Here is a 55,471-nt window from a genome sequence, read left to right as displayed (position 1 = left end):
TGCAGCACCAGGCGACGGTTGTGGATGTCGCCCTTCTTGGCCTTGGTGACCAGACGCTCGGCGTAGGGACGCAGGCGACGGGCCTTGGCCTCGGTGGTGGTGATGCGGCCGTGCTCGAAGAGCGCCTTCGCGAGGTTCGCGAGGAGGTGCTTCTCGTGCGCGGCGCTGCCGCCCAGGCGGGCACCCTTTGCGGGACGCGGCATGGTGTTACTCCTTCATATCTGCACCGGCCGTGTCAGGTACCGGTGTCAGTTCCCCCGGAGCGGCTGCCCCGGGAAAGTCTCGATCAAGCCGTCGCCGGCGACGCGGGCCGAAGACCTCGGCCGCCGGCGACGGGAAGAATCAGTACTGCTCGGTCTCGACGAAACCGGCGTCCGCGTCGTCGTCGGCGCCGAAGGCGTCGGCGGCGGCGGTCGGGTCGAATCCGGGCGGGCTGTCCTTGAGGGCCAGGCCCATGCCGGCCAGCTTCGCCTTGACCTCGTCGATCGACTTCGCACCGAAGTTGCGGATGTCGAGCAGGTCGGCCTCGGAGCGGGCGACGAGCTCACCCACGGAGTGGATGCCCTCGCGCTTGAGGCAGTTGTACGAGCGGACCGTGAGCTCCAGCTCCTCGATCGGCAGCGCCAGGTCGGCGGCCAGGGCCGCGTCCGTCGGCGAGGGGCCCATGTCGATGCCCTCGGCGTCGATGTTGAGCTCGCGGGCCAGACCGAACAGCTCGACCAGGGTCTTGCCGGCGGACGCCATGGCGTCGCGCGGGCGCATGGCCTGCTTGGTCTCGACGTCGACGATCAGCTTGTCGAAGTCGGTGCGCTGCTCGACTCGGGTCGCCTCGACCTTGTAGGTGACCTTGAGGACCGGGCTGTAGATGGAGTCGACCGGGATGCGGCCGATCTCCTGGCCCAGCTGCTTGTTCTGCACGGCGGAGACGTAGCCGCGACCGCGCTCGACGGTCAGCTCCATTTCCAGCTTGCCCTTGCCGTTGAGCGTGGCGAGGACCAGGTCCGGGTTGTGCACCTCGACACCGGCCGGGGGCGCGATGTCGGCAGCGGTGACCAGGCCGGGACCCTGCTTGCGCAGGTACATCACGACCGGCTCGTCGTGCTCCGAGGAGACGACCAGCTGCTTGATGTTGAGGATGATGTCGGTGACGTCTTCCTTGACGCCCGGCACGGTGGTGAACTCGTGCAGGACGCCGTCCACGCGGATGCTGGTGACGGCGGCACCCGGGATGGAGGACAGGAGCGTGCGGCGCAGGGAGTTGCCGAGGGTGTAGCCGAAGCCCGGCTCCAGCGGCTCGATCACGAACCGCGAGCGGTACTCGTCTACGACCTCTTCGGTCAGCGAGGGACGCTGAGCGATAAGCATGTCTGTGTTCCTTCAGTCGTGGACGCCCACTATTTGACGCCCGACATGTACTGCTGGGTACTGCAAGGGTACGGGCGGCACGGCCCCCGAAGGGGTCGTACCGCCCGGACACTCAAAGACGCACAGGCGCGTCCGTCGCGTCAGACGCGGCGGCGCTTCGGCGGGCGGCAGCCGTTGTGCGGGGTGGGGGTGACGTCCTGGATGGAGCCGACCTCCAGGCCGGTGGCCTGCAGGGAGCGGATCGCGGTCTCACGGCCGGAGCCGGGACCCTTGACGAAGACGTCAACCTTGCGCATGCCGTGCTCCTGCGCGCGGCGGGCGGCCGACTCGGCGGCCATCTGCGCGGCGAAGGGGGTGGACTTGCGCGAGCCCTTGAAGCCGACGTGGCCGGCGGAGGCCCAGGAGATCACGTTGCCCGAGGGGTCGGTGATCGAGACGATGGTGTTGTTGAACGTGCTCTTGATGTGGGCGTGCCCGTGAGCGACGTTCTTCTTTTCCTTGCGGCGCACCTTCTTGGCAGCGCCCTGACGACCCTTGGGGGGCATCTAAATCTCCTACGGGAGGTGGTCGGTCCTACAGCGCAAGACCGCTGAACAGGACTACTTCTTGCCCGGCTTCTTCTTACCGGCGATCGCGCGACGCGGGCCCTTGCGGGTACGCGCGTTCGTGCTGGTGCGCTGACCGTGCACCGGCAGGCCACGACGGTGGCGGATGCCCTGGTAGCACTGGATCTCGACCTTGCGACGGATGTCGGCCTGGATCTCGCGGCGGAGGTCACCCTCGGTGCGGAGGTTGGCGTCCACGTACTCGCGGATCTTGACCAGGTCCTCTTCGGCCAGGTCACGAACGCGGGTGTTCGGGTTCACGCCGGTGGAGGCGAGGATCTCCTTGGACCGGGTGCGCCCGATACCGAAGACGTAGGTGAGTGCGATCTCCACACGCTTTTCGCGCGGGATGTCAACACCGGAAACGCGTGCCATTCAATGGCTCCTGTGTGTTCGGGGGTCTTCCGCAGAACCGTTCCCGACCGCCGACCACTCCTGATGGGTGGTGGTACGTCCGGGTCCCCGGCCCCCGCCGGAGGTGCCGCCGGCCCCGTACAGGGCTGGGCGGGTTCTGCGTATGTACGTTTTCTTACGTCGCGCGAAGAACTGCGGAAGGCAGGTCGGTCGGCGTGCGTCAGCCCTGGCGCTGCTTGTGGCGCAGGTTGTCGCAGATGACCATGACCCGACCGTGACGGCGGATCACCTTGCACTTGTCGCAGATCTTCTTGACGCTCGGCTTGACCTTCATGTGGGTGAGGTTCTCCGGGTCAGTGCCACCACCCGCGCCGGACCAGACGTCCGGTCGGGAGTGAGGACAAGATCTACTTGTATCGGTAGACGATCCGGCCACGCGTCAGGTCGTACGGAGACAGCTCCACCACGACCCGGTCATCGGGAAGGATACGGATGTAGTGCATCCGCATCTTGCCGCTGATGTGCGCGAGGACCTTGTGACCGTTCTGCAGTTCCACCTTGAACATCGCGTTCGGGAGGGACTCGATCACGGTGCCCTCGATCTCGATGGCACCTTGCTTCTTGGCCACGCTTCGCCCTTCGAATCGGCTACCTTGATCAGCTCCATGCTTCGCATGAGGACATGCGGATGCAAAGGAGCCGACGAGTCAGTCTACGGCAGGGCCCCCAGAAAGACGAATCCGGAAAGTTTGCCCCACAGGGTAGATCATTAACCGGGCGGCACCTCTTCCCCGTGCCGCCCGCACGGCGCTGCTAGCCCAGCGGGTCCGGCGCCGTCGTGATGCCGTACTCCGCCAGCTTCGCCTTGCCGCAGTCCGGGCTGGTCAGGACGATCGGGCCCTCTTCGGTCAGGGCGATCGAGTGCTCCCAGTGGGAGGACCAGGTCCCGTCCGTGGTGATGACCGTCCAGTCGTCCGCCAGGACCTCCGTGTGGGCGGTGCCCAGCGAGACCATCGGCTCGATCGCCAGGCAGACGCCCGGGACGAGCTTGATGCCCTTGCCCCGCTTGCGCGAGACGTAGTTCAGCAGGTGCGGGTCCATGTGCATCTCGGAGCCGATGCCGTGGCCGCCGTAGTCCTCGATGATCCCGTACTTGCCGGTGGCCGGACGCGGCTGGCGGCGGATGTAGCCCTCGATCGCCTTCGAGATGTCCACCAGGCGGTTGCCGAGCTTCATCGCGGCGATGCCCGCCCACATCGACTCCTCGGTCACCCGCGACAGCTGGATGAGCTCCGGAGCGTGACCGGTGCCCACGAAGGCCGTGTACGCCGCGTCGCCGTGCCAGCCGTCCACGATCGCGCCGGCGTCGATCGAGATGATGTCGCCGTCCTTGAGGACCGTCTTGTCGTCCGGGATGCCGTGGACGACGACCTCGTTCACCGACGTGCAGATCGTCGCGGGGAAACCGCCGTAACCGAGGAAGTTCGACTTCGCGCCGGCGTCCGCGATGACCTTGCGGGCCACCATGTCCAGGTCCCGGGTCGTGGCGCCGGGCACGGCCGCCTCACGGGTCGCCGCGTGGATCGCGGCGACGACCAGCCCCGCCTCGCGCATCTTCGCGATCTGCTCGGGCGTCTTGAGCTGCACCATGGAACGGCCTTCCACCTTCTGAAATCGGACTTCTCAACAGTACGGCCGCGGTGCCCCTGGGACACCGCGGCCGTACCTGCACGACGGGGGACTACTTCTTCAAGGCGTCCATCGCGCGTCGCGTGACGTCCGCGACCTCACCGAGGGCGGGGATGGTCGACACGAGGCCCTGGGCCTTGTAGTAGTCGATGATCGGCTCGGTCTCCGCGTGGTAGACCGACAGCCGGTTGCGGACCGTGGCCTCGGAGTCGTCCCCGCGCTGGTACAGCTCGCCGCCGCACTGGTCGCAGACGCCGTCCGCCTTCGGCGGCGCGTACGTCACGTGGAAGACGTGCGCAGAGTCCTTGCGGCAGGTCCGGCGGCCCGCGATGCGCTTGACGACCTCGTCCTCCTCGACCTCCAGGTCGAGGACGGCGTCCAGGCCGAGCCCGGCGGCCTTGAGGATCTCGTCGAGCGCCTCGGCCTGCGAGAGGTTGCGCGGGAAGCCGTCGAGCAGGAAGCCGTTCGCGGCGTCGGGCTGCTCCATCCGGTCCTTGGCCATGCCGATGGTGACCGAGTCCGGGACGAGCTCACCCGCGTCCATGTACGACTTCGCGCTCTTGCCGAGCTCGGTGCCCTGGCTGATGTTGGCGCGGAACAGGTCACCCGTGGAGATGTGCGGGATCGACAGGTTCTTGGCGAGGAACGCGGCCTGTGTTCCCTTGCCGGCGCCGGGGGGCCCGACGAGGACGATACGCATCAGCGGAGGAACCCTTCGTAATTACGCTGCTGGAGCTGGCTCTCGATCTGCTTCACGGTTTCCAGACCCACACCCACGATGATGAGGATGCTCGTCCCGCCGAACGGGAAGTTCTGGTTCGCTCCGAAGCCCGCCAACGCCATTGTCGGCACGAGAGCGATCAGACCCAGGTACAGCGACCCCGGCCAGGTGATCCGGTTGAGTACGTAGCTCAGGTACTCGGCGGTAGGCCGGCCGGCGCGGATGCCCGGGATGAACCCACCATACTTCTTCATGTTGTCTGCAACTTCCTCGGGGTTGAACGAGATCGCCACGTAGAAGAAGGCGAAGAACACGATCAGGAGGAAGTAGGCGGCGATGTAGTACGGGTGGTCGCCCTTGACGAAGTGCTTCTGGATCCAGGTCGCCCAGCCCGCCGTCGAGCCGCTGAACTGCACGACCAGTGCCGGGATGTACAGCAGCGACGAGGCGAAGATGACCGGGATGACACCGGCCTGGTTCACCTTGAGCGGGATGTAGGTCGAGGTGCCGCCGTACGCGCGGCGCCCGATCATGCGCTTCGCGTACTGGACCGGGATCCTGCGCTGCGCCTGTTCGACGAAGACGACCAGGGCCACCATGGCCAGACCGACGAGGATCACCACGCCGAACTCGACCCATCCATCAGCGATCTTGCCCTGGAGCTTGATCTGCCACATGGCGCCGATGAAGCCGGCCGCGATCGAGATGAACATCAGGATCGACATGCCGTTGCCGATGCCGCGGTCGGTGATCAGCTCACCGAGCCACATGACGACACAGGTGCCGGCGGTCATGGTGAGCACCATCGTGATCATGGTGAAGATCGAGCGGTCCGAGACGATCTCGGTACGGAGCTGGCAGGACCCGAAGAGCGCGCCCGTCTTGGCGGTGGCCACCAGACCCGTGCCCTGGAGGATCGCGAGCGCGACCGTCAGGTAACGCGTGTACTGGGTGATCTTCGCCGTGCCGGACTGGCCCTCTTTCTTGAGGTTCTCCAGCTTCGGGATGACCACGGTCAGCAGCTGCAGGATGATGCTCGCCGTGATGTACGGCATGATTCCGAGCGCGAAGATCGTGATCTGCAGCAGTGCGCCACCGCTGAACATGTTGACGAGGCCGAACAGGCTGTTGCCGGTCCCTGCCTGGTCCACACAGAACTGAACGTTCTTGTAGTTCACGCCGGGGACCGGGATGTGGGACCCGAGGCGGAACAGCACGATGATGGCGAGCGTGAAGAGCAGCTTCTTGCGCAGGTCGGGCGTCTTGAACGCCCGGGCGAACGCGGTGAGCACGGTGCCTCCTGCGACCCCCGCGCTACTGCGTCAGAGGTGACGGTCTGAGGGATCGGTGAATACGTACAAGCAAAGGTGCAGGCCACCTTACCGGCGACTGCGCCCCCCGTGGAACGACCAACCGGGGATGCCCCATATGTGAGGCATCCCCGGTCGGGTTTCAGCTATTTGTCACGTGGGTTCGTCTTAGACGAGCTCGGTGACGGTGCCGCCGGCAGCGGCGATCTTCTCCTTGGCGGAGGCGGAAACGGCGTCAACCGAAACCGTCAGCGCCACGGAGATCTCGCCCTGGCCCAGGACCTTGACGAGGCTGTTCTTGCGCACCGCGCCCTTGGCGACCAGGTCGGCCACCGTGACCTCTCCACCCTCGGGGTAGAGAGCGCCGAGCTTGTCCAGGTTGACGACCTGGAACTCGGTGCGGAACGGGTTCTTGAAGCCCTTGAGCTTCGGCAGGCGCATGTGGAGGGGCATCTGCCCACCCTCGAAGCGCTGCGGGATCTGGTAACGGGCCTTCTGGCCCTTCGTACCACGACCGGCCGTCTTACCCTTCGACGCCTCACCACGACCGACACGGGTCTTCGCGGTCTTGGCGCCGGGGGCGGGACGGAGGTTGTGGGCCTTCAGCGGGCTGTTCTCAGCCATGATTAGTCAACCTCCTCAACCGTCACGAGGTGGCGGACGGTCTGCACCATTCCGCGGAACTCGGGGCGGTCCTCCTTGACGACCACGTCGTTCAGGCGCTTGAGCCCGAGCGAACGCAGAGTGTCGCGGTGGTTCTGCTTGCTGCCGATGTACGACTTCGTCTGCGTGATCTTGAGGCGAGCCATTACGCAGCACCCGCCCCGGCACGCGCACGAAGCAGGGCCGCGGGGGCGACGTCCTCGAGGGGCAGACCACGGCGAGCCGCGATCTCCTCGGGACGCTGCAGGCCCTTGAGGGCCGCCACGGTCGCGTGCACGATGTTGATCGCGTTGGAAGAGCCGAGCGACTTCGACAGGATGTCGTGAACGCCGGCGCACTCCAGAACGGCGCGCACCGGGCCACCGGCGATAACACCGGTACCGGGGGAAGCCGGCTTCAGCAGCACGACGCCCGCAGCGCGCTCGCCCGTGATCGGGTGAGGGATGGTGCCCTGGATGCGCGGAACCTTGAAGAAGTTCTTCTTGGCTTCCTCGACACCCTTGGCGATGGCCGCGGGAACTTCCTTGGCCTTGCCGTAACCGACACCTACAGTGCCGTCACCGTCGCCCACCACGACCAGCGCGGTGAAGCTGAAGCGGCGACCACCCTTGACAACCTTGGCGACGCGGTTGATCGCGACAACGCGCTCAACGTAAGCGGTCTTCTCGGCGGCAGGGCCACCGTCGCGACCCTTCCGGTCCCGCCGCTCGCCGCCACCGGCACCGCTTCCGCGGCGCTGGGGTCCAGCCATTGGATTACCTCTCTCTGTTACGTCCGTGAGTCCCGGAACCGGGGCTTAGAACTTCAGCCCGGCTTCGCGGGCGGCGTCAGCCAGAGCGGCAATGCGCCCGGCGTATCGGTTGCCACCGCGGTCGAACACGACGGTCTCGACACCCGCGGCCTTGGCACGCTCGGCGACGAGCGCGCCGACAGCCTGGGCCTGGGCGCTCTTGTCGCCTTCGCCACCGCGGATCGAAGCGTCCAGGGTCGACGCGGACGCCAGGGTGTGACCCTGGAGGTCGTCGATGACCTGAGCAACGATGTTGCGGTTGGAACGCGTCACGACGAGGCGCGGACGCTCCGCCGTACCCGAGACGTTCTTGCGGATGCGGATGTGGCGGCGAGCCTTGGCAGCGCGCTTGTACGCGTCGCCCTTGGCGATCTTCACACCGTATGCCATGGCTACTTACCAGCCTTTCCGACCTTGCGGCGGATGACTTCGCCGGCGTACTTGACACCCTTGGCCTTGTACGGGTCGGGCTTCCGCAGCTTGCGGATGTTGGCGGCGACCTCGCCGACCTTCTGCTTGTCGATGCCCTCGACCGTGAACTTGGTGGGCGACTCGACCTTGAAGGAGATGCCCTCGGGCGCCTCGATCAGGATCGGGTGGCTGTAGCCAAGCTGGAACTCCAGGTCGGAGCCCTTCGCGGCGACGCGGTAACCGACACCGCTGATTTCGAGAGCCTTGACGTACCCCGTGGTCACACCGGTGATCATGTTCGCCACCAGCGTGCGGGACAGGCCGTGCAGGGCCTTGTTCTGACGCTCGTCGTTCGGGCGGATGACGTTCAGAACGCCGTCCTCACCCTTGGCGACGGCGATGGGCGCAGCGACGGTGTGCGAGAGGGAACCCTTGGGGCCCTTCACCGCGACCGTGCGGCCATCGATGGTGACGTCCACACCGGCGGGAACCTGGATGGGGAGCTTGCCGATTCGCGACATTGCTTTTCCTCCGTTCCCGACTACCAGACGTAGGCGAGGACTTCCCCACCTACGCCCTTCTTGCCTGCCTGCTGGCCGGTGAGGAGACCGTGGGACGTGGAGATGATCGCCACGCCCAGGCCGCCGAGCACCTTGGGCAGGTTGGTGGACTTCGCGTACACGCGCAGACCGGGCTTCGAGATCCGCTTGATGCCCGCGATGGAGCGCTCACGGTTCGGCCCGAACTTCAGCTCGAGGACGAGGTTCTTGCCGACCTCGGCGTCCTCGACCTTCCAGCCGGTGATGAAACCCTCCTGCTTGAGGATCTCTGCGATGTGCGACTTGATCTTGCTGTGCGGCATCACGACGGTGTCGTGGTACGCCGAGTTAGCGTTACGCAGACGGGTCAGCATGTCTGCGATCGGGTCAGTCATGGTCATGAAGTGGCCTTCGGCCTCTCTCGCCGGGGTTTCCTGTATGCGCCATCCCTCTCCCCACTCAGTGGCGGGACGGGTGCGGTGCGGGGACCTACGGCGTAGTAAGTCGTTATGGGCGGCGGACGCCCAACCACACAACCCTAAGGCATGCGCGGCCGGGCATCCGCCGACCAGATGCTTACCGAGAGTGCCTGGAACTTCCCAAGTCCTTGCGGACGGAGGGAACTACCAGGAGCTCTTGGTCACGCCCGGCAGCTCGCCACGGTGAGCCATCTCACGAAGGCACACGCGGCACAGGCCGAACTTGCGGTACACGGAGTGGGGACGACCGCAGCGCTGGCAGCGGGTGTACGCACGCACACCGAACTTGGGCTTGCGGGCAGCCTTCGCGATGAGAGCCTTCTTCGCCATCTCGCTTACGCCTCCTTGAAGGGGAAGCCGAGGTGACGAAGGAGGGCACGGCCCTCGTCGTCGTTGGTCGCCGTGGTGACCACGGTGATGTCCATACCCCGGGTACGGTCGATCTTGTCCTGGTCGATCTCGTGGAACATGACCTGCTCCGTGAGACCGAAGGTGTAGTTGCCACGGCCGTCGAACTGCTTCGGCGACAGACCACGGAAGTCACGGATACGCGGCAGCGCGAGCGACAGCGTACGGTCCAGGAACTCCCACATGCGGTCACCACGGAGGGTGACGTGGCAGCCGATCGGCTGACCCTCACGCAGCTTGAACTGCGCGATGGACTTGCGGGCCTTCGTGACGGCCGGCTTCTGACCGGTGATCGTCGTCAGGTCGCGGATGGCGCCGTCGATCAGCTTGGAGTCGCGGGCGGCGTCGCCCACACCCATGTTGACCACGATCTTCACGAGGCCGGGGATCTGCATGACGTTCTCGTAGGAGAACTCCTCACGCAGCTTGCCCGCGATGTCCTCGCGGTACTTCGTCTTGAGACGCGGAGTGGTAGCCATCAGATGTCCTCACCCGTCCGCTTGGCAACGCGGATCTTGTTGCCCTCGTCGTCGAAGCGGTAGCCGACGCGGGTGACGACCTTCTGGCCGTCCTTTTCCACGACCAGCTGAACGTTGCTGACGTGGACCGGCGCCTCGGTGATCACGATGCCACCGGTCTGCGAACCACCAGCGGTCTGACCGGCCTTGGTGTGCTTCTTGACCCGGTTGACACCCTCGACGAGGACACGGTTCTCGCTGGGCATGGCCGCGATGACCTTGCCCTGCTTGCCCTTGTCCTTACCGGTGATGACCTGAACCAGGTCGCCCTTCTTGATCTTCATGCTTACAGCACCTCCGGCGCGAGCGAGATGATCTTCATGAACTTCTTCTCGCGCAGCTCACGGCCCACGGGGCCGAAGATACGGGTGCCGCGAGGGTCGCCGTCGTTCTTGAGAATGACAGCGGCGTTCTCGTCGAAGCGGATGTACGAGCCGTCCTGGCGGCGGCGCTCCTTGACGGTGCGAACGATGACCGCCTTGACGACGTCACCCTTCTTCACGTTGCCACCGGGGATCGCGTCCTTGACGGTGGCGACAATGACGTCACCGATGCCCGCGTAGCGGCGACCGGAGCCACCGAGAACACGGATGCAAAGGATTTCCTTGGCACCAGTGTTGTCGGCGACACGCAGTCGCGACTCCTGCTGGATCACGTCTATCTCCTGATTGTCTGCCGGTTCCCGGCGGGGGGTCCGTTACCGGAGCCCCTCGCCGAGCCTGGCGGAACTGACCTGAGGGAAACCCCCCAGGCTATGTCTGGCGGAACTCGCTCGCGCGAGGTTCCTTACTTGGCCTTCTCGAGGATCTCGACGATGCGCCAGCGCTTGCTCGCCGACAGCGGACGCGTCTCCATGATGAGGACGCGGTCGCCGACACCGGCAGCGTTCTGCTCGTCGTGAGCCTTGAGCTTGTTCGTACGGCGGATGACCTTGCCGTACAGGGCGTGCTTGACGCGGTCCTCGACGGCGACGACGACGGTCTTGTCCATCTTGTCGCTGACGACCAGACCCTCGCGGGTCTTGCGGAAACCGCGCTGCTCAGTGGTCTCAGTCACGTTCTTCTCGCTCATCAGGCGCTCTCCACCGTCTCGATACCGAGCTCACGCTCGTGCATCAGGGTGTAGATGCGAGCGATGTCCTTACGGACGGACTTGAGCCGGCCGTTGTTCTCCAGCTGACCCGTGGCCGCCTGGAAGCGCAGCTTGAACAGCTCTTCCTTGGCCTCGCGCAGCTTGCCAACGAGCTCCTCGTTGCCGAGCTCACGCAGCTCGGACGCCTTGGTTCCCGTCGCCATCACGACTCACCTGCCTCGCGCCGAACAATCCGGCACTTCATCGGAAGCTTGTGAGCAGCGCGGGTGAGCGCCTCACGAGCAATCTTCTCGTTCGGGTAGGACAGCTCGAACATGACCCGGCCCGGGTGCACGTTCGCGATCCACCACTCGGGAGAACCCTTACCGGAACCCATGCGGGTCTCGGCGGGCTTCTTCGTCAGCGGACGGTCCGGGTAGATGTTGATCCAGACCTTGCCGCCACGCTTGATGTGGCGGGTCATCGCGATACGAGCCGCCTCGATCTGGCGGTTCGTCACGTACGCCGGGGTCAGCGCCTGGATGCCGTACTCGCCGAACGAGACCTCAGTACCGCCCTTGGCCATACCGCGGCGCTTCGGGTGGTGCTGCTTGCGGTGCTTGACCCTACGAGGGATCAGCATGTCGGTCAGGCCTCCGTTCCGGTGCTCTCGGCCGGAGCGGCGGCGGGAGCGTCGGCCTTGGGGGCCTCGGCACCAGCAGCCTGCTGCGGCTTGCGGCCACCACGGCCGCCGCGCTCGCCACCACGGCCACCACGGCCGGCGGGACGGTCGCCAGCGCCGGCACCACGGGCCGGGCGGTTACCCGCACGGGCCGCAGCGTTCTCGGCGCGAACCTCGGCGATGTTCTTGACGTCGCCCTTGTAGATCCAGACCTTCACACCGATACGGCCGAAGGTGGTCTTGGCCTCGAAGAAGCCGTAGTCCACGTTCGCGCGCAGCGTGTGCAGCGGCACACGACCCTCGCGGTAGAACTCGGAGCGGGACATCTCGGCGCCGCCGAGACGACCGCCACACTGGATCTTGATGCCCTTGGCGCCGGCCTTCATCGTGCCCTGCATGCTCTTGCGCATGGCACGACGGAAGGAGACGCGGGAGGAGAGCTGCTCGGCAACGGCCTGGGCGACCAGCTGGGCATCGAGCTCGGGGTTCTTGACCTCGAGGATGTTCAGCTGGACCTGCTTGCCCGTGAGCTTCTCGAGGTCACCGCGGATGCGGTCGGCCTCGGCGCCACGGCGGCCGATGACGATGCCCGGACGAGCGGTGTGGATGTCCACACGCACGCGGTCACGGGTGCGCTCGATCTCAACCTTCGAGATGCCGGCGCGCTCCATGCCGGACGTCATCATCCGACGGATGGCGACGTCTTCCTTGACGTAGTCCTTGTACAGCTTGTCGGCGTACCAACGCGACTTGAAGTCGGTGGTGATGCCGAGCCGGAACCCGTGCGGGTTTACCTTCTGGCCCATTACCGGGAACCTTCCTTGCTGCTGACGACCACGGTGATGTGGCTGGTCCGCTTGCGGATCCGGTAGGCACGGCCCTGGGCACGCGGACGGAACCGCTTCAGGGTCGGACCCTCGTCCACGAACGCCTCGCTGATGAACAGCGAAGAAGCGTCCGGGTGGTTGTAGTTGTGTGCGGCGTTGGCAATGGCGCTGTCCAGCACCTTGCCGACCGGCACGCTCGCGGCCTGCGGGGCGAAACGCAGGACCGCCTGAGCCTCCGTGGCATCCATGCCACGGATAAGGTCCACCACGCGGCGGGCCTTCATGGGCGTGACGCGGATGTACCGCGCCTGGGCCCTGGCTTCCATGGTTGTCCCTTCGGTGTAAGTCATAGTCGTTACCACCCCGCCTTTAGCGGCGCTTCGACTTCCGGTCGTCCTTGACGTGGCCGCGGAAGGTGCGAGTCGGCGAGAACTCGCCGAGCTTGTGGCCGACCATCGACTCGGTGACGAACACCGGGACGTGGGTCTTGCCGTTGTGCACCGCGATGGTGTGACCCAGCATGGCCGGGATGATCATCGAGCGACGGGACCAGGTCTTGATGACGTTCTTGGTACCAGCTTCGTTCTGAGCGTCCACCTTCTTGATGAGGTGTCCGTCGACGAAGGGTCCCTTCTTGAGACTGCGCGGCATCTAAACCCGCTCCTAGCGCTTCTTGTTCGTCTTGCGGCGGCGGACGATGTACTTGCTCGAAGCCTTCTTCGGCGAGCGAGTACGACCCTCCTTCTGACCCCACGGGGAGACCGGGTGGCGACCACCGCTGGTCTTGCCCTCACCACCACCGTGCGGGTGGTCAACCGGGTTCATCGCGACACCGCGGACGGACGGGCGAACGCCCTTCCAGCGCATGCGGCCGGCCTTGCCCCAGTTGATGTTCGACTGCTCGGCGTTGCCGACCTCGCCGACCGTGGCGCGGCAGCGCGCGTCGACGAGACGGATCTCGCCGGACGGCATGCGGAGGTGGGCCATGGTGCCCTCCTTCGCCAGCAGCTGCACGGACGCACCCGCGGAGCGGGCGAACTTCGCACCGCCGCCGGGACGCAGCTCGATCGCGTGGATGGTCGTACCAACCGGGATGTTGCGCAGCGCCAGGTTGTTGCCGGGCTTGATGTCGGCCGTCGGGCCGTTCTCAATCCGGTCACCCTGCTGCAGACCGCGCGGCGCGATGATGTAGCGCTTCTCGCCGTCGGCGTAGTGCAGCAGCGCGATGCGCGCGGTGCGGTTGGGGTCGTACTCGATGTGCGCGACCTTGGCCGGCACGCCGTCCTTGTCGTGACGACGGAAGTCGATCACGCGGTAGGCGCGCTTGTGTCCACCACCCTGGTGGCGAACGGTGATCCGACCGGTGTTGTTACGGCCGCCCTTGCTGTGCAGCGGGCGAACCAGCGACTTCTCCGGCGTGGACCGCGTGATCTCGACAAAGTCGGCGACGCTGGAGCCACGACGGCCCGGGGTCGTCGGCTTGTACTTGCGGATACCCATTTCTCAGTCCTCGTCCGATTCCGGACGACTCAGGACTCCGTTAGGAGGCCTGGCCGCCGAAGATGTCGATTCGGTCGCCCTCAGCGAGGGTCACGATGGCGCGCTTGGTGTTGGCGCGCTTGCCGAAACCGGTCTTGGTGCGCTTGCGCTTACCCTGACGGTTGATCGTGTTGACCCCGGTGACCTTGACCGAGAAGACCGCCTCGACGGCCTGCTTGATCTGGGTCTTGTTGGCGCCAGGCGCGACGATGAACGTGTACTTGTTCTCGTCCAGCAGCGCGTAGCTCTTCTCCGAGACAACCGGCTTGATCAGCAGGTCGCGCGGGTCAGTGAAGGTCTTGCTGGTAACGGTCGCCTCAGACATCAGGCGTCGCTCCCTTCGGTCTCGTCGGCCTTGGGGCCAGACACGAAGGACTCCAGCGCGGCCTGGGTGAAGACCACGTCGTCAGAGACGATCACGTCGTACGTGTTCAGCTGGCCCGGCTCCAGGATGTGAACCTGGGGCAGGTTGCGGGCGGACAGCCACGCGGCCTCGTCGGCGCGCTCGACGACCAGGAGCAGGTTCTTGCGCTCCGAGATCTTGCCGAACAGCGTCTTGGCGGCCTTCGTGGAGGCGGCACCCTCGACCACGCCGGTGACGACGTGGATGCGGGAGTGACGCGCGCGGTCCGAGAGGGCACCGCGGAGGGCGGCGACCTTCATCTTCTTCGGGGTCCGCTGCGAGTAGTCACGCGGCTGCGGGCCGTGGACGACGCCACCGCCGGCGAACTGCGGAGCGCGGGTGGAACCCTGACGCGCGCGGCCGGTGCCCTTCTGGCGGTACGGCTTGCGGCCACCACCACGGACTTCGCCACGGGTCTTGGTCTTGTGCGTGCCCTGACGGGCAGCGGCCAGCTGTGCGACGACGACCTGGTGGATCAGCGGAACGCTGGTCTTCGCGTCGAAGATCTCCGCGGGGAGCTCGACGGTACCGGCCTTGTCGCCTGCCGGCGAAAGGATGTCAATGGTGCTCATTAACCTCAAGCCCCCTTGGCCGCGGTACGGACCAGGACGAGGCCGCCGTTCGGACCGGGGACTGCGCCCTTGATGAGGAGCAGACCCTTCTCCGCGTCTACCGCGTGGATGGTCAGGTTCTGGGTGGTGACGCGCTCGTTGCCCATACGACCAGCCATGCGCATGCCCTTGAAGACACGCCCAGGGGTGGCGCAGCCACCGATCGAACCGGGGGAGCGGTGCTTGCGCTGCACACCGTGACCGGCGCCGAGGCCCCGGAAGTTGTGCCGCTTCATGACACCGGCGAAGCCCTTGCCCTTGCTGTTGCCCGTGACGTCGACCTTGACGCCGGACTCGAACACCTCAGCAGTGATCTCCTGGCCGAGCGTGTACTCGCTGGCGTCGGAGGTGCGGAGCTCCACCAGGTGGCGGCGGGGGGTCACGTCGGCCTTGGCGAAGTGGCCCTTGAGGGGCTTGTTCACCTTGCGCGGGTCGATCTCGCCGAAGGCGATCTGGACCGACTCGTAGCCGTCGATGTCGTTCGTACGGACCTGGGTAACGACGCAGGGTCCGGCCTTGACCACGGTCACCGGGACGACACGGTTGTTCTCGTCCCAGACCTGGGTCATGCCGAGCTTCTCGCCCAGGACGCCCTTGATCTGCTTTGCCATCTTCTCGACGCCTCTCAGAGCTTGATCTCGATGTCAACGCCGGCCGGAAGGTCCAGGCGCATCAGCGAGTCAACGGTCTTGGGAGTCGGGTCGAGGATGTCGATCAGGCGCTTGTGCGTGCGCATCTCGAAGTGCTCGCGCGAGTCCTTGTACTTGTGCGGCGACTTGATGACGCAGTACACGTTCTTCTCAGTGGGCAGCGGCACCGGGCCCGCGACCGACGCACCAGTGCGCGTCACCGTCTCGACGATCTTCTTCGCCGAGGAGTCGATGACCTCGTGGTCGTAGGCCTTGAGCCGGATGCGGATCTTCTGTCCCGCCATGGCTACTCCGTAGTCCTGTCTGTTGTGGAAACGCTCTGGCTCCCGGGCGGCTGTGGATACCTCCACCGCTTCTCTCCGACCCACGCGGTCGGGCGTGTCGCACTCCCTCCAAGAAAATTCCCATACGGAAATTCCCTCGTCCAAGGGGGTGCGGTACCGAGACCGCGGTTCGGGGGAGAAACACCCACCGGGTGCCTGGTGGGCCCCGTGCTGACACTTCCCGAAAGATTCCCGTACGTCCGCCCCCATTGCTGCCCCGAGGGACAGATAGAGGCGACGAGTACTGTGGGACTCGCTTCCGGTCCTCCCGGCGGGAGGCGCGCAGCATCGGCACTCAACCGAGCAACTTGAGTAGTCTGCCACACGAGACACGTACTGCGCCAATCGGGCGCAGAACAATACCCCGCCGCGCGGACACGTCAAACCTGCCCCGCGACGGGGAGCCACTGCGGGGCCCGGGTCAGGAGCGGGAGACCGTCCCGCACTCCTTCGGCAGCGCCGCCACGTCCTTGCTGCGGTCGTAGGGATCGGTGAGCGGTCCCGTCGCTCCCGATGACGGCCGGGTCTGCCGGTCGGCCGCGAACATCGGGTGGAGATAGCCCTCGCCGTCGCGGGAGCAGTCGTCGTTGCCCGCCGACTCGGACCAGCTGACGATCTGCAGCTTGCCGGGAGTCGCCGCTATCCGTTCGGGGTCCGCCAGGGCCACGGTGAGCTCCCGCCGCACGATGGTGCGCGCCACCTCGTCCGCACCGGTCCGCGCCTGCACCAGCGGGTAGACGAAGGTGTAGTCGGAGTGCACCAGCACCTCACCGGAGCGGGTGCTGTCGAACCACATGCGCCCGCGCGTCTTGACCACGTCGCCGTGCACCCGCGCGTGCGCCGGATCGAAACGGCTGAACAGCCACAACGGGTCGGCGTCCTTGGACGGCCGGACCAGAGCCTTCTCCATCAGCCCGCGGCCGTCGTCCTGGAGCGGGTCCAGCAGGTCCAGCGCCGCCTGCGGGCGCTCGCCGCGCAGGGTGGCGGGCTCCAGATTGGCAGCCGCCAGCAGCCGGCCGGTCTTCGCGACCGCGTCGGCCACCTGCTCCTTGGACAGCCCGCCCACGGCCTTGGCCTCGGGCAGCTCGATCCCGGCGGCGCCATCGGCCCACTGGAGCGCCGGCGAGCCCCGGAAGGGGTCCTGGAGGGTCGGTTGGTCCGGGTACTGCTGGGCGGGCGCGGCCGTCGGACGCGCGGTCTCGCCGGGCAGCGGCGCGGCGTTCCGGGCGTCCTTCCTGGCCTCCGCCTTGCCGGTGAGCCGGTCGATCACCAGCTCCGGCCGTACGGCGATCAGCGCGAGCGCCGCGATGAACACGATGGCCGCGGTCGCCTTGAGCCGCCGCTTGCCCTTCCCGCGGCCTTCCCTCTCCTGCCAGGCCGGCCCGGTCCGCCATCCGGCGGGCTCGGCTGCCTGCCGGGCCTTGCGGGCCTTGCGCCCCTTCCAGCCCCGCTCCCGCGCGGCCCGCTCCTCGTCCTGGCGGCGCAGCCGCTCGGTCACCATCCTCGCCCGCGCCGACGGCTCCTTCGGGGCCTCCCCCACCCCGGCCTCGGCGTCCCGCACGAACCGCGCCCACTCCTCGTCGGAAACGCCGGTTCTGCGCGCGTCGTCGTTGTTCCCCACAACGCCCCCCCTTGAGATGTCCACACCATGCGCTGCGGAGCCTCTCACACCCCCCGGACCAGCCGTTTTCCACCCCCTGACCAAATCCGCACCACCTGGCACCCCCCTGTCCGGGGCGCCGCATACCCTTGCCCGAACCATGGGGGTGGATCTTGAACGCCGACAACGGCAAAGACCTGGAGATGGACCCGGTCGCCGTCAAAAACATCACGGCCGGCCTGCGCGGGGCGATCGCCGAACTGCGCGAGTTCGCGCCGGACGCCGGCGCGACGGTGGGAGCCGGGCTCGAAAAGCTCACGCTGACCGGCATGGAGGCCGGCCACCCGGACGTCACCGCCGTCTTCCACGACCTCTGCACGCGCTGGGACTGGGGAGTGCGCGCCCTGGTCGAGGAGGTCAGCGGCCTGACCGCCGCGCTGAACATCTCGGCGGGGATGATCTGGGAGGAGGACCAGTACCGCAGGGGCACGTTCAAGGTCGCGGCCAACTCCGTGATCGGCAATCCGCACGCCGACGAGGACACGGCCGAGAGGACCTCCTGGGACGAGATCAAGGCACCGTTCCGCCACGAGACCCCGGAAGAGGCCCAGAAGGCGCGCGACGAGTTCGGGCAGCAATGGGAACAGGCCAAGCGGGACGCGGTGACGAAGGGCAACAGCGCCCGCCTGCTGGACGGAGCGGCCGATCTCGGCCAGCTGGACCCCTCGGCCCTCGCCCTCGTCCGGGAACGGGCGCACCAGGCGGAGCACGACGCCCCGCAGCAGGGTGAACGCTGATGGGGCACGACCTGCAGGGGTGGCTGGACGCCGGTAAAAAGGCCGTCGGCGAGGGCGTCGAATGGGTGGGCGACAAGGCGGGGGCCGGGCTCGACGAAGTAGGACTCCACGAGGCCGCCGATGTCGTGCGGGACGGCACGGACAAGGTCGCGAACCGTCTCGGCGCGGAGGTCGCAGAGGCCGAGCTGGGCCACACCGACGACCCGAAGAAGCTGGTCCACGGCAGCCCGTCCAAACTCCGCGCGACCGCCTCCCACTTGGCCGACTTCCAGGCGGCCTTCGACAAGACCGGCGAGGGCCTCAAGGGCCTGGACGAGGACGGCATCAAAGGTGCGGCCGCCGAAGGCTTCCGGGTGCTCGCCCAGAAGCAGCCGCCGAAGTGGTTCAAGGCAGCGGACGCCTTCGAGACGGCGGCAGGGGCCCTGAACCGGTTCGCGGACACGGTGGAGTGGGCCCAGGGCCGCGCCCGGGAAGCCCTGGACGAGTACACGACCGCCGTGAAGACGTCGCAGGCGGCCCGTGAGGCCTACGACAAGTGGGTCGACACGTACAACGCGGCGCTCCGCAGCAAGCAGGAGCCGTTGCCGGCCCGTCCGATGGGCTTCACCGACCCGGGGGCCGACGGCATCAAGGCGGCCCGGGAGAAGCTGGCCGAGGCGCGCCACCAGCGCGACGAGGCGGCCCGGACGGCGGTCCAGGCGCTGACGAAGGCACGGGACGCCGCCCCGCCCCTGCCGTCCGTGGCCGAGCAACTGGTCTACGAGGGGGCCATTCGCGGACTCGGGCTGGAACACCAGGGCGGCGGGTTCATCAAGGGGCTGGCGGCCACGGTCGACTTCTTCCGTGCGGTCGACCCCCTGGATCCGTACAACCGCATGCATCCGACCGAATACAAGATGCGGCTCAGCGGCCTGGGCGTCGGCATGCTGACGATGGCCAACGATCCCGTCGGGGCCGGTTCCCTGATGTACGTGCAGTTCATGAAGGACCCCGACGAGGGGATCGGCAAGATCTATGCCGAGGTCGCCGGGGCGAAGGGGACGAGCGCCGTCACCGGTCCGCTGCGCAGGACCTCCTTCCTGAGCCGGCTGGCCAACGGCGAACTGCCCAAGCCGCCCAAGCTGCCGCAGCGGCCGGCGTCCGCACACACGCCCTCGACCCGTGAGGCGCTCCACGGGAACGAGGGGCCCGGCGCCCGCGAGAAGAAGGACGTCCCGTGCGAGGGGGACCCGGTCGACGTGGCGACGGGCCGGATGCTGCTCCCGCAGACCGACCTCGTCCTGCCGGGCTCGTTCCCGCTCGTCTTCACCCGGACCTTCGAGTCCTCGTACCGCTCGGGCCGCTGGTTCGGCCCCACCTGGGCATCGACGGTCGACCAGCGGCTGGAGACCGACGCCGAGGGCGTGATCCTCGTCTGCGAGGACGGAAGCCTGCTGGCCTACCCGCACCCGGAGCAGGCCGGCCCACCCGTCCTCCCCTCCCACGGCCGGCGATGGCCGCTGACGCTCGACCCGGACGGCGGCTACACGGTCACCGACCCCGAGTCGGGCCACGTACGCCATTTCGCGGAGGACGGCGTCCTCACCCAGCTGGACGACCGCAACGGCGCCTGGATCGTGTACACGTACGACGACACGACCGGCGCCCCGCTGTCGATCTCCCACAGCGGCGGCTACGAGCTGCGCCTGACCTCTTCGGGTGGCCGAATAACCGGCCTGTCCCTGGCGGACGGCACCGAAGGCCTGCGCTACGGCTACACGGACGGCCACCTCACCGAGGTCACCAACTCCTCGGGCCGGCCCCTGCGCTTCGGGTACGACGCACTGGGCCGGATCACCTCCTGGACCGACACCAACGACCGGCGCTTCGACTACGTCTACGACGAGCGGCACCGCTGCATCGCCCAGTCCGGTACGAACGGCCACCTCAACATCAGGTTCGCCTACGAGGACGGCGTCACGACGCTCACGGACTCCCTGGGCCACCGCAAGCGGTACGTGATCAACGAACGCGCCCAGGTCGTCGCGGAGCTCGACGCGGCGGGGCTGACGACGCACTGCGAGTACGACCGGTACGACCGGCTGCTGTCCCGTACGGACCCGCTCGGCCGCACCGTCCGCCTGGAGTACGACGAGGCCGGCCGCCTCACCTCCGTGACCCGCCCGGACGGCAAGGTCTCGCGGGCGCGGTACGACGCCTCGGGCCTGCCGGTGACGCTCGTGTCGGCGGACGGCGCGACGACGACCCACACGTACGACGAACGGGGCAACCGCACCTCGACGACCGATCCCACGGGTGCCACCACCCACTTCGCCTACGACGCGCGCGGTCACCTGTCCTCGGTGACGGACGCCCTCGGCCACACGAGTGCCTTCGTCTTGGACCGGGCCGGACTCCTCGTCTCGGCCACGGACCCCCTCGGCGCCACCACCACCTACACCCGCGACGCCTTCGGCCGCCCGGTGACCGTCACGGATCCCCTGGGCCGTACGACCCGCCACACCTGGAGCACCGAGGGCCGGCTGCTGCGACGCGTGCACCCGGACGGCACGTCGGAATCGTGGACGTACGACGGGGAGGGCAACTGCCTGACGCACACCGACGCCGCGGGCGGGGTGACCGTCAACGAGTACGGCGATTTCGACCTCCTGACCGCCCGCACCGGTCCCGACGGCGCACGCCACACGTTCGACCACGACACCGAACTGCGCCTGACGCAGGTCACCAACCCGCAGGGTATGAGGTGGAGTTACACGTACTCCCCCACGGGCCTGCCGACCTCGGAATCGGACTTCGACGGTCGCAGCCTCACCTACGAGTACGACGCGGCCGGCGCCCTCACCGCCCGCACCGACACACTGGGCGCCCGCACCACCTACACCCGCAACGAGCTCGGACAGTTCACCCGCAAGACGACGGCGTCGGGCTCGACGGTTTACGGCTACGACGGCTCCGACCGCTTGGCCTCACTGATCTCGCCGGAGTCCTCGGTCACCTGGCTCCGCGACGGGACGGGACGGGTCCTGGCGGAAACGGTCGACGGCCGCACGCTCACCTACGCCTACGACGCCCTGGGCCGTCGGACGACCCGCACCACGCCCAGCGGGGCGCAGTCCCACTGGACGTACGACGCGGCGGGGCACCGCACCGCACTGACGACGGCCGGTCGCACGATCACCTTCGAGCGCGATGCGGCAGGACAGGAACTCACCCGCACCCTGGGCCCCGGCCTCGCCCTCACCCACGAGTACGACCCCCTGGGCCGGCTCTCCTCCCGGACGGTGGTCGGCCGGGACGGCCGTACCCTCCGGCGCCGGGGCTACAGCTACCGTGCGGACGGCTACCTCACCGGGATCGACGACTCCCTGACCGGCCCGCGGACGTTCACCCTCGACGCGGCCGCCCGCGTGACGGCGGTGGACGCCGGATCGTGGTCGGAGCGGTACACCTACGACGAGGCGGGCAACCAGACCCACGCCACCTGGCCGGACCGCCACCCGGGCGCCGACGCGCAGGGCGGCCGCTCGTACACGGGCACCCGCATCACCCGCGCGGGGGCGGTCCGCTACGAGCACGACGCACTCGGCCGGGTGACCGTGCGCCGCAAGACCCGGCTCTCCCGCAAGCCGGAGACCTGGCGGTACGAGTGGAACGCCGAGGACCAGCTGTCGGCGGTCACCACTCCGGACGGCACCCGCTGGCGGTACACGTACGACCCGCTGGGCCGCCGCACGGCGAAGCAACGCCTGTCGCCGGCCGGCGCGGTCGTGGAGGAAACCACCTTCACCTGGGACGGCGCCACCCTGTGCGAACAGTCCACCGGCCCGGTCACCCTCACCTGGACCCATCAGGGCCTGCACCCGCTCACCCAGTCCGAGCACATCGACGACGACACGGTGGACGACCGCTTCTTCGCCATCGTCACCGACCTCATCGGCACCCCGACCGAGCTCCTCACCGAGGACGGCACCACGGCGTGGCGCACCCGCGCCACCCTCTGGGGCACCACCACCTGGAACCGCGACGCGACGGCCTACACCCCGCTCCGCTTCCCGGGCCAGTACTTCGACCCCGAGTCGGGCCTCCACCACAACGTCTTCCGCACCTACGACCCCGAAACGGCCCGCTACCTCACCCCGGACCCCCTGGGCCTCTCCGGTGGCCCGAATCCATGCTGGTACGGACCCAACCCGCTGGAATGGGTGGACCCCCTCGGTCTGGCTCTCTGCCGAGCCAAACCGAGGCTGGAAGACGGGAATGCCAAAGAGGGCTGGCAGCATATAGATGAGCGCCACATTACGGGCAATCACCCATCAGGCCACGGAGATTTGATGCCTCCCTCCACGACCAGGGAGCAAGTGGGCGAGGCCGCGGCGAAGATGATCGAGAAAGGCAATCGCGTGTCTGACCCAAGCCGCCGAATGCAGGTATTTGAGAAACGTATGACTGTCAACGGCATGCCCGCCCGCTATCGCCTGCTCGTGGACTCACACGACGGGAACCGGATCATCACCTTCTTCCCCGTCGGAAAGAGCTACGTCCCGTGATCGTGGAATTTGCCGTTCGACCGGGTCAGGGCGAGTCCAGTGGGTTCGATCTCGGGGACATGGTCTGGGTCGGCGAGCTGGGGGAAGCGCGGTCGGCGGGGCAGTCGCCCGATCAAGGGATGATGATCTACGCCTCGGTGACCCAACTCCTGGACTGCCTGCACGACTTGCTGCGAGGCCGAACAAGGAGTGCCTTGTTCACGGGCGTGGACTCCTCGTTCCGGCTGACATTCGCCAGGAGCAAGAAGGGCATCCGCACCACCGGCCCGTCCGGTCCCGTCTCGATCCTCGCACCCGACGAATTCGCGGGGACCGTTCTTGCAGCGGCGGAGGAACTGGCACGCACGCATCTCGGCTCCCTGCCCTCCGACGGCGTGGCAGACGACTATCGGGCCGCCCTTGAGGGCTTCAGGATCCTGGTGGCGCCATAGAGTCGCCCCGAACAGATCAAGCAATTCCTCAGAGAGGCTTATAAGCGTGGATGAACGTAACGACGTCCGGCTACACGTGGCGTCGGTCGAGAGCGCTTCCGCGACAGAAGCCGTCTGCGCGGTCAGGAACATCGGCGGGGAGGCGAGCGTAGGCATGATCTTTCGATCAAGCGTTTCCCCCGCCATCGAGATTCGCATCACCGAGATCCTTCGGTACGGACGATCCGTTCCCATCTTGGACCAGGCCTATACGGCAAGGGTGACCTTCATCGGGCCTGGGGCCGCCGGAATCGAAGCTGGGGAAACCCTGGTCAGCGCCCGGGATTAGGAGACCCACCGCAACGCGGGGGCCGCGATGCGGTGGGCCGGGGGGTGGCGGGGTGAGAGGTAGGGGTGAGTACTCGGGAAGCGAAAGAACCTCGCCAGACCCCACCAGCCTCCCGTCGGGGGCGCTTCGCTCGGATGGGTGAATCGGGACAACTCGGCTGGCTTCCCCGGGGGTTGTCGGGCATATGCTCGGCGCGACAACTCCAGACATACGTCGGCCCCCGACGGGACTCGCAATCCCGGCGGGGGCCTGGCCAAGCAGGAAGAGAACAGCTTCCCGATGGATACCCAGAAGCCTAACCCCGTCGTGCTCGCCTCCGGGCGCAATCGCGGCGATGCCCCCCGATCAGGTGTCATCCACGTCAACGTCCGGCACACCCGCCGCTTCACCGTGGTCGGCAACCACCTCGCGCAGCACGCGGAGATGTCCCTCGTAGCGATCGGTCTGGCGCTCCACATCCAGTCCCTGCCCGCCGGCTCACGCATCGGCATCAAGGACCTCGCCGGCCGCTTCCCCGAGAGCGAGCACCGGATCGCCCGTGCGCTGCGCGAGCTGGAGGCTTACGGATACCTGGAGCGGACCCGCGTGCGGCTGCCCGGCGGGCAGGTGATCACCCGGACCGTGTCCTACAACCGCCCCGGGTGCGTGGACAGCGACCCGCACCCCGGCCCGGACCCGCATCCCGGCCCGGCGCCCGCCGCCCAGGCCCCGCCCGCGACCACCCCGGCCGCCGCCGCGCCGGAGGCCCGCGCCCCTCAGCCGCCCGCCACCCCGCGCGCTCCCGGCGGGTCCCTCCCCCGGCCCCTGAACCCCGACAACCCCTGGCGGCACGAGGCGGCCGTCACCGTCCTGACGGACCTGCGCCGCCTCGACTCCCGTCTCCTGCTCGGCCGGCAGGACATCGAGCGCCTCGCCCCCGCCGTCGAGGCCTGGCTGGAGCGCTGCGCCCGCCCCGGCAGCATCACCGCCGCCCTCACGGCCAACCTGCCGCCGCAGCCCCGCAATCCGGCCGGACTGGTGGCGTACCGGCTCACCGCCCAGCTGCCGCCGGCCCTGGCAGACGTACCCCGCCCGGCCGCCCACGTACCGCCGGACCCCTTCCAGACCTGCGAGGACGAGACCTGCGGCCTCGCCTTCCGGTCCCGGGAGCCGGGCCTGTGCGGGGAGTGCCGGGCGGAGGCGGGCGGAGGCGGGCGCCGCATGAGGACCGTGACGCGCCCCGCATAGGCACCGGGGCATAGCCACCGGGGTAGGCGCCGCATACGCACCCGGCCGGGACGTCCCCGCACAGCAGCCGGCAACGCCCCGCGGATACGACGAAGGGCCCTTCCCCCACCGCCGGAGCGGTGGGGGAAGGGCCCCTCTGTCAAACGTGGTGCCCGCTCGCGCGAGCTACCAGGTCAGAGCACGAATTACTTCGTGATCTTGGTGACCTGGCCGGCGCCCACCGTACGACCACCCTCACGGATGGCGAACTTCAGGCCCTCTTCCATCGCGACCGGCTGGATGAGGGAGACCGTCATGTCGGTGTTGTCACCGGGCATGACCATCTCGGTGCCCTCAGGCAGGGTCACAACGCCCGTCACGTCCGTGGTACGGAAGTAGAACTGCGGGCGGTAGTTGTTGAAGAACGGGGTGTGACGGCCACCCTCGTCCTTCGACAGGATGTACGCGGCGGCCTCGAACTCGGTGTGCGGCGTGACCGAACCGGGCTTGATGATGACCTGACCGCGCTCGACGTCCTCGCGCTTGATGCCACGGAGGAGCAGACCGACGTTCTCACCGGCCTGGCCCTCGTCGAGGAGCTTGCGGAACATCTCGATACCGGTGACCGTGGTGGTGGTCTTCTCTTCCTTGATACCGATGATGTCGACGGTCTCGTTGACCTTCAGGACACCACGCTCGATACGGCCGGTGACGACCGTACCGCGACCGGTGATCGTGAAGACGTCCTCGACCGGCATCAGGAAGGGCTTGTCGGTGTCGCGCGGCGGGGTCGGGATCGACTCGTCCACGGCCTTCATGAGGCCGAGGAGCTTCTCGCCCCACTCCTTGTCGCCCTCGAGCGCCTTGAGCGCGGAGACCTGGACGACCGGCAGGTCGTCGCCCGGGAAGTCGTACTCGGAGAGCAGCTCACGGACCTCGAGCTCGACGAGCTCCAGGATCTCCTCGTCGTCCACCATGTCGGCCTTGTTCAGGGCGACGACGATGTAGGGGACGCCGACCTGGCGGGCCAGGAGCACGTGCTCCTTGGTCTGCGGCATCGGGCCGTCGGTGGCGGCGACCACGAGGATGGCACCGTCCATCTGCGCGGCACCGGTGATCATGTTCTTGATGTAGTCCGCGTGACCCGGGCAGTCGACGTGGGCGTAGTGACGCGCCTCGGTCTGGTACTCGACGTGCGCGATGGAGATGGTGATACCGCGCTGGCGCTCCTCAGGAGCCTTGTCGATCTGGTCGAAGGCCGAGGCCTCGTTCAGGTCCGGGTACGCGTCGTGCAGCACCTTGGTAATGGCGGCCGTGAGGGTCGTCTTACCGTGGTCAATGTGACCGATGGTGCCGATGTTGACGTGCGGCTTAGTCCGCTCGAACTTCGCCTTCGCCACGGGGGTCCTCCTGGAGAGTGGTTCTGGTACGCCTGACAGATCGGCGCCAGGTGATCTTTGCTGGGATGCCAGTCCCTCCGGGCAACAAGAGCGGATGCTCCTGTTGCCCCAGAGGTACCGGTGACAAGCCTAAAGCGTGAGCTCCGAAGAGTTACTCGCCCTTGGCCTTCGCGATGATCTCCTCAGCGACGTTCCGGGGAACCTCGGCGTAGGAGTCGAACTGCATCGAGTAGCTGGCGCGACCCGAGGTCTTGCTGCGGAGGTCTCCGACGTAGCCGAACATCTCCGAAAGCGGCACGAGGCCCTTCACGATGCGAGCACCGTGACGCTCGTCCATGGCCTGGATCTGGCCACGACGAGAGTTGATGTCGCCGATGACCTCACCCATGTAGTCCTCGGGCGTGGTGACCTCAACGGCCATCATCGGCTCAAGGAGCACGGGAGAAGCCTTGCGCGCGGCCTCCTTGAAGGCCTGCGAACCGGCGATCTTGAACGCGAGTTCGGAGGAGTCGACCTCGTGGTAACCACCGTCGAGAAGAATGACGCGGACGCCAGTCATCTCGTAGCCGGCGAGGATGCCGAACTTCATGGCTTCCTGGGCACCGGCGTCCACCGACGGGATGTACTCACGCGGGATGCGTCCACCGGTGACCTTGTTGACGAACTCGTAAGCCGCCTCGCCGCCCTCGATGGGCTCGATCGCGATCTGCACCTTGGCGAACTGACCGGTACCACCGGTCTGCTTCTTGTGGGTGTAGTCGTGACGCTCGACGGACTTGCGGATCGTCTCGCGGTAGGCCACCTGCGGCTTGCCGACGTTCGCCTCGACCTTGAACTCGCGACGCATGCGGTCGACGAGGATGTCGAGGTGAAGCTCGCCCATACCACCGATGATGGTCTGGCCGGTCTCCTCGTCCGAGTGAACCTGGAAGGAGGGGTCCTCCTCCGCGAGACGCTGGATGGCAACACCCAGCTTCTCCTGGTCACCCTTGGACTTGGGCTCGATGGCGACCTGGATGACCGGGGCCGGGAAGTCCATGGACTCCAGGATGACCGGGGCCTTCTCGTCGCACAGCGTCTCACCGGTGGTGGTCTGCTTGAGGCCCATGACGGCGACGATGTCACCGGCGCCCACCGACTCGATCTCCTCACGCTTGTTCGCGTGCATGCGGTAGATCTTGCCGATGCGCTCCTTCTTGCCCTTGACGGAGTTCAGCACCGCGGTGCCGGCCTCCAGGCGACCGGAGTAGATCCGGACGAAGGTGAGCTTGCCGAGGTGCGGGTCGCTCGCGATCTTGAACGCGAGGGCCGACAGCGGCTCGGAGTCGGCCGGCTTGCGCTTGACGACGACCTCCGCGTCCTTGACGTCGTGGCCTTCGATGGCCTCGACGTCCAGGGGGGAGGGAAGGTAGCGCACGACGGCGTCGAGCAGGGGCTGGACGCCCTTGTTCTTGAACGCGGTGCCGCAGAACACGGGGGTGACGGTGGTGTCGCCGCCCTTGCCGGACGCGATGGTGATACGACGGACGGCGGCGTAGAGCTGCTCCTCGGTGGGCTCGGTGCCCTCCAGGAACAGTTCCATCATCTGCTCGTCGTTCTCGGCGACCGTCTCGACCAGCTTGGCGCGCCATTCCTCGGCGGCCTCGGTGTGCGAGGCGGGGATGTCGACGACGTCGTACATCTCGCCCTTGGAGGCCTCGGCGGACCACACAAGAGCCTTCATGCGGACCAGGTCGACGACGCCCTGGAAGTCCATCTCGGAGCCGATGGGCAGCTGCATGACGATCGGGGTCGCGCCGAGGCGGTCCACGATCATGTCCACGCAGCGGTGGAACTCGGCGCCGGTACGGTCCAGCTTGTTGACGAAGCAGATGCGCGGCACGCCGTAACGGTCGGCCTGACGCCAGACCGTCTCGGACTGCGGCTCCACACCGGCGACACCGTCGAAGACGGTGACGGCACCGTCGAGGACGCGGAGCGAACGCTCGACCTCTACGGTGAAGTCGACGTGACCCGGGGTGTCGATGATGTTGATGGTGTGGTCGACCTCGTCAAGAGGCCAGTGGCAGGTCGTCGCGGCAGACGTGATGGTGATACCACGCTCCTGCTCCTGCTCCATCCAGTCCATCGTGGCAGCGCCGTCGTGGACCTCACCGATCTTGTACGACACACCGGTGTAGAACAGGATGCGCTCGGTGGTGGTCGTCTTGCCCGCGTCGATGTGGGCCATGATCCCGATGTTGCGGACCTTGGCCAGGTCAAGCGAAGTGGTAGCCATAAGGCTTCGGTCTTCTCTCGGTCTCGATGTGGGGTGGGACTACCAGCGGTAGTGCGCGAAGGCCTTGTTGGACTCGGCCATCTTGTGCGTGTCCTCGCGCTTCTTGACGGCAGCGCCAAGACCGTTGGAGGCGTCGAGCAGCTCGTTCATGAGGCGCTCGGTCATGGTCTTCTCGCGGCGGGCGCGGGAGTAACCCACGAGCCAGCGCAGCGCGAGGGTCGACTGGCGACCCGGCTTGACCTCGACCGGAACCTGGTAGGTCGCGCCACCGACACGGCGGGACTTGACCTCGAGGGACGGCTTGACGTTCTCCAGCGCGCGCTTCAGCGTGATGACCGGGTCGTTGCCGGTCTTCTCGCGGAGGCCTTCCATGGCGCCGTAAACGATGCGCTCGGCGGTGGAGCGCTTGCCGTTCAGGAGGATCTTGTTGATGAGCGAGGTCACCAGAGGAGATGCGTAGACCGGGTCGATGATGACCGGGCGCTTCGGGGCGGGGCCCTTACGAGGCATTCTTACTTCTCCTTCTTGGCGCCGTAGCGGCTGCGGGCCTGCTTGCGGTTCTTGACAGCCTGGGTGTCAAGCGCACCGCGGATGATCTTGTAACGAACACCCGGCAGGTCCTTCACACGGCCACCACGCACGAGCACGATCGAGTGCTCCTGCAGGTTGTGTCCCTCACCCGGAATGTAAGCGGTGACCTCGATGCCGGAGGTCAGACGCACACGCGCGACCTTACGGAGCGCCGAGTTCGGCTTCTTCGGGGTGGTCGTGAACACACGCGTGCAGACGCCGCGACGCTGGGGCGAAGCCTCGAGCGCGGGGGTCTTTGTCTTCTCGACCTTGTCCTGCCGGCCCTTACGGACCAGCTGCTGGATCGTAGGCACTACTTCTCCGGTTTCTGTGTGCCGTGTAGTGAAGCTAACCTGGAACGTTGCCGACCCACGCGGTCGGGTGTGTCGGATCCGGTGGAGCTCCGCGCAAACGAAGAACACGTGGATCGCGGTGGCTGATCGGCTCTTATGCGGTTGATGGACACGCACGGGAGCCCAGGCACACCCCAGGCACAAGGTCTGAGCGTACCCATCCCATCCACTCCGGTCAAAACAAAGGCCCGGCGGCCCCGGCCGGGCCACCCTCCCCACAGACCCGCAGGCCAGACGCGGCAACGGATCCGGGCCCCCACCGCCCTCCCCCACCGGCTCGGACGTGCGGAACCCGCACGCGTGTGGTACGTGACCGCGCGCTCCCCGCACCGCCCTAGACTGACGAGCCGGACAAACCGCCACCCGGCGAAGTCGATCAGCAGGGAGCAGCGCATTGGGAACCGTGGCCTCGGAGCCCACCACGCAGGAGGCTCCCGCCCGGCGGCGGCCCACGGCCACCCGGCGCCGCCTCGGCCGCCTCCGCGGCCCGCTGCTCGCCTTCCTCCTCACCTCCGGCGCGTTCTGCGCGGCCTGGGTGGCCCGCGGCAGCTTCCCCTTCGGGAACACCGGCCGCGCCCTCAACGACCAGGCCAACCAGTACGTGCCCTTCCACCGCGCGCTGTGGGACCTGGTGCACGGGCAGGCCGCGGGCGACCTGCTGTTCAGCTGGCGCGGCGGCTTCGGCCAGCAGTTCCTGTCCGACTACTACACCTACCTCGGCAACCCGTTCTCCTGGCTCGCCGTCCTCGTACCCCGGGCCCACGTCGACCTCGCCGTCTTCGCGGTCACGCCGCTGACCATGGGCGCCGCGGCCGCCGTGATGACGGTGTACCTCGGCAAGCTGCACCCCGGCCCCTGGTGGCAGCGCGGGGTGCTGGGGGCGACGTACGGGCTGTGCGGATGGGCGCTGAGCGACGCCTCGTACATCCCGATGTGGCTGTGGGGGCTGGTCGCGCTGCCGCTGCTCGGCATCGCCGTCGAGTGGTGCCTGGAACAGCGGCGCTGGCCCGGCGTCGCGCTGTTCGTCGCGCTCGCCTGGTTCGGGAACTTCTACACCGCGATGATGGCCACGATGGCCGCCTGCGTGCTCCTGGCCGTCCGGCTGGCCACCCGCGAGATGTCGGGCCCCGAGCGGCTGCGCGCCGTGTGGCGGGCCGGCACGGCCACCGTGACCGGCATCCTCCTCACCCTGCCCCTGCTGCTGCCGTCCTTCCTGTCCAGCGGCTCCGCGCAGCCCACCCGGGCCGGCTCCTTCGAACCGGTCCGGATCGAGATCCTGCTGTCCGGGATGCTCCCCGCCACGCACCTGTGGGGCGGCCGGCCGCGGCTGTACGTGGCCTCGCTGGGGCTGATCCTGGCGGGCGCGTTCCTGTTCAACACCGCGATCGCGGTGAGGACCCGCCTGGTGTGGGCCGCGGCGACGCTGCTGGTCCTCGCCTCGTTCCAGTTCCCGCCGACCCAGTACGTGTGGCACGGCCTGGCCGTCCCCAACGGCAACCCGTACCGCGAGGCCTTCGTTTTCAGCGGCATGGTGGTGATCGCCGCCTGGCTGTCGCTCGCCCACCGCCCGCGCCCGCTGCACCTCGCGCTGTCGGCCGCCCTGCTGGTGCTGGCCACCTTCGTGCTCCGCCACACCGACGACTTCGGCGGCTGGACGTGGCCGGCCGTGCTCGGTGGCGGGGGCCTGTCACTGCTCGCGCTGGTCCTGCTCTCCCTCGGCCGCGGGCGCCGCTTCCTCGTCCCGGTCGCGGCCGTCCTGATGGTCGGCGTCGTCTTCGCGGAATCCACCGCCGCCGCGCTCAACGCGGACACCCGGCGGGCCCGCGAACGCTGGGCGGCCCCGGCCCCCACCTCGAACGAGTCGATCAGCCGCCACTTCGACGCCGTCCGGGGCGTCGACGGCTGGCCCGCGTACCGGACCGACTCGGGCGCGCCGCAGACCTCGTACAACGACGCCCTGGCCCTGCGTGCGGAGGGTCCGCAGTACTACAGCAGCTACCTCCCCGAGGTCACGTACCAGGCGCTGGAGCCCCTCGGATACGGCTTCAAGAACGACGGCCGGACCTTCTTCGGCGCCGACAACCCGGTCCTCGACGCGATCTTCTCGATCGGGGCGCGGGTGCGGCCGGGCGCCGCGGAGAACAGCTGGACCGCCTCGACGTTCCCGGCCCCGCCCCTGGTGACGGTCCGCAGCGGCCCCTACGCCTCCCCCAACCCGGCCGACAGCGTCTGGGCCCGCCAGGAGAACGTCCTGGGCGCCACCGTCTACCAGGTCCCGCAGGTCACCCGGGGCGGCACCGCCACCGCCCAGACGTACGCGGCCCAGTGCACGCCCGGCTCCGAGGCGTACTGGTACTCCCCCGAGCTCTACGGCACCCTCTCCCGGGGCACGCTCTCCCGCCCCCTCCAGGACCGCATGAGCGGGGTCGTGCCGATCGGCACGGTCCCCGCCTCCGGGCGGCTCGACGTCTCCGTGGCCACCCGCACCGCGAACGCCACGGCCGGCTCCCACCCCATCGGCTGCCTGGACCGGGCCGGGCTCGACGCGGCGGTACGCCACCTCACCACCACCGGCGCCACGAAGGTCACCGCGGACGGGCACACCATCGAAGCCACCCTCCCGACGGGCGCCACCGGCACCGCCGTCTTCGCGATGACGGCCGTCCCCGGCTGGCAGTGCTCCGCCCCCACCACCGCCTTCCACGGCCTGGTCGCCCTCTCCGTGCCCGCCGGCGCCACCAAGGTCTCCTGCACCTTCACCCCGCGCGGCCTCACCCCGGGCCTCGCCGCCGCCACCCTCGCCCTCCTGGCCCTGATCTCGGTCACGGTCGCCTCCCGCCGCCGCGCCTGAGGGCCGCCCCCGGGGGCCGGAGACCCCGTGCCCGAGGGGCCGGAGACCCCGCGCCCCCGGCGCCCGGCCCTCCGGCCCGTCCCCCCGGACACGAAGAAGCCCCCCGCCGCTCCTCTCGGAGCGGCGGGGGGCTTCTTCATACGAGCTGTCAGCCGTTGTACGGGCCGTAGTCGTAGTCCTCCAGCGGGACGGCCTGGCCGGAGCCGGTGCCGAAGGGCGAGTAGTCGATGTCGTCGTAGCCGACGGCCGAGTACATCGCGGCCTTGGCCTCCTCGGTCGGCTCGACCCGGATGTTGCGGTAGCGGGACAGACCCGTACCGGCCGGGATGAGCTTACCGATGATGACGTTCTCCTTGAGGCCGATCAGGGAGTCGGACTTGGCGTTGATCGCCGCGTCCGTCAGGACCCTGGTCGTCTCCTGGAAGGACGCCGCCGACAGCCACGACTCGGTCGCGAGCGAGGCCTTGGTGATACCCATCAGCTGCGGACGGCCGGAGGCGGGGTGACCGCCCTCGGTGACCACACGACGGTTCTCGGTCTCGAACTTCGACCGCTCGACCAGCTCGCCCGGCAGGAGCTCCGCGTCGCCGGACTCGATGATCGTCACGCGGCGCAGCATCTGCCGGATGATGATCTCGATGTGCTTGTCGTGGATCGACACGCCCTGCGAGTTGTAGACCTTCTGGACTTCGCCGACCAGGTGGACCTGGACGGCACGCTGACCGAGGATGCGCAGCACGTCGTGCGGGTTGGTGGCACCCATGGTGAGCTTCTGGCCCACCTCGACGTGGTCGCCCTCGTGCACGATGACCTTGGCGCGCTTGGAGATCGGGAAGGCCGTCTCCTCGCTGCCGTCGTCGGGCGTGATGACGATCTTCTTCGTCTTCTCGGTCTCCTCGATCCGCACGCGGCCGGCGGCCTCGGAGATCGGGGCGACACCCTTCGGGGTACGGGCCTCGAAGAGCTCGACGACACGCGGCAGACCCTGCGTGATGTCGTCACCGGCCACACCACCGGTGTGGAAGGTACGCATCGTCAGCTGGGTACCGGGCTCACCGATGGACTGGGCGGCGATGATGCCGACCGCCTCACCGATGTCGACCAGCTTGCCGGTGGCCAGCGAGCGGCCGTAGCAGAAGGCACAGGTGCCGACCGCGGACTCGCAGGTCAGGACGGAGCGGGTCTTGACCTCCTCGACGCCGTTCGCGATGAGGGCGTCGATGAGCACGTCACCGAGGTCCACGTTCGCCGGCGCGATGACCTTGCCGTCGATGACGACGTCCTCGGCCAGCATGCGGGCGTACACGGAGGTCTCGACGTCGTCGGCCTTGCGCAGAACGCCGGCCTCGTCCTTGACACCGATCTTGAGCTTGAGGCCGCGCTCGGTGCCGCAGTCCTCCTCGCGGATGATGACGTCCTGCGAGACGTCCACCAGACGACGGGTGAGGTAACCCGAGTCGGCGGTACGCAGGGCGGTGTCCGCCAGACCCTTACGGGCACCGTGCGTGGAGATGAAGTACTCCAGAACGGTGAGGCCCTCACGGAAGGACGCCTTGATCGGACGCGGGATGGTCTCGTTCTTCGCGTTCGACACCAGACCACGCATACCGGCGATCTGTCGCATCTGCATCATGTTTCCTCGGGCACCCGAGTCAACCATCATGAAGATGGGGTTCGTCTTGGGGAAGTTCGCGTTCATCGCCTCGGCAACCTCGTTGGTCGCCTTGGTCCAGATCGCGATGAGCTCCTGCGTGCGCTCGTCCTTGGTGATCAGACCGCGCTCGTACTGCTTCTGGACCTTCTCGTCCATCGCCTCGTAGCCCGCGACGATGGCCTTCTTGGCCTCGGGCACGACGACGTCGGAGATGGCCACGGTGACGCCCGAACGGGTCGCCCAGTGGAAACCGGCCGCCTTGAGGTTGTCGAGCGTCGCCGCCACGATCACCTTGGGGTAGCGCTCCGCCAGGTCGTTGACGATCTCGGAGAGCTGCTTCTTGCCCACCGAGTAGTCGACGAACGGGTAGTCCTCGGGCAGCAGCTCGTTGAAGAGCGCGCGGCCCAGGGTGGTCTTGAGACGGAAGCTGTCGCCCGGCTGGAACTCCTGCTCGCCCTCTTCGGCCACCGGCGCCACCCAGCCGCGCGGCGGGATGGTGCCCACCGGGAAGCGGATGTCGACCTGCGACTGCAGAGCGAGCTCACCGGCGTCGAACGCCATGATCGCCTCGGCCGTGGAGCCGAACGCGCGGCCCTCGCCCTTGGTGTCACGCAGCTCACCGTCGGTGGTCAGGAAGAACAGACCGAGGACCATGTCCTGGGTCGGCATCGTGACCGGACGGCCGTCGGCCGGCTTGAGGATGTTGTTCGAGGACAGCATCAGGATGCGGGCCTCGGCCTGCGCCTCCGCGGAGAGCGGCAGGTGCACGGCCATCTGGTCACCGTCGAAGTCCGCGTTGAACGCGGTGCAGACGAGCGGGTGGATCTGGATGGCCTTGCCTTCGACCAGCTGGGGCTCGAAGGCCTGGATGCCGAGACGGTGCAGCGTGGGCGCACGGTTCAGCAGCACCGGGTGCTCGGCGATGACCTCTTCGAGCACGTCGTAGACGACCGTGCGGCCGCGCTCGACCATGCGCTTCGCCGACTTGATGTTCTGCGCGTGGTTCAGGTCGACCAGGCGCTTCATCACGAACGGCTTGAAGAGCTCCAGCGCCATGGCCTTCGGCAGACCGCACTGGTGCAGCTTGAGCTGCGGACCGACGACGATCACGGAACGCGCGGAGTAGTCCACGCGCTTGCCGAGGAGGTTCTGACGGAAACGGCCCTGCTTGCCCTTGAGCATGTCGCTCAGGGACTTCAGCGGACGGTTGCCGGGGCCCGTGACCGGGCGACCACGACGGCCGTTGTCGAAGAGGGCGTCGACCGCCTCCTGGAGCATCCGCTTCTCGTTGTTCACGATGATCTCGGGGGCACCGAGGTCGAGCAGGCGCTTCAGACGGTTGTTGCGGTTGATCACGCGGCGGTACAGGTCGTTCAGGTCGGAGGTCGCGAAGCGGCCACCGTCCAGCTGCACCATCGGACGCAGGTCCGGCGGGATCACCGGCACGCAGTCCAGCACCATGCCCTTGGGGCTGTTGCTGGTCTGCAGGAACGCGGAGACGACCTTGAGGCGCTTGAGCGCACGGGTCTTCTTCTGGCCCTTGCCGGTACGGATGATCTCGCGGAGGCGCTCGGCCTCCTCCTCCAGGTCGAAGGACTCCAGGCGCTTCTGCAGCGCCGCGGCACCCATCGAACCGTCGAAGTAGGTACCGAAGCGGTCGCGCAGCTCGCGGTAGAGCAGCTCGTCGCCTTCGAGGTCCTGGACCTTGAGGTTCTTGAAGCGGGACCAGACCTCGTCCAGACGGTCGATCTCGCGCTGCGCACGGTCGCGCAGCTGCTTCATCTCGCGCTCGGCACCTTCGCGCACCTTGCGGCGCACGTCGGCCTTCGCGCCCTCGGCCTCGAGCTCGGCCAGGTCGGTCTCGAGCTTCTTGGCACGGCCTTCGAGGTCCGCGTCACGGCGGTTCTCGATCTGCTGGCGCTCGACGGAGACGTGGGCCTCCAGCGACGGGAGGTCGCGGGTGCGGCGCTCGTCGTCCACGAACGTGATCATGTACGCGGCGAAGTAGATGACCTTTTCGAGGTCCTTCGGCGCGAGGTCCAGCAGGTAGCCCAGGCGCGACGGGACGCCCTTGAAGTACCAGATGTGGGTGACGGGAGCGGCGAGCTCGATGTGGCCCATCCGCTCACGACGCACCTTGGCGCGCGTGACCTCGACGCCACAGCGCTCACAGATGATGCCCTTGAAGCGGACACGCTTGTACTTGCCGCAGTAGCACTCCCAGTCCCGGGTAGGACCGAAGATCTTCTCGCAGAAGAGTCCGTCCTTCTCGGGCTTGAGGGTGCGGTAGTTGATGGTCTCCGGCTTCTTGACCTCGCCGTGCGACCAGGTTCGGATGTCGTCCGCGGTGGCAAGGCCGATCCGCAGCTCGTCGAAGAAGTTGACGTCGAGCACTGTGCGTCAATCCCTCTTTCGGGGTCGAGTCTCAATCATGGTCTGAACGGTCCCGGGGATGACGGGGGGCTCTTGAGCGAGCCCCCCGTCAGGCCCGTCAGACCTCTTCGACGCTGCTCGGCTCACGCCGGGACAGGTCGATACCGAGCTCCTCCGCCGCGCGGAAGACGTCCTCGTCGGTGTCGCGCATCTCGATGGACATGCCGTCCGAGGACAGCACCTCCACGTTGAGGCAGAGCGACTGCATTTCCTTGATGAGCACCTTGAAGGACTCGGGAATGCCCGGCTCGGGGATGTTCTCGCCCTTGACGATGGCCTCGTAGACCTTCACGCGGCCGGTGACGTCGTCGGACTTGATGGTCAGCAGCTCCTGGAGGGCGTAAGCGGCGCCATAAGCCTCGAGCGCCCACACCTCCATCTCACCGAAGCGCTGGCCACCGAACTGCGCCTTACCACCCAGCGGCTGCTGCGTGATCATCGAGTACGGACCGGTCGACCGGGCGTGGAGCTTGTCGTCGACCAGGTGGTGCAGCTTGAGGATGTACATGTACCCGACCGAGATCGGGTCCGGGAACGGCTCACCGGAGCGGCCGTCGAACAGACGCGCCTTGCCGGACGGCAGGACCAGGCGGTCACCGTCGCGGTTCGGGATGGTGTGCTCGAACAGGCCGGCCAGCTCGTCCTCGCGGGCACCGTCGAACACCGGGGTGGCGACGTTGGTGCCGGGCTCGACGCGGTCGGCGCCGATCGCCTTGAGGCGCTCGGCCCACTCCTCCGCGAGGCCGGAGACGTCCCAGCCGCGGCTGGCGAGCCAGCCGAGGTGGATCTCCAGGACCTGTCCCGGGTTCATTCGGGACGGGACACCCAGCGGGTTCAGGATGATGTCGACCGGCGTGCCGTCTTCGAGGAAGGGCATGTCCTCGATCGGGAGGATCTTGGAGATGACACCCTTGTTGCCGTGACGGCCGGCGAGCTTGTCACCGTCGGTGATCTTGCGCTTCTGGGCGACGTAGACGCGGACCAGCTGGTTCACGCCCGGGGGAAGCTCGTCGCCCTCCTCGCGGTCGAAGACGCGGACACCGATGACCTTGCCGATCTCACCGTGGGGGACCTTGAGCGAGGTGTCGCGCACCTCGCGGGCCTTCTCACCGAAGATCGCACGGAGCAGGCGCTCCTCCGGGGTCAGCTCGGTCTCACCCTTGGGCGTGACCTTGCCGACCAGGATGTCGCCGGCGACGACGTCCGCACCGATGCGGATGATGCCGCGCTCGTCGAGGTCGGCCAGGACCTCTTCGGAGACGTTCGGGATGTCCCGGGTGATCTCCTCGGGGCCCAGCTTGGTGTCACGGGCGTCGACCTCGTGCTCCTCGATGTGGATCGAGGAGAGGACGTCGTCCTGCACGAGGCGCTGCGACAGGATGATCGCGTCCTCGTAGTTGTGGCCTTCCCACGGCATGAACGCGACGAGCAGGTTCTTGCCGAGGGCCATTTCGCCCTCTTCGGTGGCCGGGCCGTCGGCGAGGACCTGGGCCTCGACGATCCGGTCGCCCTCGTTGACGATGACCTTCTGGTTGACCGAGGTGCCCTGGTTCGAGCGGGAGAACTTCGCGACGCGGTACGTGGTGTACGTGCCGTCGTCGTTGGCGACGGTGATGTAGTCGGCCGAGACCTCCTGGACGACACCGTCCTTCTCCGCCTTGATCGAGTCACCGGCGTCGACGGCGCAGCGGTACTCCATGCCGGTGCCGACGAGCGGCGCCTCCGCCTTGATGAGCGGAACGGCCTGGCGCATCATGTTCGCGCCCATGAGGGCGCGGTTGGCGTCGTCGTGCTCCAGGAAGGGGATCATCGCGGTAGCGACGGACACCATCTGGCGCGGGGAGACGTCCATGTAGTCGACGTCGTCGCCGGCGATGTAGTCGATCTCGCCGCCACGACGGCGGACCAGCACGCGGTTCTCGGTGAAGCGCATCTCGTCGTTCAGGCCGGCGTTGGCCTGGGCGATGACGAAGCGGTCTTCCTCGTCGGCGGTCAGGTAGTCGACCTCGTCGGTGACGACACCGTCGACGACCTTGCGGTACGGGGTCTCGACGAAACCGAACGCGTTGACGCGGCCGTAGGACGCGAGCGAGCCGATCAGACCGATGTTCGGGCCTTCGGGGGTCTCGATCGGGCACATGCGGCCGTAGTGCGACGGGTGGACGTCACGGACCTCGAAGCCGGCCCGCTCACGGGACAGACCACCGGGGCCCAGCGCCGACAGGCGGCGCTTGTGGGTCAGGCCCGACAGCGGGTTGTTCTGGTCCATGAACTGCGACAGCTGGCTGGTGCCGAAGAACTCCTTGATGGAGGCGACGACCGGCCGGATGTTGATCAGGGTCTGCGGCGTGATCGCCTCGACGTCCTGCGTGGTCATGCGCTCGCGCACGACGCGCTCCATACGAGCCAGACCCGTACGGACCTGGTTCTGGATGAGCTCGCCGACGTTGCGCAGACGACGGTTGCCGAAGTGGTCGATGTCGTCGGTCTCGACGACGATCGAACGGCCCGACTCACCGGTGGTCTCGGTCTCGCCCGCGTGGAGCTTCACGAGGTACTTGATCGTCGCGATGATGTCGTCGGTGGTGAGCACACCGGCGTCGAGCGGCTCGTCGGCGCCGAGCTTCTTGTTCACCTTGTAGCGGCCGACCTTCGCGAGGTCGTAGCGCTTGGGGTTGAAGTAGAGGTTCTCGAGCAGCGTCTGGGCGGCCTCGCGCGTCGGCGGTTCGCCCGGACGCAGCTTGCGGTAGATGTCGAGCAGCGCGTCGTCCTGGCCCTGGGTGTGGTCCTTCTCCAGGGTGGCGCGCATGGACTCGTACTCGCCGAACTCTTCGAGGATCTGCTCGGTGGTCCAGCCGAGAGCCTTGAGGAGGACGGTGACGGACTGCTTGCGCTTGCGGTCGATGCGGACACCGACCATGTCGCGCTTGTCGACCTCCATCTCCAGCCAGGCACCCCGGGACGGGATGATCTTGGCGGAGAAGATGTCCTTGTCGGACGTCTTGTCGATGGAGGAGTCGAAGTAGACACCGGGGGAACGGACGAGCTGCGACACGACGACACGCTCGGTGCCGTTGATGACGAAGGTGCCCTTGTTGGTCATGAGCGGGAAGTCGCCCATGAAGACCGTCTGAGACTTGATCTCTCCGGTCTCGTTGTTCGTGAACTCGGCGGTAACGAAGAGCGGCGCCGCGTACGTGAAGTCGCGCTCCTTGCACTCGTCGACCGAGTTCTTCGCCGGCTCGAAACGGTGGTCGCGGAAAGTCAGCGACATCGACCCGGAGAAGTCCTCGATCGGCGAGATCTCCTCGAAGATCTCTTCAAGACCGGACTTGGTGGGGACGTCCTGTCCACTCTCAAGAGCCGACTCGACGCGAGCCTTCCAGGCGGCGTTACCGAGCAGCCAGTCAAAGCTCTCGGTCTGCAGCGCCAGGAGGTTCGGAACCTCGAGGGGCTCCTTGATCTTTGCAAAGGAGATGCGCAGCGGGGCGGTGCTGGCACCGTTGTTCGTATTGGTCGAGGCGTTGCGCGAGGCGGCCAAGAGGGGGTCCTTCCGAGGGCTCGGACTCACTACGCGCGTACCGGTCCCAGCCGACACAGAAGACAGACGCTTTCAATCTGGTCCAAAAGACCAGGTCAGGGCGGATCAGTCAGGTGTGCTCGAGCGTGGGCATGCCCCTGGCGACGGGCAGGGGGCAGCTAACAGGCAGCGCAAAGGGTCAGTGTAGCCACTTGGCTCACTGATGTCCAGACCAGGTTTCCGGAAACCGGCAACAGGCCTTCCCCACTCGATCCACCAACACCGTGTTCGTCGAACACCGCGTCCTACTCTGCCGCGCTCTGACACAGAGCGCGTATCAGTACTGCCCTCTTCGTAGTCGATCCATGCCTCGGATCGCCGATCCGTACCCTCGGGTCCCGGAGCGGTGCGGGCAGGTCTCCCACGACCGGTCTGAGAATTGCGCGCCGCCGCCCGTTCGTCAAGGCCCCCTGCTCCGAGCGGATCACCGGCGGACCGGCCCCGAGACAACGAAGATCACCCTACTCCCCAACGAGAGCAGGGCAAATCAGGCACTCCGGGTACGCCAAAGGGCGACCACCCTTACGGGTGACCGCCCTTTGAAGAGGCCTCAGAGGGCCTCAGAGGTGTTACTTGACCTCGACGCCGGCACCGGCGGCCTTGAGGGCCTCGGCGGCCTTGTCAGCGGCCTCCTTGTTGACCTTCTCGAGGACCGGCTTCGGGGTGCCGTCCACGAGGTCCTTGGCCTCCTTGAGACCCAGGGAGGTCAGCTCGCGCACGACCTTGATGACCTGGATCTTCTTGTCGCCGGCACCGGTGAGGATGACGTCGAACTCGTCCTTCTCCTCCTCGGCCTCGACAACGGCGCCCGGGCCGGCCGGACCGGCAACGGCGACGGCCGCGGCGGCGGTGACGTCGAACTTCTCCTCGAAGGCCTTCACGAACTCGGAGAGCTCGATGAGGGTCATCTCCTCGAACTGGGCGAGGAGGTCGTCCTGAGAGAGCTTCGCCATGATGGGCGATCCTTCCACTAATTCGGCAGGTGCCGGATGTATATAGAGGCGGGCGTAACGGCCCGCTACGACCCACGCACTAGGCGGCGTGGATCAGTGCGCGAGCCGAATTACTCGGCACCGCCCTGCTCGGCGAGCTTGACGCGAAGCGCTTCCGCGGTGCGGACGAACTTCGACGGCAGCGCCTGGAAGAGCGAGGCAGCCTGGGACTGCTTGCCCTTGAACGCGCCGGCCAGCTTGCTGAGCAGAACCTCGCGGGACTCGAGGTCCGCAAGCTTCTTGATCTCATCAGCGGTGAGCGCCTTACCATCAAGGACACCCGCCTTGATGATGAGGTTCGGGTTGTCCTTGGCGAAGTCACGCAGGCTCTTCGCCGACTCCACCGGGTCACCGGTGATGAAGGCGACCGCGGTCGGACCAGCGAAGTGCTCGTCCAGCGCGGTGATCCCGGCCTGGTTGGCCGCAATCTTGGTCAGCGTGTTCTTCACCACGGCGTACTGGGCGTTCTCACCGAGAGAGCGACGCAGCGTCTTGAGCTGCGCGACGGTGAGACCCCGGTACTCGGTCAGCACGGCGGCGTTCGAGCTCTGGAACGCGTCCGTGAGCTCGGCTACCGCGGCAGCCTTGTTGGGCGTCGGCATAGTGCGTCGGCCTCCTTCCGGGTGATGAGGACCGCTCAGAAGGGGCTACATACAAAACGCCCCGGCGCAGGCGCCAGGGCGTAGCTCAACCGGATCGTGAAATCCGGGAACTTTCCTCAGTCACCTACGCGGGTCGTCCGCATCCAGCGGATCCTTCGGCCGCCGCACCCTTGCGGGCACGGCAACGACCAGCGGTCTTTGGCTTCTGGGGAACTGTACGTGAAGCACGCGACCCGAGGCAAATCGCCCTCGGGCCCGCCTCCCGGTCCCCGGGGCTCAGCCCTGGGCGCCGCCGTCCTTCATCATCTCGGCGAGGTCCACGACCTGGTCGGCCGGGGGCGCCACGATCTCGACGGGCTTGTTGTAGTCGGTGAACTTGATCGTGACGTCCATAGGCCCCTTGGCGGTCTGGCCCTGGGTGCGCACCTGCTTGGTGTGGTGGGTGCCGTCGATCCACATGTCCACCACGAGGCTCTGCACGCCCTGGGCCTCGAGCTGCTTGACGGACTTGTCCTGGCGCTCCTTGGCCTCGGGCGAGCCCGCGGCCGCCGCGGCCTTCATCTGGTCCAGGCTGACCGTTCCGGACAGGTGCGTGGTCTTCTGCCCGTCGATGGTCTCTTCGCCGACCATCTTGAGGTCCTTGGCGCCCTGGAGCTGGCCCGCCCGGTCGCCCGGGTTCTCGCCGCTCTGGCCGGCCTTGCCGAGGGCGTCCAGCTGGGCCGCCGCGTCCGGGTTCGCGCTCTTGAGGTCGAGCTTGAGGAACTTGCCCTCGCTGCCGATGTACATCACGCCGCCGATGAGGCGCAGGTCGACGGTCCCGCCCTCGGCCTCCGGGGAGGCCATCTTCATCGACATGCCCACTTCGGGCTTCATGCGCATGGCCACGTCACCCGAGACCGGCTGGCCGGCCACGCTGCCGGACATGGTGTAGCGCAACGAGGTGATCTCCTCGGAGCCCTTCCTCACCTGCTCCAGGTAGGCGGCCGGCTCCACCTGCACCGGCTTCTGCGCGCCGGGAGCACCGGACGCGCCGGCAGCGCTCTTCGAGGGAGCGGCGGCGCCGTCCTTCTTGCCGCCGTCGCAGGCGGTGGCCCCGCCGGCGAGCAGCACGGCCGCGGCCACGGCCACGACGGTCTTCTTGCGGTACGCGTTCACGCTCATGGAAATCCCCACCCCTGTCTCTGCTGATCAGCAGGCACATTACTGGTGGGTCATGACGACGGTCGAACGGGTATGCGCGAACGGGCCCCCCGCTCCCCGTGAGGGGAGCGAGGGGCCCGTTCAGCCACTCGGTGAGCCGTGACGCGCGTCAGGCTCGGCCCGGTCGGACTCAGACGGCGGCCGGGTCTTCCTCGACGAGGAGGTTCCGGGTGCGGTTGGAGTCCAGCTGGATGCCGGGGCCCATCGTAGTGCTGAGGGCGGCCTTCTTGACGTAGCGGCCCTTGGCGGCGGACGGCTTGAGACGAAGGATCTCGTCCAGCGCGGCGCCGTAGTTCTCGACCAGCTGCTCATCGGTGAAGGAGACCTTGCCGATGATGAAGTGCAGGTTCGAGTGCTTGTCGACGCGGAACTCGATCTTGCCACCCTTGATCTCGGTGACAGCCTTGGCGACGTCCATCGTGACGGTGCCGGTCTTCGGGTTCGGCATCAGGCCACGGGGACCGAGCACGCGGCCGAGGCGGCCGACCTTGCCCATGAGGTCCGGCGTGGCGACAACGGCGTCGAACTCGTTCAGGCGGTTGCCCTTGGCGATCTCGTTGATCAGCTCGTCGTCGCCGACGATGTCGGCGCCGGCGGCTTCCGCGGCCGCAGCACGGTCACCGGTCGCGAAGACCAGGACCCGGGCGGTCTTACCGGTGCCGTGCGGGAGGTTCACGGTGCCGCGGACCATCTGGTCGGCCTTGCGCGGGTCGACACCCAGGCGGAAGGCGACCTCGACGGTGGCGTCGAACTTGGTCGTGGAGGTCTCCTTGGCGAGACGGACGGCCTCGAGCGGGGCGTACAGCTTCTCCCGGTCGACCTTGGCGTCCGCAGCGCGGAGAGTCTTGCTGCGCTTCACTTCTGCTCCTGTGTTTCGGATTCAGGCATGGAGTCGTGGTGCGGGCCAGCGCTTGGCCCTACCACTGGTGGTGCTGGGGTGGCTGAATCAGCCTTCGACCGTGATGCCCATGGAACGGGCGGTGCCGGCGATGATCTTCTCGGCGGCGTCGAGGTCGTTGGCGTTCAGGTCGGGAAGCTTGATCGTGGCGATCTCGCGGACCTGGTCACGCGTGAGCTTCGCGACCTTGGTCTTGTGCGGCTCGCCCGAGCCCTTCTCGATGCCCGCGCTCTTCAGGATGAGGCGCGCGGCCGGCGGAGTCTTGGTGATGAAGGTGAAGGAGCGGTCCTCGTAGACCGTGATCTCCACCGGCACGACCATGCCACGCTGCGACTCGGTCGCGGCGTTGTAGGCCTTGCAGAACTCCATGATGTTGACGCCGTGCTGACCGAGCGCGGGGCCGACCGGCGGAGCCGGGTTGGCCGCACCGGCCTTGATCTGGAGCTTGATAAGCCCCGTGACCTTCTTCTTCTTGGGAGGCATTGCTCTCTCCGGGTCCTAGTGAGAGTTTTTCGCCGCCAATCCGGTCATCCGGATGGAGGCATACCGCACCACGATAACGGGTATCGGTGCGGGGCTGAAAACCGAGCAGGTCAGACCGCCCCTTACGGGACGTTCTGACCTGTTCGGAAGCGTGGATTCAGAAGATCAGTTCTTCTGGATCTGGTCGAAGCTCAGCTCGACCGGGGTCTCGCGACCGAAGATCTCGACGAGGCCCTTGACCTTCTTCGAGTCCGGGTTGATCTCGTTGATCGTCGCCTGGAGCGTCGCGAACGGGCCGTCGGTGACGGTGACCGAGTCGCCGACCTCGAAGTCGAGGACCTCGATCTGGCGCTTGACGGCGGGCGCGGGCAGGCCGGCCTCTTCCGCGGCGGCCTTGGCGGCCTTCTCCTGCGCCTCCGGGGCGAGCATCTTGACGATCTCGTCCAGGGTCAGCGGGTACGGGTCGTAGGCGTTGCCGACGAAGCCGGTGACGCCCGGGGTGTTGCGGACGACGCCCCAGGACTCGTTCGTCAGATCCATGCGGACGAGAACGTAACCGGGCAGCTTGTTCTGCCGGACGTTCTTGCGCTCGCCGTTCTTGATCTGGACGATCTCTTCCTCGGGCACCTCGGCCTGGTAGATGAACTCCTCGACGTTCAGCGAGACGGCGCGCTGCTCCAGGTTGGCCTTCACGCGCTTCTCGTAGCCCGCGTAGGTGTGGATCACGTACCACTCGCCGGGCAGCAGGCGGAGTTCGTTGCGCAGCGCCTCGATGGGGTCGACCGGCTCGGCGGGCTCTTCGGCCTCGGCCTCGGCGGCGTCCTCCACGGCGTCGGCGTCGGCGGCGTCATCAGCAGCGGACTCGTCGTCGGACCCGGCCTCGGCGGCGTCGGCGGCCGCAGCGTCATCGGCGTCGGCTTCGTCGGAGGCCTCGTCGGCGGAGACCTCGTCGTCGGACTCGACGTGCAGGGCGGATTCCTCGGCAGCGGCACCCGCTTCGGCGTCGGCGGCCTCGGCCTCATCGAGGTCCGCGTCCGCCGCCTCGACGATGTCGAGCTCGTCCTCGACGGACTCGACGGAGTCGTGGCTCGCGTTCAGGTTCGGGTCAGACACGGTGGCTGCTTCTTCCTGGATACAAAAGGTGGTCGAACATGCGAAAACGGGCGGCACCCATCAAGGCGCCGCCCTCCGCGGGGATCAGCCGAAGACGAACTTGATGGCTTCCTGGAACCCATAGTCAATCACGGTCACCAGACCGATCATGATGACGACGAAGACAATCACCACAGTGGTGTACGTCGTGAGCTGGTTGCGAGTCGGCCAGACGACCTTGCGGAGTTCCGCGACGATCTGGCGGTAGAAGAGCGCGAGCCGGCCCAGAGGACCCTTCTTGCCGCGCTTGCCGCCCTTGCGGGCCTTCTTCTCGCGGGTGTCGTCCTCGGCGTCAGGCATGTCGATGGAGCCCAGGGCGTCCGTCACGTCTCTCACCTGAATCCGGGTCGTGGCCGTAGCCGCGCCCGGTTGCGCCGCACGGCGTTGCATCGAAGTACGTACCTGCGCACACGTCCGAGAAGGAGTGTGGAGCAGGGCCGGAGGGACTCGAACCCCCAACCGCTGGTTTTGGAGACCAGTGCTCTACCAATTGAGCTACGACCCTTTGCGTTCCTCAACCTACCGCATCCGGGCGGGTGCACGGAGTGCTCACGCTCTGGGGCGGCTGGTGAGGACCAACGACAGGTGAGTGTACGTGGTCTGGGCCCTGACGTCGAACAGAAGCCGCCGGGGGCGATGCGGATCTTCTCCGTCCGGTAGCTGAAACGGTGTGCGGCGCCGGTTTGCCGTCTGGGACGATTGCCGCATGACCTCTGCAACGCCTTCCTCCGAGCGCCGGGTGTCCGCCCGTATCGGCGCAATCTCCGAGTCCGCCACCCTCGCCGTGGACGCCAAGGCCAAGGCCCTCAAGGCCGCCGGGCGCCCGGTGATCGGCTTCGGCGCGGGCGAGCCCGACTTCCCGACCCCGGACTACATCGTCGAGGCCGCGGTCGAGGCCTGCCGCAACCCGAAGTACCACCGCTACACGCCGGCCGGCGGCCTGCCCGAGCTCAAGACCGCGATCGCGGCCAAGACGCTCCGCGACTCCGGCTACGAGGTCGACGCGTCCGAGGTCCTGGTGACCAACGGCGGCAAGCAGGCCATCTACGAGGCGTTCGCCGCGATCCTCGACCCGGGCGACGAGGTCATCGTCCCGGCCCCGTACTGGACGACGTACCCCGAGTCGATCCGCCTCGCGGGCGGTGTCCCGGTGGAGGTCGTCGCCGACGAGACCACCGGTTACCGGGTCTCCGTCGAGCAGCTGGAAGCCGCGCGCACCGAGCGCACCAAGGTCGTCCTGTTCGTCTCCCCCTCGAACCCGACCGGCGCCGTGTACAGCGAGGACGACGCGCGCGCCATCGGCGAGTGGGCGGCCGAGCACGGCCTGTGGGTGCTGACCGACGAGATCTACGAGCACCTCGTCTACGGCGACGCGAAGTTCACCTCGCTCCCGGTGCTGGTCCCGGCCCTGCGCGACAAGTGCATCGTCGTGAACGGCGTCGCCAAGACGTACGCGATGACCGGCTGGCGCGTGGGCTGGGTCATCGCGCCGAAGGACGTCATCAAGGCCGCGACCAACCTGCAGTCGCACGCCACCTCCAACGTCTCCAACGTGGCGCAGGTCGCGGCGCTGGCCGCCGTCTCGGGCAACCTGGACGCGGTCGCGGAGATGCGGAAGGCGTTCGACCGCCGCCGCCAGACCATGGTCAAGATGCTGAACGAGATCGACGGCGTCTTCTGCCCGACCCCCGAGGGCGCGTTCTACGCGTACCCGTCGGTCAAGGAGCTCCTCGGCAAGGAGATCCGCGGCAAGCGCCCGCAGTCCTCGGTCGAGCTGGCGGCCCTGATCCTGGACGAGGCCGAGGTCGCGGTCGTCCCGGGCGAGGCCTTCGGCACCCCGGGTTACCTGCGCCTGTCCTACGCGCTGGGTGACGAGGACCTGGTGGAGGGCGTGTCCCGCATCCAGAACCTCCTGGCGGAGGCCAAGGCCTGAGCCTTTGGCGGTCCCCATGGACCCACCCCTGAGCGGCGCCTCCCACCCGGGAGGCGCCGCTCAGCTGTTTCCCGGCGCCCGGAGCCGTTCCCAGCCCCGCCGGCGCTCGAGGCACGGGACCGGGCGGAGCCCGGAAACCGGCCGCGCGCGCGTTCGAGCAAGCCCCCGATCAGGAAAACCCCCTCCCGCCGAGCGCAGCGGTACGGCAGGATCACCGGATGGAGCACGTACGCGATCTCACGCTTCTGCCGAAAGCCCACCTGCACCTGCACTTCACGGGTTCGATGCGGCCGACCACCCTGCTGGAGCTCGCCGACAAGTACGGCGTGCGCCTGCCCGACGCCCTGACCGCCGGCGCGCCGCCCAAGCTGCGGGCCACCGACGAGCGCGGCTGGTTCCGTTTCCAGCGGCTCTACGACGCCGCCCGCTCCTGCCTCCGCGAGCCCGACGACATCCGGCGCCTGGTCCGCGAGGCCGCCGAGGAGGACGTCCGGGACGGCGCGGGCTGGCTGGAGATCCAGGTGGACCCCACCTCCTACGCCCCCCTGCTGGGCGGCATGATCCCGGCCGTCGAGATCATCCTCGACGCGGTCGACGCCGCCTCCCGCGACACCGGCCTCGGGATGCGCGTCATCATCGCCGCCAACCGCATGAAACACCCCCTCGACGCCCGCACCCTGGCCCGTCTCGCCGTCCGCTACGCCGACCGCGGTGTCGTCGGGTTCGGGTTGTCCAACGACGAGCGCCGGGGCATGGCCCGCGACTTCGACCGGGCCTTCGCCATCGCCCGTGAGGGCGGCCTGCTCGCGGCCCCGCACGGCGGCGAGCTGACCGGCCCGTCCTCCGTGCGGGACTGTCTCGACGACCTGCACGCCGCGCGCGTCGGGCACGGCGTCCGGGCCGCCGAGGACCCCCGGCTGCTCAAGCGGCTCGCGGACCGGCAGGTCACCTGCGAGGTCTGCCCCGCCTCCAACGTGGCCCTCGGGGTGTACGAACGGCCCGAGGACGTGCCGCTGCGCACGCTCTTCGAGGCGGGGGTGCCGATGGCGCTGGGCGCGGACGACCCGCTGCTGTTCGGGTCCCGCCTGGCGGCCCAGTACGAGATCGCGCGCCGCCACCACGCCTTCACGGACGAGGAACTGGCGGAGCTGGCGCGGCAGTCGGTGCGCGGTTCCGCGGCGCCGAAGGAGGTGCAGGCCAAGTTGCTGGACGGGATCGACCACTGGCTCACCGGGTGAGCCGCAGGTCCCCTTCGTAGCAGTCGGCCCGCACCCGGACCCCGTCGGCGAAGCCGATCTCCAGGAGGGTGCGGCCGGTCTCGGGCGCGGCGTACTCGGCGACGGTGGCGACGGTCTCGCCGAGGTGGCGCAGGAAGGGGTGGTCGCCGAGGTCCTCACCGACCTCGATGCGGCCCCACTCGCCCATGTCGTACGGCTGGTGCGGGGTCTCGGACTCCACGATGAGGCACTGGTCGGAGCCGGTGGTGATGCGGGTGGACTCGCCCTCGCTGTCGAGGAGCCAGACGTCGAGCGGGGCCTCGGAGCGTTCGCCCTCGTAGACGTGCCAGGACGCGACGACCGCCTTGATCTCGCGGCCCACCAGCCGCGTGGGGTCCGTACCGGCCCCGTGCAGGGGACAACGCATGGCGGCCGGTACCCCTCAGATGCTGACGCCGACCGTCACCGGTTCGTTGACCAGGGTGACGCCGAAGGCCTCGTGGACGCCCGCGACGACCTCGCGGGCCAGGGCGAGGAGGTCCTCGGTGGTGGCCTCGCCCCGGTTGGTGAGGGCGAGGGTGTGCTTGGTGGAGATGCGCGCGGGGCCGGTGCCGTAGCCCTTGGTGAAGCCGGCCTTGTCGATCAGCCAGGCGGCGCTGGTCTTCGTACGGCCCTCGCCGGCGGGGTAGGCGGGCGGGCTGGTGTCGGCGCCGAGGCGGTCCTGGACGCGGGCGAGGAAGGCGGCGTAGGCCTCGTCGGTCAGGATCGGGTTGTGGAAGAAGGAGCCGGCGGACCAGGTGTCGTGGTCGGCGGGGTCGAGGACCATGCCCTTGCCGGCGCGCAGGCGCAGGACGGTCTCGCGGGCGACGGCGGCCGGGACCCGGTCGCCGGCCTCGACGCCGAGGGCGCGGGCGGTCTCGGGGTACTTGATGGGGGCGGAGAGCCCGCCGGCGTCTTCCAGGGCGAAGCGGACGCGCAGGACGACGTAGCGGTCGGGCTGGTCCTTGAAGGTGCTGTTGCGGTACCGGAAGTCACACTCGGCGGCGCTGAGGGTGACCGTTTCGCCGGTGGTGCGGTCGTACGCGACGACCTCCGTGATGGTGTCGCAGACCTCCTGGCCGTACGCCCCCACGTTCTGGATCGGCGTGGCGCCGGCGGAGCCGGGGATCCCGGCGAGGCACTCGATCCCGGCGAGGCCGGCGTCGACGGTGCGGGCGACCGCGTCGCTCCAGTTCTCTCCCGCGGCGAGCTCCAGCCGGGTGCCGTCGAGGTGGAAGCCGGTGGTGGCGATGCGCAGGGCGGTGCCGTCGAAGCCCTTGTCGCCGATGACGAGGTTGCTGCCGCCGCCGATGACGAGCAGCGGGGTGCCGGCGGCGTCCGCGGCGCGGACCGCGTCGACGACCTCGGCGTCGGTGGTCGCGGTGACCAGCCGGGCGGCGGGGCCGCCGAGCCGGAAGGTGGTCAGCGGGGCGAGGGGGGCGTCGTGGAGTTCCTGCACGGGGACAAGAGTACGGTCCGTGCCCCTCGCATCCTCGCGGGGCACGGACCGTGGCTCGGCGGTCGTTTCGGCTCAGCTCGCGGCAGGCACCTTCCGGCCCGCGATCCGGTCGGCCGGGACCACGGCGGACGGGGTCTTCGCCTTGCGCGGCAGCAGCATGGCCAGCGCGGCGGCGAGCGCCACGGCCCCGGCGCCTATCCACAGCGCCGGGACGGTGCCGTCGGTGAAGGCCTGCGGGGTCTCGTAACCGCCCTGCGCGGAGAACACGGAGGCCAGGACGGCGACCCCGAGGGCGCCGCCGACCTCGCGCAGGGCGTTGTTGGTGCCGGAGGCCTTGCCCTGGTCGGCGGGGGCGACGGTGGACATCAGCGCGTTGGAGGCGGGGGCGAAGTACAGCGCCATGCCGATGCCGCTGAGGACGAGGGCGGGCAACTGGGCCGCGTAGGAGACGTCCGCGCTCAGGATCACCGCGAACCAGGCGAGCCCGACGGCCTGGAAGGCGAGCCCGACGGTGACCACGGGCCGGCTGCCGATCCGGTCGGACAGGATCCCGGCGATCGGCGCGACGATCATCGGCATTCCGGTCCAAGGGAGCATGCGCAACCCCGCCTCGGTGGGCGAGTAGCCGGCGACGCCCTGGAGGAACTGGCTGAGCAGGAATATCGACCCGAACATGCCGAGGAACATCAGGAGGCCGGCGAGGTTGATCCCGAGGAAGCCGCGGTTGCGGAAGAGGCGCATCGGGAGCATGGCGTGCGGGTTGCCGGAGCCGTGCCGGATGAAGCCTCCGACGAGCGCCGCGCCGACGATCAGGCCGGTCAGCACGGGAGCGCTGGTCCAGCCCTCGGCGTTGGCGTTGACCAGGGCGTAGACGATCCCGAAGAGGCCACCGCTGATGAGGAGGGTGCCGGGGACGTCGAGCCGGGCGCCGGGGGCGGTGGACTCGGCGAGGCGCAGGCGGGCGAGCGGGATCAGGGCCACGCCTATCGGGACGTTGATCCAGAAGATCCACTGCCAGGAGACGTGCTCGGTGAGGCTGCCGCCGATGAGGGGCCCGCTGGCGACGGCGAGGCCGGTGACGGCCCCGTAGATGCCGAGGGCCATGCCCCGGCGTGCGGCCGGGACCGCGGCGGTGAGCAGGGTGAGGGTGAGCGGCATCATGACGGCGGCGCCGACGCCCTGGACGGCGCGGGCGGCGATGAGCTGGTCGATGCCGGGCGAGAGGGCGGCCGCGGCGGAGGCGGCGGTGAACACCGAGAGCCCGCCGATGAAGAGCCGGCGGCGGCCGAAGCGGTCGCCGAGGGCGGAGCCGAACATGAGGAGGACGGCGAAGGTGAGCGTGTAGGCGTTCACCGTCCACTCCAGGTCTTCGAGCTTCCCGCCGAGGTCCGCGCGGATGGCGGGCAGGGCGGTGGTGACGACGAGGTTGTCGAGGGCGGCCATGAAGCTGGCGGCCCCGGTGAGGACGAGGGCCCAGACGGCGGAGCGGCCGAGCGCGGGTGGTGCCTGTTCGTTCATTTCTCCCCCTGATTAGTTATCACTGACTAAGTTCGCTGCCCAGCCGGATCCCCGGCCCGGCCGCTGCCCGACGCCTACGAGGTCCGGCCCTTGCCCGCGGGGTAGCACCCTTCCCAGACCCGGTGGCCGGGCGGGAAGCCGAGGGCGACGAGGGTGTTGATGAGCATCCCGTGCGCCATGAAGCCGGTGGTCTCGTCGACGTCGGCCCCGAGCGCGAGGTGGACGGTGTCCCACAGCTTCATCCAGCCGGCCCGCACCATCTCCCCGAACTCCGTCTCGCCGGCGGCCTCGGCGGCGGCGACGGTGAGGCTCGCCTGGAGCTGCATCTGCAGCTTGTCGGGGTGCTCGGCGATCAGCTTGAGGTAGGCGTCACCCATGGCGAGGTGCGCCTCCTCGCTGGTGCGGCCCTCGGCGGCCTCTTCGAAGACGAGCCGGATGTCTTCGGTGCAGCGGGCGACGGCGGCGACGAAGATGGCCTGCTTGTTCGGGAAGAGCCGGAACAGGTACGGCTGCGAGACGCCGACGCGCTTGGCGATCGTCTCGGTGGACGTCCCGTAGTAACCGCCGCGGGCGAACTCGTGCATCGCCGCGCGGATGACGCTCTCGCGCCGCTCTTCTGCGCTCATCCTTGCCATGCCGTTAAGTTAGTGCTCAATCACTAACTTGTCCAGGCCCACCCCGAGCGGGATTCGCCGCCCGAGCACCCCCGGCCGCGCAGCTGGGCGCAGCCGGCCTCTGCCCAGCCGGTGGGCGTGTTCGACGCCAGACGAGCTCAGCTGTGTAGCGAGTCGTTGGCGGCTTATGTCCGGCCCATGTCGGGCTGCGGACGCCGTGCCGGGGGGAGCGCGTAGCGATCTGTCGCGCGGGTGGGTGGTCCCCCTCGCTGCGCTCGGGGCTTCCTGGGGCTCCGCCCCAGGCCCCGCGCCTCAATCGCCGGCGGGGCTGAATTTGCCGACCGGCGTCGAGCGCTTGAAGGGGCTTCGCGTCGCTGAGACCGGGTCATCGGAACATGACCCCCCGGCCGTTTCCTTGGGGGCTTCCCGGCAGTCTTTGGCGTTTTGGGGCGGGACGGGCAGTCAAGGGTGGCCGCAGGCCATCGCGGAGCGACGCGAGCGCAGCGAGCGCCCTTGACGGACCGGACCGACACGAAAGGACAGTGGACTGACGGGACGCCCCCAACACCCCCTGATACCGCCCAAGGGGAGCTCCGCCACCGCAGCCCCCGCACCCCGCCACCCACACCCCGCAGGGAAAACGCCCCCTACCCCAGCTGGACCACCGCGCGGGACATCCCCAGGACCTTCTGGCCCGCGCTCATGGCCGTCAGGTCCACCCGGACCCGGTTGTCGTCCAGCTTGGCGGCGACCTTCGCGGTGACCTCGATCAGCGCGCCCCGCTCGTCGTTCGGGACGATGACCGGCTTCGTGAACCGCACCCCGTACTCGACGACCGCACCCGGGTCGCCCACCCAGTCGGTCACCACCCGGATCGCCTCGGCCATGGTGAACATGCCGTGCGCGATCACGTCCGGCAGCCCGACCTCCTTGGCGAACTTCTCGTTCCAGTGGATCGGGTTGAAGTCCCCCGAAGCACCGGCGTACTGCACGAGCGTGGCGCGCGTCACGGGGAAGGCCGCCGCGGGCAGCTCGGTGCCGACCTCGACATCGGCGTACTGGATCTGCGCGGTCATCTCAGGCCTCCTCAGGGGCGCGGGACACGAGCTTGGTCCACGCCGTCACCACGTGCTCGCCGGATTCGTCGTGCACTTCACCACGGATGTCGATGATGTCGTTGCCCGCCATCGACTTCACGGCCTCGATCGTGGACGTCACCGACAGCCGGTCACCCGCCCGCACCGGCCGCACGTACACGAACTTCTGGTCGCCGTGAACGACGCGGCTGTAGTCCAGGCCGAGCTGCGGATCCTCGACCACCTGGCCCGCGGCCTTGAACGTGATGGCGAACACAAAAGTCGGCGGCGCGATCACATCCGGGTGACCGAACGCCTTGGCGGCCTCGGGATCGAGGTACACCGGATTTTCGTCACCGAGCGCAACCGCGAATTCGCGGATCTTCTCCCGGCCGACCTCGTACGGATCGGTGGGCGGGTAGCTCCGCCCCACGAAGGTCTGGTCGAGGGCCATGGCTCACTACCTCCAGTTGAGGGACACGATCGTCAGTCATCAAGTACCGGGCCCCGGGAATCGGGCACCGAGCATCGGGGCGCGGGCCGCGGGCCGGAAACGACACGAGGCCGCCCCCAATGAATGGGGACGACCTCATGACGGTGCCTGTGTTCGAGACTCGCTAAGGCTTAGCGGGTCTCGCGGTGCGCGGTGTGCGAGTTGCAGCGCGGGCAGTGCTTCTTCATCTCAAGACGGTCCGGGTTGTTACGCCGGTTCTTCTTGGTGATGTAGTTCCGCTCCTTGCACTCCACGCAGGCCAGCGTGATCTTCGGGCGGACGTCGGTGGCAGCCACGTGAGTGCTCCTTGACGGACAATTGGGACGGATGAACGCATACAAGAGTAGCCGACCGGGAGACCGACCCCGCAATCGGCTACTGTGTGTAGCGGCGACCGGACTTGAACCGGTGACACAGCGATTATGAGCCGCTTGCTCTACCGACTGAGCTACGCCGCTTTGATGTGATCGACTCCCCACCCGAGGGTGGGGAACCTCTCTCACCAGAGCCCCAATGCGGAATCGAACCGCAGACCTTCTCCTTACCATGGAGACGCTCTACCGACTGAGCTATTGGGGCGAGCGATGAAGACATTACACGGTTGCCCGCCGATCGCCCAAATCCTTTGGGGCGCCCGGGCTCCGGGCCGCTCCGCCCGCGATTCCCGGCCGGCGCACGAGCCACGTCCGACCCGTTTTCCCCACCGATTCGCGGAGTTTGTGGCGGACGTCACGCACCCGCACGAGCCGACCGGGCCGCGGACCCGTGCCCACGCCGCCGCCCCGCACCACAACGCCCCGCCACACCCCCACCCCCCAACGCGCCGCGCCACTCCGCGCCACCACACCGGTACGACTATTTCCCTCCTCCACAAACCGGACACCCCCGCGCCCTAGGCTCTGAACACGCTGCGTGATCTTGGGTCGCAGGCCACCGGCCACCGGCCCTGGCCCAGGAACCGCCCGAGCCACCGCAGGAGCGCGATGTCCGACAGCCAGCCGCAGCAGCCCTCCCCTCCCCCGCGCGGCGGCCGGGGTGACGGCGGCGGGTACGGCCCCCCGGCGGCCGGCCCCGCCGGGGGGCCGGCCGCCGGGGGCGCCGAAGCCACCACGCTGCTCCTGGCCGGGGCACGCCTCACCGACGGCCGCACCGTCGACGTCCGGCTCGGCGGCGGCCGCATCCAGGAGGTGGCTACCGCCGGCGCCCTCCCCTCCCGCGCCCCGGCCTCCCGCGCCCTGACCCCCCGCGCCCCGGCCCCCCGCGTCGACCTCACCGGCTACCTCCTGCTCCCCGCCCCCGCCGAACCGCACGCCCACGGGGACACCGCCCTGACCGCCGACGGCGAGGGCCCCGTCTCGTACGGCACCGACGAGGTCCAGCGCCGGGCCACCGAGTCCGCCCTGCTCCAGCTGGGCCACGGCGCCACCGCCGTGCGGTCCCACGTACGGATCGGCGACGCCCACGGACTCGCCCCCATGGAGGCCGTGCTGCAGGCCCGGCGCTCCCTGCGCGGCCTCGCCGACCTGACGACGGTCGCCGTCCCGAGGCTGCTCACCGGGATCGCCGGGGCGGACGGGCGGGCCATGCTGCGCGACGCCGTCAAGATGGGCGCCTCGGTGATCGGCGGCTGCCCGGACCTGGACCCCGACCCGGCCGGCTACCTCGAAGCCGTCCTCGAACTGGCCGACGAGCAGGGCTGCCCCGTCGACCTGCACACGGACGGTGACGACCCCGCCCGCCTCACCCGGCTCGCGACGATGGCCCGCGGCCTGCGTCCCGGTGTGACCATCGGCCCCTGCGGCGGCATGT

Annotated in this window: 60 protein-coding genes and 3 tRNA genes (2 of these 63 only partly in view); 9 read left to right on the top strand and 54 right to left on the bottom strand. The window is 68.2% G+C overall.

Annotated elements, in window-relative coordinates; translation table 11 throughout:
- The 31 genes from rplQ to OHA81_RS18915 all read right to left on the bottom strand — a co-directional run.
- Positions 1-203, bottom strand: the beginning of a protein-coding gene (gene rplQ, locus OHA81_RS19065) for a 50S ribosomal protein L17 (protein ID WP_030298228.1). Its footprint begins 265 nt before the window's first position; the window shows 203 of its 468 coding nt (coding positions 1-203); its start codon is at positions 201-203; its stop codon lies off the left edge, out of view.
- A gap of 139 nt (positions 204-342) precedes the next feature.
- Positions 343-1,365: a DNA-directed RNA polymerase subunit alpha gene (locus tag OHA81_RS19060; protein WP_007265920.1), complete on the bottom strand. Its 1,023-nt coding sequence runs from the start codon at positions 1,363-1,365 to the stop codon at positions 343-345.
- Positions 1,366-1,505: 140 nt separating this feature from the next.
- Complete coding sequence (rpsK, locus tag OHA81_RS19055) at positions 1,506-1,910, bottom strand: 30S ribosomal protein S11 (RefSeq protein WP_003956432.1); 405 nt, start codon at positions 1,908-1,910, stop codon at positions 1,506-1,508.
- 54 nt (positions 1,911-1,964) lie between these two features.
- A complete protein-coding gene (gene rpsM, locus OHA81_RS19050) occupies positions 1,965-2,345 on the bottom strand; it encodes a 30S ribosomal protein S13 (protein WP_030710357.1) in 381 nt (126 codons plus the stop codon).
- Between the two features lie 199 nt (positions 2,346-2,544).
- Positions 2,545-2,658 (bottom strand): 50S ribosomal protein L36, encoded by a 114-nt coding sequence (gene rpmJ, locus OHA81_RS19045; RefSeq protein ID WP_003956441.1) that lies wholly within the window; start codon positions 2,656-2,658, stop codon positions 2,545-2,547.
- 73 nt (positions 2,659-2,731) lie between these two features.
- On the bottom strand, positions 2,732-2,953 hold the full coding sequence (infA, locus tag OHA81_RS19040; protein WP_003956442.1) for a translation initiation factor IF-1: 222 nt from the start codon (positions 2,951-2,953) through the stop codon (positions 2,732-2,734).
- Positions 2,954-3,137: 184 nt separating this feature from the next.
- Positions 3,138-3,974 carry a type I methionyl aminopeptidase gene (map, locus tag OHA81_RS19035; protein ID WP_190183004.1) on the bottom strand — a complete coding sequence of 279 codons (837 nt, stop codon included), beginning with the start codon at positions 3,972-3,974 and terminating at the stop codon, positions 3,138-3,140.
- Between the two features lie 91 nt (positions 3,975-4,065).
- On the bottom strand, positions 4,066-4,713 hold the full coding sequence (locus OHA81_RS19030; protein ID WP_329197509.1) for an adenylate kinase: 648 nt from the start codon (positions 4,711-4,713) through the stop codon (positions 4,066-4,068).
- Entirely contained in the window at positions 4,713-6,026 is a 1,314-nt protein-coding gene (secY, locus tag OHA81_RS19025) for a preprotein translocase subunit SecY (RefSeq protein WP_190183002.1), read from the bottom strand. The genes OHA81_RS19030 and secY overlap by 1 nt, the downstream gene beginning before the upstream one ends.
- Before the next feature lie 186 nt (positions 6,027-6,212).
- On the bottom strand, positions 6,213-6,668 hold the full coding sequence (gene rplO / locus OHA81_RS19020) for a 50S ribosomal protein L15 (protein WP_030154704.1): 456 nt from the start codon (positions 6,666-6,668) through the stop codon (positions 6,213-6,215).
- A 2-nt stretch (positions 6,669-6,670) separates the two neighbouring features.
- Complete coding sequence (gene rpmD / locus OHA81_RS19015; protein ID WP_053682614.1) at positions 6,671-6,853, bottom strand: 50S ribosomal protein L30; 183 nt, start codon at positions 6,851-6,853, stop codon at positions 6,671-6,673.
- Entirely contained in the window at positions 6,853-7,458 is a 606-nt protein-coding gene (rpsE, locus tag OHA81_RS19010; protein WP_030298218.1) for a 30S ribosomal protein S5, read from the bottom strand. The genes rpmD and rpsE overlap by 1 nt, the downstream gene beginning before the upstream one ends.
- Positions 7,459-7,503: 45 nt before the next feature.
- Positions 7,504-7,887: a 50S ribosomal protein L18 gene (rplR, locus tag OHA81_RS19005; RefSeq protein WP_030026334.1), complete on the bottom strand. Its 384-nt coding sequence runs from the start codon at positions 7,885-7,887 to the stop codon at positions 7,504-7,506.
- Between the two features lie 2 nt (positions 7,888-7,889).
- On the bottom strand, positions 7,890-8,429 hold the full coding sequence (gene rplF / locus OHA81_RS19000; protein ID WP_053682616.1) for a 50S ribosomal protein L6: 540 nt from the start codon (positions 8,427-8,429) through the stop codon (positions 7,890-7,892).
- Between the two features lie 20 nt (positions 8,430-8,449).
- The gene (gene rpsH / locus OHA81_RS18995) at positions 8,450-8,848 is read right to left on the bottom strand and encodes a 30S ribosomal protein S8 (protein WP_007265911.1); all 399 of its coding nucleotides are present in this window, start codon (positions 8,846-8,848) and stop codon (positions 8,450-8,452) included.
- Between the two features lie 222 nt (positions 8,849-9,070).
- The gene (locus OHA81_RS18990) at positions 9,071-9,256 is read right to left on the bottom strand and encodes a type Z 30S ribosomal protein S14 (protein ID WP_003956452.1); all 186 of its coding nucleotides are present in this window, start codon (positions 9,254-9,256) and stop codon (positions 9,071-9,073) included.
- A 5-nt stretch (positions 9,257-9,261) separates the two neighbouring features.
- Positions 9,262-9,813 carry a 50S ribosomal protein L5 gene (gene rplE, locus OHA81_RS18985; RefSeq protein WP_030298216.1) on the bottom strand — a complete coding sequence of 184 codons (552 nt, stop codon included), beginning with the start codon at positions 9,811-9,813 and terminating at the stop codon, positions 9,262-9,264.
- Positions 9,813-10,136, bottom strand: a complete 324-nt coding sequence (gene rplX / locus OHA81_RS18980) for a 50S ribosomal protein L24 (protein WP_136213229.1) — start codon at positions 10,134-10,136, stop codon at positions 9,813-9,815. Before rplX ends, rplE begins: the two co-directional genes overlap by 1 nt.
- A 2-nt stretch (positions 10,137-10,138) precedes the next feature.
- A complete protein-coding gene (rplN, locus tag OHA81_RS18975; RefSeq protein WP_003956455.1) occupies positions 10,139-10,507 on the bottom strand; it encodes a 50S ribosomal protein L14 in 369 nt (122 codons plus the stop codon).
- Positions 10,508-10,638: 131 nt separating this feature from the next.
- A complete protein-coding gene (rpsQ, locus tag OHA81_RS18970; protein WP_008739702.1) occupies positions 10,639-10,923 on the bottom strand; it encodes a 30S ribosomal protein S17 in 285 nt (94 codons plus the stop codon).
- Complete coding sequence (gene rpmC, locus OHA81_RS18965; RefSeq protein ID WP_008739703.1) at positions 10,923-11,147, bottom strand: 50S ribosomal protein L29; 225 nt, start codon at positions 11,145-11,147, stop codon at positions 10,923-10,925. Before rpmC ends, rpsQ begins: the two co-directional genes overlap by 1 nt.
- Positions 11,147-11,566 carry a 50S ribosomal protein L16 gene (gene rplP, locus OHA81_RS18960; protein ID WP_030026326.1) on the bottom strand — a complete coding sequence of 140 codons (420 nt, stop codon included), beginning with the start codon at positions 11,564-11,566 and terminating at the stop codon, positions 11,147-11,149. Before rplP ends, rpmC begins: the two co-directional genes overlap by 1 nt.
- Positions 11,567-11,571: 5 nt before the next feature.
- Positions 11,572-12,411 carry a 30S ribosomal protein S3 gene (rpsC, locus tag OHA81_RS18955; protein WP_007265905.1) on the bottom strand — a complete coding sequence of 280 codons (840 nt, stop codon included), beginning with the start codon at positions 12,409-12,411 and terminating at the stop codon, positions 11,572-11,574.
- The gene (gene rplV / locus OHA81_RS18950) at positions 12,411-12,758 is read right to left on the bottom strand and encodes a 50S ribosomal protein L22 (RefSeq protein WP_136213228.1); all 348 of its coding nucleotides are present in this window, start codon (positions 12,756-12,758) and stop codon (positions 12,411-12,413) included. Before rplV ends, rpsC begins: the two co-directional genes overlap by 1 nt.
- Positions 12,759-12,801: 43 nt before the next feature.
- Complete coding sequence (gene rpsS, locus OHA81_RS18945) at positions 12,802-13,083, bottom strand: 30S ribosomal protein S19 (RefSeq protein ID WP_043230274.1); 282 nt, start codon at positions 13,081-13,083, stop codon at positions 12,802-12,804.
- Positions 13,084-13,095: 12 nt separating this feature from the next.
- Complete coding sequence (gene rplB, locus OHA81_RS18940; protein WP_136213227.1) at positions 13,096-13,932, bottom strand: 50S ribosomal protein L2; 837 nt, start codon at positions 13,930-13,932, stop codon at positions 13,096-13,098.
- Between the two features lie 40 nt (positions 13,933-13,972).
- Positions 13,973-14,296 (bottom strand): 50S ribosomal protein L23, encoded by a 324-nt coding sequence (gene rplW, locus OHA81_RS18935; protein ID WP_037792012.1) that lies wholly within the window; start codon positions 14,294-14,296, stop codon positions 13,973-13,975.
- The gene (rplD, locus tag OHA81_RS18930) at positions 14,296-14,946 is read right to left on the bottom strand and encodes a 50S ribosomal protein L4 (protein WP_031152736.1); all 651 of its coding nucleotides are present in this window, start codon (positions 14,944-14,946) and stop codon (positions 14,296-14,298) included. The genes rplW and rplD overlap by 1 nt, the downstream gene beginning before the upstream one ends.
- 5 nt (positions 14,947-14,951) lie before the next feature.
- Positions 14,952-15,596 (bottom strand): 50S ribosomal protein L3, encoded by a 645-nt coding sequence (rplC, locus tag OHA81_RS18925; protein ID WP_007265899.1) that lies wholly within the window; start codon positions 15,594-15,596, stop codon positions 14,952-14,954.
- 14 nt (positions 15,597-15,610) lie between these two features.
- Positions 15,611-15,919 (bottom strand): 30S ribosomal protein S10, encoded by a 309-nt coding sequence (gene rpsJ, locus OHA81_RS18920; RefSeq protein WP_003948644.1) that lies wholly within the window; start codon positions 15,917-15,919, stop codon positions 15,611-15,613.
- Between the two features lie 460 nt (positions 15,920-16,379).
- Positions 16,380-17,579: a hypothetical protein gene (locus tag OHA81_RS18915; protein ID WP_329197495.1), complete on the bottom strand. Its 1,200-nt coding sequence runs from the start codon at positions 17,577-17,579 to the stop codon at positions 16,380-16,382.
- A 152-nt stretch (positions 17,580-17,731) separates the two neighbouring features.
- On the opposite strand from OHA81_RS18915, the gene OHA81_RS18910 reads away from it, so the two are divergent.
- From OHA81_RS18910 to OHA81_RS18890, 5 genes are all read left to right on the top strand, one after another.
- The gene (locus OHA81_RS18910; protein WP_329197493.1) at positions 17,732-18,355 is read left to right on the top strand and encodes a hypothetical protein; all 624 of its coding nucleotides are present in this window, start codon (positions 17,732-17,734) and stop codon (positions 18,353-18,355) included.
- Entirely contained in the window at positions 18,355-22,902 is a 4,548-nt protein-coding gene (locus OHA81_RS18905) for a putative T7SS-secreted protein (protein ID WP_329197491.1), read from the top strand. The genes OHA81_RS18910 and OHA81_RS18905 overlap by 1 nt, the downstream gene beginning before the upstream one ends.
- Positions 22,899-23,333 carry a hypothetical protein gene (locus OHA81_RS18900; protein ID WP_329197489.1) on the top strand — a complete coding sequence of 145 codons (435 nt, stop codon included), beginning with the start codon at positions 22,899-22,901 and terminating at the stop codon, positions 23,331-23,333. Before OHA81_RS18905 ends, OHA81_RS18900 begins: the two co-directional genes overlap by 4 nt.
- 46 nt (positions 23,334-23,379) lie before the next feature.
- Entirely contained in the window at positions 23,380-23,661 is a 282-nt protein-coding gene (locus tag OHA81_RS18895; RefSeq protein ID WP_329197487.1) for a hypothetical protein, read from the top strand.
- 279 nt (positions 23,662-23,940) lie between these two features.
- Positions 23,941-24,888 carry a hypothetical protein gene (locus OHA81_RS18890; protein WP_329197485.1) on the top strand — a complete coding sequence of 316 codons (948 nt, stop codon included), beginning with the start codon at positions 23,941-23,943 and terminating at the stop codon, positions 24,886-24,888.
- 185 nt (positions 24,889-25,073) lie between these two features.
- Here OHA81_RS18890 and tuf read toward each other — a convergent pair whose 3' ends face one another.
- From tuf to rpsL, 4 genes are all read right to left on the bottom strand, one after another.
- Positions 25,074-26,267 carry an elongation factor Tu gene (gene tuf / locus OHA81_RS18885; RefSeq protein ID WP_136213222.1) on the bottom strand — a complete coding sequence of 398 codons (1,194 nt, stop codon included), beginning with the start codon at positions 26,265-26,267 and terminating at the stop codon, positions 25,074-25,076.
- Between the two features lie 151 nt (positions 26,268-26,418).
- Positions 26,419-28,545, bottom strand: coding sequence for an elongation factor G (gene fusA, locus OHA81_RS18880; protein ID WP_136213221.1), 2,127 nt, complete (start codon positions 28,543-28,545; stop codon positions 26,419-26,421).
- A gap of 39 nt (positions 28,546-28,584) precedes the next feature.
- On the bottom strand, positions 28,585-29,055 hold the full coding sequence (gene rpsG, locus OHA81_RS18875; RefSeq protein WP_007265894.1) for a 30S ribosomal protein S7: 471 nt from the start codon (positions 29,053-29,055) through the stop codon (positions 28,585-28,587).
- A 2-nt stretch (positions 29,056-29,057) separates the two neighbouring features.
- Positions 29,058-29,429: a 30S ribosomal protein S12 gene (gene rpsL, locus OHA81_RS18870; protein ID WP_007265893.1), complete on the bottom strand. Its 372-nt coding sequence runs from the start codon at positions 29,427-29,429 to the stop codon at positions 29,058-29,060.
- Between the two features lie 442 nt (positions 29,430-29,871).
- Here rpsL and OHA81_RS18865 point away from each other — a divergent pair, with 442 nt between their 5' ends.
- The gene (locus OHA81_RS18865; protein WP_329202377.1) at positions 29,872-32,319 is read left to right on the top strand and encodes a YfhO family protein; all 2,448 of its coding nucleotides are present in this window, start codon (positions 29,872-29,874) and stop codon (positions 32,317-32,319) included.
- Between the two features lie 148 nt (positions 32,320-32,467).
- Here the strand turns inward: OHA81_RS18865 and OHA81_RS18860 are convergent, their stop codons facing one another.
- The 10 genes from OHA81_RS18860 to OHA81_RS18815 form a co-directional block, all read right to left on the bottom strand.
- Positions 32,468-36,367: a DNA-directed RNA polymerase subunit beta' gene (locus tag OHA81_RS18860; RefSeq protein ID WP_190182994.1), complete on the bottom strand. Its 3,900-nt coding sequence runs from the start codon at positions 36,365-36,367 to the stop codon at positions 32,468-32,470.
- A gap of 97 nt (positions 36,368-36,464) precedes the next feature.
- Positions 36,465-39,947, bottom strand: coding sequence for a DNA-directed RNA polymerase subunit beta (rpoB, locus tag OHA81_RS18855; protein ID WP_329197481.1), 3,483 nt, complete (start codon positions 39,945-39,947; stop codon positions 36,465-36,467).
- 608 nt (positions 39,948-40,555) lie between these two features.
- Positions 40,556-40,939 (bottom strand): 50S ribosomal protein L7/L12, encoded by a 384-nt coding sequence (gene rplL / locus OHA81_RS18850; RefSeq protein ID WP_329197480.1) that lies wholly within the window; start codon positions 40,937-40,939, stop codon positions 40,556-40,558.
- 110 nt (positions 40,940-41,049) lie between these two features.
- Positions 41,050-41,580 carry a 50S ribosomal protein L10 gene (rplJ, locus tag OHA81_RS18845; RefSeq protein ID WP_214936399.1) on the bottom strand — a complete coding sequence of 177 codons (531 nt, stop codon included), beginning with the start codon at positions 41,578-41,580 and terminating at the stop codon, positions 41,050-41,052.
- 276 nt (positions 41,581-41,856) lie between these two features.
- The gene (locus tag OHA81_RS18840; protein WP_329197476.1) at positions 41,857-42,741 is read right to left on the bottom strand and encodes an LppX_LprAFG lipoprotein; all 885 of its coding nucleotides are present in this window, start codon (positions 42,739-42,741) and stop codon (positions 41,857-41,859) included.
- Positions 42,742-42,910: 169 nt separating this feature from the next.
- A complete protein-coding gene (rplA, locus tag OHA81_RS18835; RefSeq protein ID WP_030154662.1) occupies positions 42,911-43,639 on the bottom strand; it encodes a 50S ribosomal protein L1 in 729 nt (242 codons plus the stop codon).
- 87 nt (positions 43,640-43,726) lie between these two features.
- A complete protein-coding gene (gene rplK, locus OHA81_RS18830; protein ID WP_136213216.1) occupies positions 43,727-44,161 on the bottom strand; it encodes a 50S ribosomal protein L11 in 435 nt (144 codons plus the stop codon).
- 165 nt (positions 44,162-44,326) lie between these two features.
- Positions 44,327-45,274: a transcription termination/antitermination protein NusG gene (gene nusG / locus OHA81_RS18825; RefSeq protein ID WP_329197473.1), complete on the bottom strand. Its 948-nt coding sequence runs from the start codon at positions 45,272-45,274 to the stop codon at positions 44,327-44,329.
- Positions 45,275-45,358: 84 nt separating this feature from the next.
- Positions 45,359-45,640, bottom strand: coding sequence for a preprotein translocase subunit SecE (gene secE / locus OHA81_RS18820; RefSeq protein ID WP_030298162.1), 282 nt, complete (start codon positions 45,638-45,640; stop codon positions 45,359-45,361).
- A gap of 105 nt (positions 45,641-45,745) precedes the next feature.
- Positions 45,746-45,818 (bottom strand) — tRNA-Trp (locus OHA81_RS18815).
- A 201-nt stretch (positions 45,819-46,019) separates the two neighbouring features.
- Here OHA81_RS18815 and OHA81_RS18810 point away from each other — a divergent pair.
- Positions 46,020-47,246, top strand: a complete 1,227-nt coding sequence (locus tag OHA81_RS18810; RefSeq protein ID WP_329197470.1) for a pyridoxal phosphate-dependent aminotransferase — start codon at positions 46,020-46,022, stop codon at positions 47,244-47,246.
- A 218-nt stretch (positions 47,247-47,464) separates the two neighbouring features.
- Positions 47,465-48,484, top strand: a complete 1,020-nt coding sequence (locus tag OHA81_RS18805) for an adenosine deaminase (protein WP_329197468.1) — start codon at positions 47,465-47,467, stop codon at positions 48,482-48,484.
- Here the strand turns inward: OHA81_RS18805 and OHA81_RS18800 are convergent.
- From OHA81_RS18800 to OHA81_RS18760, 9 genes are all read right to left on the bottom strand, one after another.
- The gene (locus OHA81_RS18800) at positions 48,474-48,890 is read right to left on the bottom strand and encodes a hypothetical protein (RefSeq protein ID WP_329197466.1); all 417 of its coding nucleotides are present in this window, start codon (positions 48,888-48,890) and stop codon (positions 48,474-48,476) included. The genes OHA81_RS18805 and OHA81_RS18800 overlap by 11 nt on opposite strands.
- A 15-nt stretch (positions 48,891-48,905) precedes the next feature.
- A complete protein-coding gene (locus OHA81_RS18795; RefSeq protein ID WP_329197464.1) occupies positions 48,906-49,961 on the bottom strand; it encodes a UDP-N-acetylmuramate dehydrogenase in 1,056 nt (351 codons plus the stop codon).
- A gap of 72 nt (positions 49,962-50,033) precedes the next feature.
- Complete coding sequence (locus tag OHA81_RS18790; protein ID WP_329197463.1) at positions 50,034-51,479, bottom strand: MFS transporter; 1,446 nt, start codon at positions 51,477-51,479, stop codon at positions 50,034-50,036.
- Positions 51,480-51,553: 74 nt separating this feature from the next.
- On the bottom strand, positions 51,554-52,114 hold the full coding sequence (locus tag OHA81_RS18785) for a TetR/AcrR family transcriptional regulator (protein WP_329197461.1): 561 nt from the start codon (positions 52,112-52,114) through the stop codon (positions 51,554-51,556).
- Positions 52,115-52,740: 626 nt separating this feature from the next.
- Positions 52,741-53,169, bottom strand: a complete 429-nt coding sequence (locus OHA81_RS18780; RefSeq protein WP_329197459.1) for a MaoC family dehydratase — start codon at positions 53,167-53,169, stop codon at positions 52,741-52,743.
- A 1-nt stretch (position 53,170) separates the two neighbouring features.
- Positions 53,171-53,623, bottom strand: a complete 453-nt coding sequence (locus OHA81_RS18775; protein WP_329197457.1) for a MaoC family dehydratase N-terminal domain-containing protein — start codon at positions 53,621-53,623, stop codon at positions 53,171-53,173.
- A gap of 170 nt (positions 53,624-53,793) precedes the next feature.
- On the bottom strand, positions 53,794-53,958 hold the full coding sequence (rpmG, locus tag OHA81_RS18770) for a 50S ribosomal protein L33 (protein WP_003956487.1): 165 nt from the start codon (positions 53,956-53,958) through the stop codon (positions 53,794-53,796).
- Between the two features lie 89 nt (positions 53,959-54,047).
- Positions 54,048-54,120, bottom strand: a tRNA-Met gene (locus OHA81_RS18765).
- 48 nt (positions 54,121-54,168) lie between these two features.
- Positions 54,169-54,241, bottom strand: a tRNA-Thr gene (locus OHA81_RS18760).
- 404 nt (positions 54,242-54,645) lie between these two features.
- Here OHA81_RS18760 and OHA81_RS18755 point away from each other — a divergent pair.
- Positions 54,646-55,471, top strand: the 5' portion of a protein-coding gene (locus tag OHA81_RS18755; protein ID WP_329197455.1) for an amidohydrolase family protein. Its footprint extends 524 nt past the window's final position; 826 of the gene's 1,350 nt are visible here — the first part of the coding sequence; the start codon lies at positions 54,646-54,648; the stop codon falls past the right edge of the window.

It is taken from the genome of Streptomyces sp. NBC_00667 (assembly GCF_036226825.1).
Lineage (GTDB): Bacteria > Actinomycetota > Actinomycetes > Streptomycetales > Streptomycetaceae > Streptomyces.
The sequence above is the reverse complement of the archived record's forward strand: the minus strand, read 5'-3'. Positions and strand labels throughout refer to the sequence as shown.

What these genes read in the sequence shown, in the direction of transcription:
- rplE (WP_030298216.1), bottom strand. Translation starts at nt 9,813, where the DNA reads ATGGCTACCACTCCGCGTCTCAAGACGAAGTACCGCGAGGACATCGCG.
- OHA81_RS18790 (WP_329197463.1), bottom strand. Translation starts at nt 51,479, where the DNA reads ATGAACGAACAGGCACCACCCGCGCTCGGCCGCTCCGCCGTCTGGGCC.
- rpsJ (WP_003948644.1), bottom strand. Translation starts at nt 15,919, where the DNA reads ATGGCGGGACAGAAGATCCGCATCCGGCTCAAGGCCTACGACCACGAG.
- rplL (WP_329197480.1), bottom strand. Translation starts at nt 40,939, where the DNA reads ATGGCGAAGCTCTCTCAGGACGACCTCCTCGCCCAGTTCGAGGAGATG.
- OHA81_RS18805 (WP_329197468.1), top strand. Translation starts at nt 47,465, where the DNA reads ATGGAGCACGTACGCGATCTCACGCTTCTGCCGAAAGCCCACCTGCAC.
- OHA81_RS18840 (WP_329197476.1), bottom strand. Translation starts at nt 42,741, where the DNA reads ATGAGCGTGAACGCGTACCGCAAGAAGACCGTCGTGGCCGTGGCCGCG.
- fusA (WP_136213221.1), bottom strand. Translation starts at nt 28,545, where the DNA reads ATGGCTACCACTTCGCTTGACCTGGCCAAGGTCCGCAACATCGGGATC.
- rplC (WP_007265899.1), bottom strand. Translation starts at nt 15,596, where the DNA reads ATGGCAAAGCAGATCAAGGGCGTCCTGGGCGAGAAGCTCGGCATGACC.
- OHA81_RS18775 (WP_329197457.1), bottom strand. Translation starts at nt 53,623, where the DNA reads ATGGCCCTCGACCAGACCTTCGTGGGGCGGAGCTACCCGCCCACCGAT.
- OHA81_RS18785 (WP_329197461.1), bottom strand. Translation starts at nt 52,114, where the DNA reads ATGGCAAGGATGAGCGCAGAAGAGCGGCGCGAGAGCGTCATCCGCGCG.
- rplD (WP_031152736.1), bottom strand. Translation starts at nt 14,946, where the DNA reads ATGAGCACCATTGACATCCTTTCGCCGGCAGGCGACAAGGCCGGTACC.
- rpsK (WP_003956432.1), bottom strand. Translation starts at nt 1,910, where the DNA reads ATGCCCCCCAAGGGTCGTCAGGGCGCTGCCAAGAAGGTGCGCCGCAAG.
- OHA81_RS19030 (WP_329197509.1), bottom strand. Translation starts at nt 4,713, where the DNA reads ATGCGTATCGTCCTCGTCGGGCCCCCCGGCGCCGGCAAGGGAACACAG.
- rplX (WP_136213229.1), bottom strand. Translation starts at nt 10,136, where the DNA reads ATGAAGATCAAGAAGGGCGACCTGGTTCAGGTCATCACCGGTAAGGAC.
- rplB (WP_136213227.1), bottom strand. Translation starts at nt 13,932, where the DNA reads ATGGGTATCCGCAAGTACAAGCCGACGACCCCGGGCCGTCGTGGCTCC.
- rpsH (WP_007265911.1), bottom strand. Translation starts at nt 8,848, where the DNA reads ATGACCATGACTGACCCGATCGCAGACATGCTGACCCGTCTGCGTAAC.
- rpmD (WP_053682614.1), bottom strand. Translation starts at nt 6,853, where the DNA reads ATGGCTCGCCTCAAGATCACGCAGACGAAGTCGTACATCGGCAGCAAG.
- rpsE (WP_030298218.1), bottom strand. Translation starts at nt 7,458, where the DNA reads ATGGCTGGACCCCAGCGCCGCGGAAGCGGTGCCGGTGGCGGCGAGCGG.
- rplP (WP_030026326.1), bottom strand. Translation starts at nt 11,566, where the DNA reads ATGCTGATCCCTCGTAGGGTCAAGCACCGCAAGCAGCACCACCCGAAG.
- rpsC (WP_007265905.1), bottom strand. Translation starts at nt 12,411, where the DNA reads ATGGGCCAGAAGGTAAACCCGCACGGGTTCCGGCTCGGCATCACCACC.
- rplV (WP_136213228.1), bottom strand. Translation starts at nt 12,758, where the DNA reads ATGGAAGCCAGGGCCCAGGCGCGGTACATCCGCGTCACGCCCATGAAG.
- rpsS (WP_043230274.1), bottom strand. Translation starts at nt 13,083, where the DNA reads ATGCCGCGCAGTCTCAAGAAGGGACCCTTCGTCGACGGACACCTCATC.
- rplR (WP_030026334.1), bottom strand. Translation starts at nt 7,887, where the DNA reads ATGGCATACGGTGTGAAGATCGCCAAGGGCGACGCGTACAAGCGCGCT.
- OHA81_RS18810 (WP_329197470.1), top strand. Translation starts at nt 46,020, where the DNA reads ATGACCTCTGCAACGCCTTCCTCCGAGCGCCGGGTGTCCGCCCGTATC.
- OHA81_RS19060 (WP_007265920.1), bottom strand. Translation starts at nt 1,365, where the DNA reads ATGCTTATCGCTCAGCGTCCCTCGCTGACCGAAGAGGTCGTAGACGAG.
- rplK (WP_136213216.1), bottom strand. Translation starts at nt 44,161, where the DNA reads ATGCCTCCCAAGAAGAAGAAGGTCACGGGGCTTATCAAGCTCCAGATC.
- rpsM (WP_030710357.1), bottom strand. Translation starts at nt 2,345, where the DNA reads ATGGCACGCGTTTCCGGTGTTGACATCCCGCGCGAAAAGCGTGTGGAG.
- OHA81_RS18890 (WP_329197485.1), top strand. Translation starts at nt 23,941, where the DNA reads ATGGATACCCAGAAGCCTAACCCCGTCGTGCTCGCCTCCGGGCGCAAT.
- OHA81_RS18800 (WP_329197466.1), bottom strand. Translation starts at nt 48,890, where the DNA reads ATGCGTTGTCCCCTGCACGGGGCCGGTACGGACCCCACGCGGCTGGTG.
- OHA81_RS18780 (WP_329197459.1), bottom strand. Translation starts at nt 53,169, where the DNA reads ATGACCGCGCAGATCCAGTACGCCGATGTCGAGGTCGGCACCGAGCTG.
- rpmJ (WP_003956441.1), bottom strand. Translation starts at nt 2,658, where the DNA reads ATGAAGGTCAAGCCGAGCGTCAAGAAGATCTGCGACAAGTGCAAGGTG.
- rpsG (WP_007265894.1), bottom strand. Translation starts at nt 29,055, where the DNA reads ATGCCTCGTAAGGGCCCCGCCCCGAAGCGCCCGGTCATCATCGACCCG.
- rpsQ (WP_008739702.1), bottom strand. Translation starts at nt 10,923, where the DNA reads ATGAGCGAGAAGAACGTGACTGAGACCACTGAGCAGCGCGGTTTCCGC.
- OHA81_RS18990 (WP_003956452.1), bottom strand. Translation starts at nt 9,256, where the DNA reads ATGGCGAAGAAGGCTCTCATCGCGAAGGCTGCCCGCAAGCCCAAGTTC.
- map (WP_190183004.1), bottom strand. Translation starts at nt 3,974, where the DNA reads ATGGTGCAGCTCAAGACGCCCGAGCAGATCGCGAAGATGCGCGAGGCG.
- rplW (WP_037792012.1), bottom strand. Translation starts at nt 14,296, where the DNA reads ATGTCTGAGGCGACCGTTACCAGCAAGACCTTCACTGACCCGCGCGAC.
- rpmC (WP_008739703.1), bottom strand. Translation starts at nt 11,147, where the DNA reads ATGGCGACGGGAACCAAGGCGTCCGAGCTGCGTGAGCTCGGCAACGAG.
- rplF (WP_053682616.1), bottom strand. Translation starts at nt 8,429, where the DNA reads ATGTCGCGAATCGGCAAGCTCCCCATCCAGGTTCCCGCCGGTGTGGAC.
- rplJ (WP_214936399.1), bottom strand. Translation starts at nt 41,580, where the DNA reads ATGCCGACGCCCAACAAGGCTGCCGCGGTAGCCGAGCTCACGGACGCG.
- OHA81_RS18905 (WP_329197491.1), top strand. Translation starts at nt 18,355, where the DNA reads ATGGGGCACGACCTGCAGGGGTGGCTGGACGCCGGTAAAAAGGCCGTC.
- rplO (WP_030154704.1), bottom strand. Translation starts at nt 6,668, where the DNA reads ATGGCTGAGAACAGCCCGCTGAAGGCCCACAACCTCCGTCCCGCCCCC.